General features: G+C 38.9%; 66 protein-coding genes (2 of these 66 running past the window's edge). 59 read left to right on the top strand and 7 right to left on the bottom strand.

Annotated features, from left to right (window positions below):
• The 8 genes from prsW to fni form a co-directional block, all read left to right on the top strand.
• Window positions 1-459: the 3' portion of a glutamic-type intramembrane protease PrsW gene (gene prsW / locus BSO02S_RS00795; RefSeq protein WP_066060920.1), read on the top strand. 231 nt of this gene lie to the left of the window's left edge; the window shows 459 of its 690 coding nt (coding positions 232-690); its start codon lies off the left edge, out of view; its stop codon occupies window positions 457-459.
• A gap of 98 nt (window positions 460-557) precedes the next feature.
• Entirely contained in the window at window positions 558-1,295 is a 738-nt protein-coding gene (sleB, locus tag BSO02S_RS00800) for a spore cortex-lytic enzyme (protein ID WP_066060923.1), read from the top strand.
• A gap of 14 nt (window positions 1,296-1,309) precedes the next feature.
• The gene (gene ypeB, locus BSO02S_RS00805) at window positions 1,310-2,659 is read left to right on the top strand and encodes a germination protein YpeB (RefSeq protein ID WP_066060926.1); all 1,350 of its coding nucleotides are present in this window, start codon (window positions 1,310-1,312) and stop codon (window positions 2,657-2,659) included.
• A 119-nt stretch (window positions 2,660-2,778) separates the two neighbouring features.
• Window positions 2,779-2,958: a YpfB family protein gene (locus BSO02S_RS00810; RefSeq protein WP_066060929.1), complete on the top strand. Its 180-nt coding sequence runs from the start codon at window positions 2,779-2,781 to the stop codon at window positions 2,956-2,958.
• A 142-nt stretch (window positions 2,959-3,100) separates the two neighbouring features.
• Window positions 3,101-3,778 carry a (d)CMP kinase gene (gene cmk / locus BSO02S_RS00815; RefSeq protein WP_066060931.1) on the top strand — a complete coding sequence of 226 codons (678 nt, stop codon included), beginning with the start codon at window positions 3,101-3,103 and terminating at the stop codon, window positions 3,776-3,778.
• Between the two features lie 2 nt (window positions 3,779-3,780).
• A complete protein-coding gene (locus BSO02S_RS00820; protein WP_066060933.1) occupies window positions 3,781-4,362 on the top strand; it encodes a lysophospholipid acyltransferase family protein in 582 nt (193 codons plus the stop codon).
• Window positions 4,363-4,539: 177 nt separating this feature from the next.
• Entirely contained in the window at window positions 4,540-5,676 is a 1,137-nt protein-coding gene (gene rpsA / locus BSO02S_RS00825; protein ID WP_066060936.1) for a 30S ribosomal protein S1, read from the top strand.
• An 11-nt stretch (window positions 5,677-5,687) separates the two neighbouring features.
• Window positions 5,688-6,746, top strand: a complete 1,059-nt coding sequence (fni, locus tag BSO02S_RS00830) for a type 2 isopentenyl-diphosphate Delta-isomerase (protein WP_066060939.1) — start codon at window positions 5,688-5,690, stop codon at window positions 6,744-6,746.
• 46 nt (window positions 6,747-6,792) lie between these two features.
• On the opposite strand, the gene BSO02S_RS26005 is transcribed toward fni, so the two are convergent.
• The gene (locus tag BSO02S_RS26005) at window positions 6,793-6,933 is read right to left on the bottom strand and encodes a YpzI family protein (protein ID WP_007084885.1); all 141 of its coding nucleotides are present in this window, start codon (window positions 6,931-6,933) and stop codon (window positions 6,793-6,795) included.
• A gap of 107 nt (window positions 6,934-7,040) precedes the next feature.
• Here BSO02S_RS26005 and BSO02S_RS00835 point away from each other — a divergent pair, with 107 nt between their 5' ends.
• The 28 genes from BSO02S_RS00835 to ypjB all read left to right on the top strand — a co-directional run bounded on the left by BSO02S_RS00835 (window position 7,041) and on the right by ypjB (window position 31,675).
• Window positions 7,041-7,649, top strand: coding sequence for a YphA family membrane protein (locus BSO02S_RS00835; protein WP_066060942.1), 609 nt, complete (start codon window positions 7,041-7,043; stop codon window positions 7,647-7,649).
• A gap of 157 nt (window positions 7,650-7,806) precedes the next feature.
• A complete protein-coding gene (gene der / locus BSO02S_RS00840) occupies window positions 7,807-9,117 on the top strand; it encodes a ribosome biogenesis GTPase Der (RefSeq protein ID WP_066060945.1) in 1,311 nt (436 codons plus the stop codon).
• 21 nt (window positions 9,118-9,138) lie between these two features.
• Window positions 9,139-10,194 carry an NAD(P)H-dependent glycerol-3-phosphate dehydrogenase gene (locus tag BSO02S_RS00845; RefSeq protein ID WP_066060947.1) on the top strand — a complete coding sequence of 352 codons (1,056 nt, stop codon included), beginning with the start codon at window positions 9,139-9,141 and terminating at the stop codon, window positions 10,192-10,194.
• 195 nt (window positions 10,195-10,389) lie between these two features.
• Entirely contained in the window at window positions 10,390-10,575 is a 186-nt protein-coding gene (locus tag BSO02S_RS00850) for a DUF2768 domain-containing protein (RefSeq protein ID WP_066060950.1), read from the top strand.
• Between the two features lie 33 nt (window positions 10,576-10,608).
• Entirely contained in the window at window positions 10,609-11,319 is a 711-nt protein-coding gene (locus BSO02S_RS00855) for a YphF family lipoprotein (RefSeq protein ID WP_066060953.1), read from the top strand.
• A 269-nt stretch (window positions 11,320-11,588) separates the two neighbouring features.
• The gene (spoIVA, locus tag BSO02S_RS00860) at window positions 11,589-13,067 is read left to right on the top strand and encodes a stage IV sporulation protein A (protein WP_066060956.1); all 1,479 of its coding nucleotides are present in this window, start codon (window positions 11,589-11,591) and stop codon (window positions 13,065-13,067) included.
• Between the two features lie 361 nt (window positions 13,068-13,428).
• Window positions 13,429-13,701, top strand: a complete 273-nt coding sequence (hbs, locus tag BSO02S_RS00865; protein ID WP_066060959.1) for a non-specific DNA-binding protein Hbs — start codon at window positions 13,429-13,431, stop codon at window positions 13,699-13,701.
• A 188-nt stretch (window positions 13,702-13,889) separates the two neighbouring features.
• Complete coding sequence (gene folE / locus BSO02S_RS00870; RefSeq protein WP_066060962.1) at window positions 13,890-14,456, top strand: GTP cyclohydrolase I FolE; 567 nt, start codon at window positions 13,890-13,892, stop codon at window positions 14,454-14,456.
• A 32-nt stretch (window positions 14,457-14,488) separates the two neighbouring features.
• Window positions 14,489-14,725, top strand: a complete 237-nt coding sequence (gene mtrB, locus BSO02S_RS00875) for a trp RNA-binding attenuation protein MtrB (protein WP_066060965.1) — start codon at window positions 14,489-14,491, stop codon at window positions 14,723-14,725.
• A gap of 218 nt (window positions 14,726-14,943) precedes the next feature.
• Window positions 14,944-15,765 carry a heptaprenyl diphosphate synthase component 1 gene (locus BSO02S_RS00880; RefSeq protein ID WP_235846826.1) on the top strand — a complete coding sequence of 274 codons (822 nt, stop codon included), beginning with the start codon at window positions 14,944-14,946 and terminating at the stop codon, window positions 15,763-15,765.
• Between the two features lie 5 nt (window positions 15,766-15,770).
• Window positions 15,771-16,475 carry a demethylmenaquinone methyltransferase gene (locus tag BSO02S_RS00885; RefSeq protein ID WP_066060970.1) on the top strand — a complete coding sequence of 235 codons (705 nt, stop codon included), beginning with the start codon at window positions 15,771-15,773 and terminating at the stop codon, window positions 16,473-16,475.
• Window positions 16,476-16,514: 39 nt separating this feature from the next.
• The gene (gene hepT / locus BSO02S_RS00890) at window positions 16,515-17,477 is read left to right on the top strand and encodes a heptaprenyl diphosphate synthase component II (protein WP_066060973.1); all 963 of its coding nucleotides are present in this window, start codon (window positions 16,515-16,517) and stop codon (window positions 17,475-17,477) included.
• Between the two features lie 243 nt (window positions 17,478-17,720).
• Window positions 17,721-18,167 carry a nucleoside-diphosphate kinase gene (gene ndk, locus BSO02S_RS00895; RefSeq protein WP_066060974.1) on the top strand — a complete coding sequence of 149 codons (447 nt, stop codon included), beginning with the start codon at window positions 17,721-17,723 and terminating at the stop codon, window positions 18,165-18,167.
• A 166-nt stretch (window positions 18,168-18,333) separates the two neighbouring features.
• The gene (gene aroC, locus BSO02S_RS00900; protein WP_066061160.1) at window positions 18,334-19,506 is read left to right on the top strand and encodes a chorismate synthase; all 1,173 of its coding nucleotides are present in this window, start codon (window positions 18,334-18,336) and stop codon (window positions 19,504-19,506) included.
• Window positions 19,506-20,576 (top strand): 3-dehydroquinate synthase, encoded by a 1,071-nt coding sequence (gene aroB, locus BSO02S_RS00905; protein WP_066060977.1) that lies wholly within the window; start codon window positions 19,506-19,508, stop codon window positions 20,574-20,576. The genes aroC and aroB overlap by 1 nt, the downstream gene beginning before the upstream one ends.
• 17 nt (window positions 20,577-20,593) lie before the next feature.
• The gene (aroH, locus tag BSO02S_RS00910; protein WP_066060978.1) at window positions 20,594-20,962 is read left to right on the top strand and encodes a chorismate mutase; all 369 of its coding nucleotides are present in this window, start codon (window positions 20,594-20,596) and stop codon (window positions 20,960-20,962) included.
• A gap of 44 nt (window positions 20,963-21,006) precedes the next feature.
• Complete coding sequence (gene hisC / locus BSO02S_RS00915; protein ID WP_066060981.1) at window positions 21,007-22,095, top strand: histidinol-phosphate transaminase; 1,089 nt, start codon at window positions 21,007-21,009, stop codon at window positions 22,093-22,095.
• Between the two features lie 36 nt (window positions 22,096-22,131).
• Complete coding sequence (locus BSO02S_RS00920; RefSeq protein WP_066060984.1) at window positions 22,132-23,235, top strand: prephenate dehydrogenase; 1,104 nt, start codon at window positions 22,132-22,134, stop codon at window positions 23,233-23,235.
• A 28-nt stretch (window positions 23,236-23,263) separates the two neighbouring features.
• Window positions 23,264-24,550: a 3-phosphoshikimate 1-carboxyvinyltransferase gene (gene aroA, locus BSO02S_RS00925; protein WP_066060987.1), complete on the top strand. Its 1,287-nt coding sequence runs from the start codon at window positions 23,264-23,266 to the stop codon at window positions 24,548-24,550.
• A gap of 111 nt (window positions 24,551-24,661) precedes the next feature.
• Window positions 24,662-25,561, top strand: a complete 900-nt coding sequence (locus BSO02S_RS00930; RefSeq protein WP_066060990.1) for a hypothetical protein — start codon at window positions 24,662-24,664, stop codon at window positions 25,559-25,561.
• A 27-nt stretch (window positions 25,562-25,588) separates the two neighbouring features.
• Window positions 25,589-26,854 carry a tetratricopeptide repeat protein gene (locus tag BSO02S_RS00935; protein WP_066060993.1) on the top strand — a complete coding sequence of 422 codons (1,266 nt, stop codon included), beginning with the start codon at window positions 25,589-25,591 and terminating at the stop codon, window positions 26,852-26,854.
• 32 nt (window positions 26,855-26,886) lie between these two features.
• Window positions 26,887-27,453, top strand: coding sequence for a ReoY family proteolytic degradation factor (locus BSO02S_RS00940; RefSeq protein ID WP_066060995.1), 567 nt, complete (start codon window positions 26,887-26,889; stop codon window positions 27,451-27,453).
• A gap of 13 nt (window positions 27,454-27,466) precedes the next feature.
• Window positions 27,467-27,988, top strand: coding sequence for a YpiF family protein (locus tag BSO02S_RS00945; RefSeq protein WP_342351985.1), 522 nt, complete (start codon window positions 27,467-27,469; stop codon window positions 27,986-27,988).
• 141 nt (window positions 27,989-28,129) lie between these two features.
• Window positions 28,130-28,639, top strand: coding sequence for a QcrA and Rieske domain-containing protein (locus BSO02S_RS00950; protein ID WP_066060998.1), 510 nt, complete (start codon window positions 28,130-28,132; stop codon window positions 28,637-28,639).
• A 3-nt stretch (window positions 28,640-28,642) separates the two neighbouring features.
• Window positions 28,643-29,317, top strand: coding sequence for a menaquinol-cytochrome c reductase cytochrome b subunit (qcrB, locus tag BSO02S_RS00955; protein ID WP_066061001.1), 675 nt, complete (start codon window positions 28,643-28,645; stop codon window positions 29,315-29,317).
• A 64-nt stretch (window positions 29,318-29,381) separates the two neighbouring features.
• The gene (locus BSO02S_RS00960) at window positions 29,382-30,155 is read left to right on the top strand and encodes a menaquinol-cytochrome c reductase cytochrome b/c subunit (RefSeq protein WP_066061004.1); all 774 of its coding nucleotides are present in this window, start codon (window positions 29,382-29,384) and stop codon (window positions 30,153-30,155) included.
• A gap of 70 nt (window positions 30,156-30,225) precedes the next feature.
• Window positions 30,226-30,819: a lipoprotein heptaprenylglyceryl N-acetyltransferase LhaT gene (gene lhaT / locus BSO02S_RS00965; protein WP_066061007.1), complete on the top strand. Its 594-nt coding sequence runs from the start codon at window positions 30,226-30,228 to the stop codon at window positions 30,817-30,819.
• Window positions 30,820-30,895: 76 nt separating this feature from the next.
• Window positions 30,896-31,675 carry a sporulation protein YpjB gene (ypjB, locus tag BSO02S_RS00970; protein ID WP_235846827.1) on the top strand — a complete coding sequence of 260 codons (780 nt, stop codon included), beginning with the start codon at window positions 30,896-30,898 and terminating at the stop codon, window positions 31,673-31,675.
• Window positions 31,676-31,708: 33 nt separating this feature from the next.
• Here the strand turns inward: ypjB and BSO02S_RS00975 are convergent, their stop codons facing one another.
• A complete protein-coding gene (locus BSO02S_RS00975; protein WP_066061010.1) occupies window positions 31,709-32,581 on the bottom strand; it encodes a YitT family protein in 873 nt (290 codons plus the stop codon).
• Between the two features lie 195 nt (window positions 32,582-32,776).
• Here BSO02S_RS00975 and BSO02S_RS00980 point away from each other — a divergent pair, with 195 nt between their 5' ends.
• From BSO02S_RS00980 to BSO02S_RS01060, 18 genes are all read left to right on the top strand, one after another.
• Complete coding sequence (locus BSO02S_RS00980; protein WP_066061013.1) at window positions 32,777-33,121, top strand: nucleotide pyrophosphohydrolase; 345 nt, start codon at window positions 32,777-32,779, stop codon at window positions 33,119-33,121.
• A 5-nt stretch (window positions 33,122-33,126) separates the two neighbouring features.
• Window positions 33,127-33,930, top strand: coding sequence for a 4-hydroxy-tetrahydrodipicolinate reductase (dapB, locus tag BSO02S_RS00985; protein ID WP_066061170.1), 804 nt, complete (start codon window positions 33,127-33,129; stop codon window positions 33,928-33,930).
• A 10-nt stretch (window positions 33,931-33,940) separates the two neighbouring features.
• Window positions 33,941-34,360, top strand: a complete 420-nt coding sequence (gene mgsA / locus BSO02S_RS00990) for a methylglyoxal synthase (RefSeq protein ID WP_066061016.1) — start codon at window positions 33,941-33,943, stop codon at window positions 34,358-34,360.
• A complete protein-coding gene (bshB1, locus tag BSO02S_RS00995) occupies window positions 34,350-35,060 on the top strand; it encodes a bacillithiol biosynthesis deacetylase BshB1 (RefSeq protein ID WP_066061019.1) in 711 nt (236 codons plus the stop codon). The genes mgsA and bshB1 overlap by 11 nt, the downstream gene beginning before the upstream one ends.
• A gap of 2 nt (window positions 35,061-35,062) precedes the next feature.
• Window positions 35,063-36,190, top strand: a complete 1,128-nt coding sequence (bshA, locus tag BSO02S_RS01000; protein WP_066061022.1) for an N-acetyl-alpha-D-glucosaminyl L-malate synthase BshA — start codon at window positions 35,063-35,065, stop codon at window positions 36,188-36,190.
• 10 nt (window positions 36,191-36,200) lie between these two features.
• Window positions 36,201-37,400: a CCA tRNA nucleotidyltransferase gene (locus BSO02S_RS01005; protein WP_066061025.1), complete on the top strand. Its 1,200-nt coding sequence runs from the start codon at window positions 36,201-36,203 to the stop codon at window positions 37,398-37,400.
• Complete coding sequence (locus BSO02S_RS01010) at window positions 37,385-38,362, top strand: biotin--[acetyl-CoA-carboxylase] ligase (RefSeq protein WP_066061028.1); 978 nt, start codon at window positions 37,385-37,387, stop codon at window positions 38,360-38,362. The genes BSO02S_RS01005 and BSO02S_RS01010 overlap by 16 nt, the downstream gene beginning before the upstream one ends.
• Before the next feature lie 241 nt (window positions 38,363-38,603).
• The gene (panB, locus tag BSO02S_RS01015; protein WP_066061031.1) at window positions 38,604-39,440 is read left to right on the top strand and encodes a 3-methyl-2-oxobutanoate hydroxymethyltransferase; all 837 of its coding nucleotides are present in this window, start codon (window positions 38,604-38,606) and stop codon (window positions 39,438-39,440) included.
• Entirely contained in the window at window positions 39,437-40,285 is an 849-nt protein-coding gene (gene panC, locus BSO02S_RS01020; RefSeq protein WP_066061034.1) for a pantoate--beta-alanine ligase, read from the top strand. Before panB ends, panC begins: the two co-directional genes overlap by 4 nt.
• A 28-nt stretch (window positions 40,286-40,313) precedes the next feature.
• Window positions 40,314-40,697 (top strand): aspartate 1-decarboxylase, encoded by a 384-nt coding sequence (gene panD, locus BSO02S_RS01025; protein ID WP_066061039.1) that lies wholly within the window; start codon window positions 40,314-40,316, stop codon window positions 40,695-40,697.
• An 84-nt stretch (window positions 40,698-40,781) separates the two neighbouring features.
• The gene (gene dinG, locus BSO02S_RS01030) at window positions 40,782-43,586 is read left to right on the top strand and encodes an ATP-dependent DNA helicase DinG (protein ID WP_066061045.1); all 2,805 of its coding nucleotides are present in this window, start codon (window positions 40,782-40,784) and stop codon (window positions 43,584-43,586) included.
• Window positions 43,587-43,635: 49 nt separating this feature from the next.
• Window positions 43,636-44,484, top strand: coding sequence for a hypothetical protein (locus BSO02S_RS01035; RefSeq protein WP_066061049.1), 849 nt, complete (start codon window positions 43,636-43,638; stop codon window positions 44,482-44,484).
• A gap of 133 nt (window positions 44,485-44,617) precedes the next feature.
• A complete protein-coding gene (locus tag BSO02S_RS26010) occupies window positions 44,618-44,788 on the top strand; it encodes a YpmA family protein (RefSeq protein WP_084374839.1) in 171 nt (56 codons plus the stop codon).
• Between the two features lie 14 nt (window positions 44,789-44,802).
• Window positions 44,803-45,276, top strand: a complete 474-nt coding sequence (locus tag BSO02S_RS01040; RefSeq protein WP_066061051.1) for a cell wall elongation regulator TseB-like domain-containing protein — start codon at window positions 44,803-44,805, stop codon at window positions 45,274-45,276.
• 29 nt (window positions 45,277-45,305) lie between these two features.
• Window positions 45,306-46,502 carry a pyridoxal phosphate-dependent aminotransferase gene (locus BSO02S_RS01045; RefSeq protein WP_066061173.1) on the top strand — a complete coding sequence of 399 codons (1,197 nt, stop codon included), beginning with the start codon at window positions 45,306-45,308 and terminating at the stop codon, window positions 46,500-46,502.
• 123 nt (window positions 46,503-46,625) lie between these two features.
• Window positions 46,626-47,324 (top strand): DnaD domain-containing protein, encoded by a 699-nt coding sequence (locus tag BSO02S_RS01050; protein ID WP_066061055.1) that lies wholly within the window; start codon window positions 46,626-46,628, stop codon window positions 47,322-47,324.
• 62 nt (window positions 47,325-47,386) lie between these two features.
• Window positions 47,387-48,049 carry an endonuclease III gene (gene nth, locus BSO02S_RS01055; RefSeq protein WP_066061058.1) on the top strand — a complete coding sequence of 221 codons (663 nt, stop codon included), beginning with the start codon at window positions 47,387-47,389 and terminating at the stop codon, window positions 48,047-48,049.
• Window positions 48,042-48,404, top strand: coding sequence for a YpoC family protein (locus BSO02S_RS01060; RefSeq protein WP_066061061.1), 363 nt, complete (start codon window positions 48,042-48,044; stop codon window positions 48,402-48,404). The genes nth and BSO02S_RS01060 overlap by 8 nt, the downstream gene beginning before the upstream one ends.
• 37 nt (window positions 48,405-48,441) lie before the next feature.
• Here the strand turns inward: BSO02S_RS01060 and BSO02S_RS01065 are convergent, their stop codons facing one another.
• Both BSO02S_RS01065 and recU read right to left on the bottom strand, forming a co-directional pair.
• A complete protein-coding gene (locus BSO02S_RS01065; protein WP_066061064.1) occupies window positions 48,442-51,120 on the bottom strand; it encodes a PBP1A family penicillin-binding protein in 2,679 nt (892 codons plus the stop codon).
• A gap of 45 nt (window positions 51,121-51,165) precedes the next feature.
• Window positions 51,166-51,768, bottom strand: coding sequence for a Holliday junction resolvase RecU (recU, locus tag BSO02S_RS01070; RefSeq protein ID WP_066061067.1), 603 nt, complete (start codon window positions 51,766-51,768; stop codon window positions 51,166-51,168).
• 191 nt (window positions 51,769-51,959) lie between these two features.
• Here recU and BSO02S_RS01075 point away from each other — a divergent pair, with 191 nt between their 5' ends.
• The 3 genes from BSO02S_RS01075 (at window position 51,960) to BSO02S_RS01085 (ending at window position 53,997) form a co-directional block, all read left to right on the top strand.
• On the top strand, window positions 51,960-52,937 hold the full coding sequence (locus tag BSO02S_RS01075; protein ID WP_084374840.1) for a DUF2515 domain-containing protein: 978 nt from the start codon (window positions 51,960-51,962) through the stop codon (window positions 52,935-52,937).
• Between the two features lie 340 nt (window positions 52,938-53,277).
• Window positions 53,278-53,553 carry a hypothetical protein gene (locus BSO02S_RS01080; protein WP_066061073.1) on the top strand — a complete coding sequence of 92 codons (276 nt, stop codon included), beginning with the start codon at window positions 53,278-53,280 and terminating at the stop codon, window positions 53,551-53,553.
• A gap of 87 nt (window positions 53,554-53,640) precedes the next feature.
• Window positions 53,641-53,997 carry a YppE family protein gene (locus tag BSO02S_RS01085; protein WP_066061076.1) on the top strand — a complete coding sequence of 119 codons (357 nt, stop codon included), beginning with the start codon at window positions 53,641-53,643 and terminating at the stop codon, window positions 53,995-53,997.
• A 29-nt stretch (window positions 53,998-54,026) separates the two neighbouring features.
• Here the strand turns inward: BSO02S_RS01085 and BSO02S_RS01090 are convergent, their stop codons facing one another.
• A complete protein-coding gene (locus BSO02S_RS01090) occupies window positions 54,027-54,242 on the bottom strand; it encodes a YppF family protein (protein WP_066061079.1) in 216 nt (71 codons plus the stop codon).
• 187 nt (window positions 54,243-54,429) lie between these two features.
• Between BSO02S_RS01090 and BSO02S_RS26015 the strand changes: the two genes are divergently transcribed.
• Window positions 54,430-54,981, top strand: coding sequence for a YppG family protein (locus BSO02S_RS26015; protein ID WP_084374841.1), 552 nt, complete (start codon window positions 54,430-54,432; stop codon window positions 54,979-54,981).
• Between the two features lie 58 nt (window positions 54,982-55,039).
• On the opposite strand, the gene BSO02S_RS01105 is transcribed toward BSO02S_RS26015, so the two are convergent.
• Both BSO02S_RS01105 and BSO02S_RS01110 read right to left on the bottom strand, forming a co-directional pair.
• Complete coding sequence (locus BSO02S_RS01105; protein ID WP_066061088.1) at window positions 55,040-55,522, bottom strand: Hsp20/alpha crystallin family protein; 483 nt, start codon at window positions 55,520-55,522, stop codon at window positions 55,040-55,042.
• A 103-nt stretch (window positions 55,523-55,625) separates the two neighbouring features.
• Entirely contained in the window at window positions 55,626-56,324 is a 699-nt protein-coding gene (locus BSO02S_RS01110; protein ID WP_066061091.1) for a Crp/Fnr family transcriptional regulator, read from the bottom strand.
• 123 nt (window positions 56,325-56,447) lie between these two features.
• On the opposite strand from BSO02S_RS01110, the gene BSO02S_RS01115 reads away from it, so the two are divergent.
• Window positions 56,448-57,671 carry the 5' portion of a DEAD/DEAH box helicase gene (locus BSO02S_RS01115; RefSeq protein ID WP_066061094.1) on the top strand. Its footprint extends 1,068 nt past the window's final position, so 1,224 of the gene's 2,292 nt are visible here — the first part of the coding sequence; its start codon is at window positions 56,448-56,450; its stop codon lies beyond the right edge, outside the window.

A 57,671-nucleotide genomic window follows, 5' to 3' on the forward strand; every position in this document is an offset into this window, starting at 1 on the left:
TTTAAATGGTTTATTCTATTTTATGTAGTCTATCAGCATGTCGAGTTTGATGAGCCTTTTGATGGAATTGTTTACGGGGTAGCCGTTTCACTTGGTTTTGCAACGATTGAAAATATTTTTTATTTATTAGCAAATGGAATTGAACATGCGGTGACACGTGCTTTATTACCAGTATCAAGCCACGCCCTTTTTGGGGTCATCATGGGTTTTTATATTGGGAAAGCAAAGTTTACCGAGGGGTCAAAAGCAAAATGGGTCATACTTTCCCTTCTATTGCCATTCGTTCTGCACGGTTCTTATGATTTTATCCTGATTTCACAAGACTATTGGATGTATATTATCTTTCCTTTTATGATTTTCCTTTGGTGGTTCGGATTAAGGAAGGTAAAAAAAGCAAAAATATTGAGTGCTAATCATATGAAGAAACAATATCAAATACCTAAAACCCTTCACTCCTGATGAAGGGTTTTTAATTATTCATTTTAAATTGGAATAAAAACACCAATAATACAAAAAATAGGTTTAGGTTAAAAGATTAACAAAGGGGATATGTTTTCATGTTCAAGAAAAAAGTCTTACTAAAATTTTGCATCCTACTTTTTATCGTGCCCTTATCATTTGTTAATACCAATGAGGCCCATGCGTTCTCAAAGCAAGTCATCCAGCGGGGGGCTGTTGGCGAGGATGTGATTGAACTGCAGTCCAGGCTAAAACATATTGGCTTTTTTACTGGTAAAATTGATGGAGTCTTTGGTTGGAAAACGTATTGGGCATTACGAAACTTCCAATATGAATTCGGAATGCCAATTGATGGGCTGGCAGGGGCAGCTACAAAAGCAAAACTTGTAAAGGTTACCAAATACAATAGTAATCCGAAAGTAGCAACGCCGAAAAAACCAGCAGCAAAAAAACCGGCAGCAGCAAACACGCCAAATGGCTACTCCCAGAATGATATTCGCTTAATGGCTAATGCTGTTCATGGGGAGTCACGAGGCGAACCGTATACGGGACAGGTTGCAGTTGCGGCTGTTATTCTTAACCGCGTAAATAGCGCGTCATTTCCTAACACCATTTCTGGAGTCATATTTGAACCTGGAGCATTTACTGCTGTAGCTGATGGGCAGATTTGGCTGACACCAAATGAAAATTCAAAAAAAGCAGTGGTCGATGCAATAAATGGCTGGGATCCAACTGGTGAAGCATTATACTATTTTAATCCAGATACTGCCACTAGCGGGTGGATATGGGGAAGGCCGCAAATTAAAAGAATTGGGAAACATATTTTTTGCAAGTAGAGAGGTGAATAAAATTGATTAGAGGAATATTAATAGGTGTTCTCGCTGTAGGTGTCGCGGGAACTGCCTATTGGGGCTACCAAGAACACCAGGAGAAAAACGCTGTTCTTTTAAACGCAGAAAACAATTATCAACGAGCATTCCATGATCTTTCTTATCAAATGGATCTATTGCACGATAAAATTGGTACGACGCTTGCTATGAACTCAAGAAATTCTTTATCTCCATCCCTAACGGAGGTGTGGAGAATCACTTCAGAAGCGCATAGTAATGTTGGCCAGCTTCCGTTAACATTACTCCCTTTTAATAAGACAGAAGAATTTCTAGCGAATATCGGAAACTTCAGCTATCGAACGGCTGTTAGGGACTTAGATAAGGAACCATTGTCAAAAGATGAATATAACTCGTTAAAGACCCTTTATAAGCAGTCAGGTGACATTCAGAACGAACTACGAAATGTCCAGTATATGGTTTTAAAAAATAACCTGCGCTGGATGGATGTTGAACTTGCACTGGCGTCGGGTAAAGAATCAACTGATAATACCATTATTGATGGCTTCAAAACGGTTGAAAAAACAGTAAGTGGATACGATGAATCGGATCATGGACCAACATTTACAAATATGCAAAAGAAGGACGAAAACTTTAAAAAAATAAAAGGAAAAATAATTTCAAGGCAGGAAGCGATCACGATTGCAAAAAAATATATGAAGATTGATGGGAATTCAGAGGTGAAAGTTACTGAAAGTGGAAAAGGCTCCGACTATGGTTTTTACAGTGTTTCAATAAAGGACAAAAAATCGGGGCAGGAAGCAAGCATGGATATTACGAAAAAGGCTGGTCATCCTATTTGGTTTATTAATCATCGGGATGTAAAGAAACAACTTCTCAGCCTAAATGATGCCGACAATAAGGCAGCAGCTTTTTTAAAGGAAACAGGATTTAAAGATTTAGAGGTTTTTGAAAGTACACAATATGATAATATCGGCGTTTTCAATTTTGTTACAACTCTTAACGGTATTAGAATTTACCCTGAAGCAGTTAAGGTGAAAGTGGCGCTCGACAATGGAGATATTATTGGCATATCTGCTGAGGAGTATTTAAAATCTTTCCAAACAAGATCAATTGAAAAACCGGCAATATCAATGGAACAAGCTCGAGCGAAGGTAAATCCAAACTTTAAAGTGATGGAAGACCGGCAGGCAATGATTGTCAACAAGTTAAACGAAGAAGTCCTCTGTTATGAGTTCCTTGGAACCATTGGAGACGATACGTATCGGATTTTTATTAATGCAAAAAATGGGATTGAAGAAGAAGTTGTAAAGTTAAAAAATGCGGAGGCCATTTACGAAGATGTCATTTAAGGAGAAGCTGCTGCTTTTCCTTTTGTTTTCCCTAAATAAAGGTATTGCAGAAGGGAGAAATAGAATAAAAAAATTATTCGCTTCAATAATAAGAATATATGGAATGTTGGGGTGACTTCATGAAAAGGGTAGAAAGGGTTTTAATCAAGATTGTCATCGTACAGTTAATTTTTTTGGTTATCACACAATTGTTTTTTCATCAGATGGATGTCTTGCCGCAAATAAAACAATTAACTAAATACGAAGGAGTAAATGAAAATACATTTACTGAAATTCTTCAAACCTTTCAAAGAGAGTAAAAAAGCAGGGCTGCCTGCTTTATTTTATTTCTCTGAAATAGAAATTAATTTAAAGTTTAAAAAGAAGAGGCATTCCTCTATCTTGTGGTAAAATGATAGAAGATAACATATGAGACAATCATGATGGCAATTAGGAGGATTTATGGAAAAGAAGAAATTATCAATTGCAATTGACGGCCCCGCTGCAGCCGGTAAGAGTACAGTAGCGAAAATTGTAGCAGAAAAATTATCCTACATTTATATCGATACTGGTGCAATGTACCGGGCATTAACATATAAAGCAATCGTTAACCAGCTTAATCTAGAAAATGAGGCTTCTTTGCTGGATACGCTACTATCAACTGATATTGAATTACATCCATCTGATAATGGTCAATTAGTATACCTGGATAATAGTGATGTAACCAGCGAGATTCGTTCTGCAGAAGTAACCAATTCTACTTCGTATGTGGCTAAACATAAAATGATTCGCGAAGAAATGGTCAGGAGACAACAAGCTTTTGCCACAGAAGGCGGTGTCGTGATGGATGGACGGGACATTGGAACGCATGTTTTGCCGAATGCGGAGGTAAAGGTGTTTTTACTGGCGAGTGTAGAGGAACGGGCTGAAAGACGTCATATTGAAAATGTCCAAAAAGGTTTTCCTTCCGACCTGAATAAATTGAAGGAAGAAATTGCAAATAGAGATAAAATTGACTCAGAGAGAGAAGTAGCTCCTTTAAAAAAAGCAGATGATGCAATTGAAATCGACACAACCTCTTTGTCCATTCCTGATGTAGTAGAAAAAATAATGGCTCTGGTGCATGAAAGGATTGAATAGGTGTGACGTTTTATGATTTTGCAAAGTCAGTAGTCACTGGCATTTTTAAACCATGGTACAGAATAGAAGCGGTTGGAGTAGAAAATTTTCCGAAAGAAGGCGGTGTTCTTCTTTGTTCCAATCATATCAATAATTATGACCCAATCGTAGTTGGAATAATGGCACCGCGGCCCGTTCACTATATGGCGAAAGAAGAGATTTTCAAAGTCCCTGTATTAGGAAATATTGTGAGAAAATGCAATGCCTTCCCAGTGAAAAGGGGCTTCGGGGACCGTGAAGCACTTAGATCAGGAATAAAAATCTTAAAAGATGGCCGCGTTTTCGGTCTTTTTCCAGAGGGAACAAGAAGTAAAACAGGGGAGTTAGGAAAAGGACTTTCGGGGGCAGGATTTTTCGCATTAAGGTCGGAGGCCGTGGTCTTGCCTTGTGCAGTTATCGGTCCATATAAAAGCTTCCGCAAATTAAAGGTAGTTTATGGAAAACCAATAGCAATGGACGTAATGAGGAGTACAAAGGCATCCACCGAGGAAGTTACTGAATTAATTATGTCGGAAATTGCTAAACTTATAAATGAGCATCAGTAGGTTCTGCTTGACAAAATAGACTATTTGTAAGAAGTTAATAAAAAGAGATTTTTTTTTGAAAATTCTTTGATTTATAGTTTGCTAAATAGACTTGGTTTATATGTGATGCAGTCTGCTTGACATTTACCAGGTCATATATATAGATTTTAGGAGTAAATGGATTAAGGAGGAATACATATGTCGGAAGAATTAAATCAAGTTGAAGTGAAGAGCTTTGAGATTGGAGACAAGGTTACTGGGATTGTTACTAAAGTAGAAGAAAAACAGGTGCTTGTGGATATTCAAGGCAGTAAAATTGATGGGATTATACCAATTAGTGAACTTTCAAGCTTGCATATTGAAAAAGCATCCGATGTAGCAGCTGTTGGTGACGAACTAGAACTAGAAGTTTTAAAAGTGGAAGAAGAAGCGTTTATTCTTTCAAAAAGAAGAGTCGATGCTGAAAAGGCATGGGATAGCTTAGAGCAGCAATTCCAAAGTGGAGAAGTGTTTGAAACAGAGGTAAAAGACGTCGTAAAAGGCGGACTTGTCGTTGATCTTGGAGTTCGCGGATTTGTACCAGCCTCCCTTGTCGAAGCACATTTCGTAGAAGATTTCAGCGATTACAAAGGTCGGATGGTTACATTTAAGATTGTGGAACTGGATAAAGAAAAGAACCGTCTAATCCTTTCGCATCGAGCAGTAGTGGAGGAAGAAAAAGGTAAACAAAAGCAAAATCGTCTTGGTGCATTACAAGTGGGTCAAATTATTGATGGTAAAGTTCAAAGAATTACTGATTTTGGAGCATTTGTGGATATTGGCGGAATTGATGGTCTTGTTCATATCTCCCAATTATCTTATGAACATGTGGAAAAACCAACGGATGTTGTGCAGGAAGGCCAACAGGTGCAGGTTAAAGTATTAAGTGTTGATCGTGATAATGAAAGGATTTCTTTGTCAATAAAAGAAACGCTGCCTGGACCATGGTCAAATATTTCCGAAAAAGCACCTAAAGGAAGTATCTTAGAAGGTACAGTTAAAAGATTGGTCTCTTACGGTGCTTTCGTGGAAGTTTTCCCTGGAGTAGAAGGTCTTGTTCATATTTCTCAAATTGCGCATAAGCATATTGGTACTCCACATGAAGTGCTAAAAGAAGGACAAGAAGTGAAGGTGAAAGTTCTTGATGCAAATGAGGCCGATCAACGGCTTTCATTAAGTATTAAAGAACTCCTTGAAAAAGAGGATGAAAACTTTGATTATGAGCTTCCAGAAGAGTCAAAAGGCTTCCAGCTTGGTGAAGTCATTGGAGATAAATTAAAGAATCTAAGAAAATAATGGTGATGTAAGTGTCTAGATCTGAACGGAAATGGGACCACATTCGCTATGCCCTTGAAAAAGAGCCAGTACAATCTTCAGCTTTCGATGATATAAAATTTATTCACCAAAGCATACCAAATATAAGTGTGCTTGATGTTCGATTAGACCACAAAATTGGCGGACTTTATTTAAGTTCGCCAATTTTTATCAATGCCATGACCGGCGGCGGCGGTGAAAAAACGTATCTAATCAACAAGGAACTGGCAAGGGTGGCTAAAAATACTGGGTTAGCTATGGCGGTTGGGTCACAAATGTCTGCATTAAAGGATAAAACAGAAAGATATACATATGAAATTGTCCGAAAAGAAAATCCTTCTGGGGTTATCATAGCCAATTTAGGCAGCGAGGCAACGTCTGAGGATGCGAAAGCGGCCATTAAGATGATTGATGCCAATGCCTTGCAAATACATTTAAATGTTATTCAGGAACTAACGATGCCGGAGGGAGACCGGGATTTTTCCGGTACCTTAAAAAGGATTGAGACAATAGTCAATGGGGTGGACGTACCCATTATTGTTAAAGAGGTCGGGTTCGGGATGTGCAGGGAAATGGTTGAATCACTAATATCAGTTGGAGTAGCAGCAGTTGATGTTGGCGGCTCAGGGGGAACCAATTTTGCAAAAATAGAAAATAGACGCAGGGAAAATACATTCTCATTTTTTAATGATTGGGGCATTCCTGCGCCGATCTCTATTCTTGAAGCTGCATCCATCTCTGATAAGGTTTTCGTTATCGGCTCAGGTGGCTTTTTGACAGGTCATGACATCGCCAAGGGGTTAGCGATTGGCGCCAATGCCATTGGCATGGCCGGTTATTTCCTGCGAATTCTTATTGAAAAGGGGATAGAAGCCTTACAGAAGGATATTGAGACTCTTCATTTGGAATTAACAATGATTATGACTGCTTTAGGAGCCAAAACCATTTCAGAGTTAAGAAGGGCCCCATTGATCATTTCTGGTGATACATACCATTGGCTAAACCAAAGGGGTATCGACTCAAAAAAGTATAGTCAGCGAACAATAAAATAAAGGCTCTCGCAAATTTGCGAGAGCCTTTTGCTGTACATTTCAGTAATTATCTTTTTCCATCGTTCAATCCGCGTGCTTCTTCAGGACTTGATAGCTTGGTCGCACCGGGATAGTGTAATGCTTGATCCCGGTCAGACTCCACTCGCCTGCTCGCTTTTAATTTCTTTTCTTGCCGATCTTTGCCCATTCATCCACACCTCCTCTTAATAAGATGATTCACAGTGTAAATTTTATTCAAGGAAGTATGAAAGTACATAGAGATTACCAATAATGAGAATAATAGGAGGTGAGTGTATGGAAGGAGCAATGTTTTATTGGATATGCTGGTCATTTTGGGTCCTTTTAACATTTTTTTTAGATAAACAACACCCATACAGATTGAAATTATCGGCCATCGTTCTCATTTTATTACTACTATCGAATATCCATTTCATGGTAGGCAGTTTTGAAATATATGCTAGCGGATTATTTTTATTAGTTATATCTCATTTATTCTTCAGCCAAGAAAAACGAGGAGCCATCATTTATATTTTTATTTGTTCATCGATTGTTTCGATTGCCTATGCAACCTTCCGTTTGTTTGAAATTTTTGATCCTATTTGGATTGTTTTTAAAAAAGAATGGATGATGGGAATTTGCTTTGGTTATTTAGCAATACTTTTACAAAAAAATTTAAAAGGAAGATTAATTATCATGGTTAGTGGGACCATGCAGGGGGAGTTTTTATACGCCTATTTCTTAAGCAAATATCAATTTCCCTACTCGATTGGGGCATATGATTACTTGGATGTTTGCTCTTTAACGGGTGCCTTGCTTGTGGGCTGGAGCTGTTTAGAAAATGCCGGTTCAATCGCACAAAATCACTTTCATCTTTTTGAAAAAGGGAAACAAAAATCATCGTGAAATAGCTTTCCATTGCAGGAAAGGGTTAACATTGATAAAATAATAAAGTTAGGCCCTTCTAAATGACAGAAGGGTTTCTTTACTTAATAAGAACTCGAGATAATTATGCTAACTAAAATATCTATTTTAAATATATAGTAGAAAGGATGAGGGTCTAATGGTTAAACCTGTTATTGCCATAGTAGGACGCCCGAACGTCGGAAAATCCACTATTTTTAATCGGATTGTCGGTGAACGAGTTTCGATAGTTGAGGATATTCCGGGGGTAACAAGAGATCGTATTTATAGTTCAGGAGAATGGTTAACACATGACTTCAATATCATCGATACAGGGGGTATCGATATTGGTGATGCACCGTTTTTAGAACAAATTAGACAACAGGCAGAAGTGGCGATTGATGAAGCGGATGTGATTATCTTCTTAACAAATGGGCGAGAAGGGGTAACTGCTGCGGATGAAGAAGTGGCGAAAATTTTATATAGGTCTAAGAAACCGATTGTTTTAGGAGTTAATAAAATTGATAATCCCGAGATGCGTGATCAAATTTATGACTTCTATTCACTTGGCTTCGGAGAGCCCATCCCTATTTCAGGGTCACATGGACTTGGTCTAGGTGATTTATTAGACGAGGCTGCAAAACACTTTCCAAAAACTAAACCTATTGAATATGCTGATGACGTGAACAAATTTTCCTTAATTGGACGTCCAAATGTAGGGAAGTCCTCTTTAGTAAATGCCATATTAGGCGAGGATCGAGTCATCGTCAGCGATATTGCCGGTACCACTCGTGATGCCGTCGATTCTCCATATACGTATAATGGGCAAAAATATGTCATAATTGATACAGCAGGTATTAGAAAAAAAGGGAAGGTTTATGAAAGTACGGAAAAATATAGCGTTCTCCGTGCATTAAGGGCAATTGAACGTTCGGATGTCGTTCTTGTTGTCATCAATGCCGAGGAAGGAATCATCGAACAGGACAAGAAGATAGCTGGCTATGCCCATGAAGCAGGAAGGGCCGTTGTTATTGTTGTGAATAAATGGGATGCAGTAGATAAAGATGAAAAGACGATGAAAGAGCTTGAACAGAAAATTAGGGAACATTTCTTATTTCTAAGCTATGCTCCAATTGTGTTTTTATCAGCAAAAACGAAAAAACGGATTCATACTCTTCTGCCAATGATCAATACTGCAAGTGAAAATCACTCAATGCGGGTTGAAACAAGCGTCCTGAATGATATTATCATGGACGCAATAGCCATGAATCCGACACCATCAGACAATGGGAAGCGCTTGAAAATTTATTATGCAACACAAGTAGCGGTTAAACCGCCGACTTTTGTTGTGTTCGTCAATGAACCCGAATTAATGCATTTCTCCTATGAGCGCTTTTTAGAGAATAGAATTAGAGAAGCTTTTGGATTCGAGGGAACTCCTATTAAGATTTATGCAAGAGAAAGAAAATAAAGATAAGGTAGGTGTGATGTAATGCAGGAAAACAAAACAGCAGTAGCCGTTGTTGGTGCAGGCAGCTGGGGAACAGCGCTTGCGTTGGTGCTAGCAGATAATCAGCATGAAGTCCGTCTATGGAGCCATAATGAAGATCAGGTGAAGGAGATCAATAATTTTCACACAAATAAAAAATATTTGCCAGAAATCGTCCTGCCTGAATTAATTGTTGGGTTTGCGTCTTTAAGTGATGCCTTAACGGGTGTTGAAACGGTTATTTTGGCTGTTCCAACGAAGGCGATCCGAGAGGTAATCGGAAAAATCCGTGCTGTTCAAACTGGGCCGATAACGATTACACATGTTAGTAAAGGAATCGAGCCCGATTCCTTGCTGCGGATTACAGAAATGATTAGAGAAGAAATGCCTAAAGAGCTATTAAAGGATGTTGTCGTCCTTTCAGGTCCTAGTCATGCAGAAGAGGTAAGTCTTCGCCACCCAACAACGGTAACGGTTACTTCTGAAAATATGGAGGCAGCAGAAAAAATCCAGGATTTATTTATCAACCACAATTTTCGGGTTTATACGATTTCAGATGTCATCGGTGTTGAAATTGGCGGTGCGTTAAAGAATATCATTGCATTAGCGGCAGGAATTACAGACGGGCTTGGTTATGGTGATAATGCGAAAGCAGCACTAATGACACGAGGCTTGGCGGAAATAGCGCGTTTAGGGGCGAAAATGGGGGCAAATCCATTAACCTTTTCCGGCTTAACAGGAATTGGTGATTTAATTGTTACTTGTACAAGCGTTCACTCAAGGAACTGGAGAGCTGGAAATTTGTTAGGTAAAGGGAATACACTTAATGAGGTTTTGGATAATATGGGAATGGTTGTAGAAGGCGTAAGGACCACAAAGGCGGCTTATCAGTTAGCCAAAAAGTATGATGTCAACATGCCAATTACCTTTGCCCTTTATGATGTCTTATTTAATGGTAAGAATGCTAAAGACGCAGTAGATGTTTTAATGGCCCGTGGAAGGACCCATGAAATGGAAGACCTGGTAAATATCTTAGATGAAAGAAATCTTGAAGACTAAAATATATAGAAAATAGGCGTTCGATGAGACCCTTTATGTCTGAATTGCATACAATGCAACGAAGCAACCTGGTAGTATGACGCTTTGTGTGGGTTATTTAGTCTTACAGGCTGAAGTAAAGAATTCGCCCCTCTTTACTTCAGTTTTTTTTGTATCCTATGTTATAATAATATGTTGAGTAAGGGGGGATTATGTTTGTCACCAGGAATGTTGAAAATGTGGATATCGGTTGCCGGTATGGCTCTTATGTTTCTTGCCATTATAACTATTTATTTAAGCAGATATAAATTAAAAGGTGTGCTTCGGATCATAACAGCAATTATTGCGTATATATTTTTGATTGTTGCCGCATTGACTCTGCTCCTTGTTTTCCTTGGGTAATTGGAATAATTACATAGATAAAAAGGTGATTTAATGAAACGTAAAATATTGAGCTGTTTTCTTGGTATCATTGTGCTGCTTTTATCGGGATGTATGTATCCGAATGAAGAACTTACAAAGAATCAAATCCCTTATAAAGATCAAATACAGGCAGTTCAAACTGCTGTGAATGACTTTAGGAAGGATAATGGCGGGATTCTTCCGATTAAAACAAAGGAAGCGGAAACCCCAATTTATCAAAAATATCCGATTGAATTTAAAAAAATCACTCCGAGATATATCGCTGAGCCTCCAGGAAACGCTTTTGAAAGCGGGGGGATTTTTCAGTACGTGCTAGTCGATGTTGAAACAAATCCAACAGTTAAATTATTTGATTTGAGGATGACAGAGGCAATCCGCGATATAAAATTAAGAATTAAAACAAAAGGTTATCCGCCATATAAGAAGCAAATCGCCGCTAATGTTTTTTCACTTGATTTTAAACAGTTGGGCTATGATGCCCCGCCATTTGTTGTCAGTCCATATACAAATCAAAATCTGTCTTTTGTTATTACAGGGAGCGCCGAAGTTTATGTGGATTACCGTCCTGATCTTTATCAGGTGCTGAAGAAGGCGGGCACAAAACTGAAACCGGGTGAGGATATCCGTTCCATTTTGGTAAAGGATTCCGCGTTTGTTCCCGCCTATTCTTTGCCGTACACCTTAGATTCAAAAACGAAAGAACCTGTATTTTTAGAAGAATAGTCATAACCCTTTTCCTATGAAATATATTGTAGGAGAAGGGTTTTTTTTTGCTTGTTTATATTCGTAATCATATATATAGAAACCCTCCATTATATCAAATGTTCAGACACTTCAGATACCAGTAAACCTAGTGAATTTTTAATAAGGGGGTAAAAAATATTAAAAAAGTGTCATAACAATATAGGACAACGTCATAAACATATACTGTCCAAAAAATATCTAAATGGATGATAATATCCCACTTTACTCTATGATCAGGAGGGGATCACTTGGAAAAGGTTGATATTTTTAAAGATATTGCCGAAAGAACAGGCGGTGATATTTACTTAGGAGTAGTTGGAGCAGTTCGGACTGGAAAATCAACATTCATCAAAAAATTTATGGAGCTTGTTGTCTTACCGAATATAAACAGTGAAGCTGAGAGGTCACGGGCGATTGATGAGCTGCCCCAAAGTGCAGCAGGAAAAACCATCATGACGACTGAACCGAAATTCGTGCCCAATCAAGCAGCCACCGTTCATGTTGCAGAGGGGTTGAATGTCAATATCAGACTAGTTGATTGTGTAGGGTATACCGTTCCCGGCGCAAAAGGCTATGAGGATGAAAATGGGCCAAGAATGATTACTACACCCTGGTATGAAGAGCCAATCCCATTTCATGAAGCAGCAGAAATTGGCACAAGAAAAGTCATCCAAGAACATTCCACTATCGGAGTAGTAGTTACAACGGATGGAACCATCGGTGAAATACCAAGGAGTAACTATATTGAGGCAGAGGAAAGAGTAATCAATGAACTTAAAGAGGTTGGCAAACCTTTTATCATGGTTGTAAACAGTGCGCAGCCATATCATCCCAGCACGGAAACACTACGGTCGAGTTTGGCTGAAAAGTATGATATCCCTGTTATTGCAATGAGTGTGGAAAGCATGCGTGATAGTGATGTTCTCAATGTCCTTCGTGAGGCACTTTACGAGTTCCCGGTTCTAGAAGTCAATGTGAATCTGCCAAGCTGGGTAATGGTTCTTAGAGAAAACCACTGGCTTCGTGAAAGCTATCAAGATGCCGTTAAGGAAACCGTAAAAGATATCAGGAGATTAAGAGATGTAGACCGGGTCGTCCAGCAATTTAGTGACTTTGAATTTATCGAAAGGGCTGGTTTAGCCGGAATTGAAATGGGTTCAGGAGTTGCTGAAATTGATTTATTTGCACCAGATGAATTATATGATGATATTTTAAAAGAAATCGTTGGAATAGAAATTAGAGGAAAAGATCATCTTCTTGAATTAATGCAGGATTTTGCCCATGCAAAAGCAGAATATGATCACATTTCCGACGCATTAAAAATGGTAAAACAAACTGGATATGGTATCGCCTCGCCAACTCTTTCTGATATGAGTCTTGAAGAGCCGGAAATCATCCGCCAAGGCGCACGGTTTGGTGTCAGATTGCGAGCGGTTGCACCGTCAATCCACATGATTAAAGTAGATGTGGAATCGGAATTCGCCCCAATCATTGGCACGGAAAAGCAGAGTGAAGAGCTAGTCCGCTACCTGATGCAGGACTTTGAGGATGATCCTTTATCCATTTGGAATTCGGATATCTTTGGACGCAGTTTAAGTTCCATCGTACGTGAAGGGATCCAAGCAAAGCTTTCCTTAATGCCGGAGAATGCAAGATATAAATTAAAAGAAACGTTAGAGAGAATCATAAACGAAGGATCAGGCGGCTTGATTGCTATTATCCTTTAGAATGCTGGACTCCCAACCGGGGTCTTTTTTTTCTTTTTCTTGGAAGGTTGCTCCTGAAAAGGTCAAATATAGTAGAATTTTGTTGGACAAAAGAAAAGATTACCATAATTTCATGAATTCTTCTTGATATGCTGAATTGATTATGATAATCTTTTAACAGAATTACGTTATGCGCTTAAAACCTTTATTCATAAGGCTTTTGCCTGAAAAAATAGATTTATTTCACTAAAGTAGTTAAATTGTATTACTTTGGTAATAAAACCGCGCTATGACGTATAGAAATTAGAAAAATTGTTTAGAAATGTAGATAAGTAATCTTATTTACGAATCTTGATAATTTCTTTGGGAGGAGGTGAATGGCATGAACAAGACAGAACTAATTAATGCAGTTGCTGAAGCTAGCGAACTTTCTAAAAAGGATGCTACAAAAGCAGTTGATGCTGTTTTCGATGCGATTTTAGATGCTTTGAAAAATGGTGATAAAGTACAACTTATCGGTTTTGGAAACTTTGAAGTTCGCGAACGTGCAGCACGTAAAGGTCGTAACCCGCAAACCGGCGAGGAAATCGAAATCGGTGCAAGCAAAGTTCCAGCTTTTAAACCAGGTAAAGCGCTTAAAGACGCAGTAAAATAATTACATAATTTTATTGCTTTAAGCAATTGCTAAGGCAAAAGGTCATGGTAAACTCCATGACCTTTTTTCTTTGGAAAAGGGATAGTTTTGGAGGAACCTACTTTGTTTTTTTTGCTTGCATCGAAAAGATTATGCTAATATGTATTTGTCATCTATACTTGTTAGATATGCGCTAGGAGGAATTTAGTATGTCAGAAGTGAATCGTGCCCAAATTGAAGAGGCGGTACGTTTAATATTAGAAGCAATTGGTGAGGACCCGAACCGGGAAGGTTTACTTGATACACCGAAGCGTGTAGCAAAAATGTATGAGGAAGTTTTTAGCGGTTTAAATGAGGATCCGAAGCAGCATTTTGAAACTATTTTTAGTGAAGATCACGAAGAGTTAGTGCTTGTTAAAGATATCCCGTTTTACTCCATGTGTGAACACCATCTAGTCCCTTTCTTTGGAAAAGCGCATGTGGCCTATATCCCGCAAAATGGGCGTGTTACGGGGTTAAGTAAATTAGCGAGAGCTGTAGAAGCAGTTGCAAAACGACCTCAGCTCCAAGAACGGATTACGTCTACGATTGCCGACAGTATCATGGAAAAATTGGATCCACATGGTGTAATGGTGGTTGTCGAAGCTGAACATATGTGTATGACTATGCGTGGAGTAAAGAAGCCTGGCTCAAAAACAATTACCACTGCTGTTCGTGGTGTTCTTGCTGATGATGCAATCGCCCGTTCGGAAGTGATTTCTTTAATAAAATTTTAGTCAAATTTATCTAAAATTAATGGGGGGATTACATGGAAAAGTATCATTCGCCAAAAAGTGAATATGTGGTTATAAAGGCAATAGATGATGGTGTCAGTGTGATCGGCTTAACTAGAGGTACTGATACAAAATTTCATCATTCAGAAAAGCTTGATAAAGGGGAAGTGCTTATTGCTCAATTTACTGAGCATACGTCCGCCATTAAGATAAGGGGAAATGCAACAATCCTCACTCATCTTGGTGAAATAGACAGCGAAATGAAAAAATAGGTACAGTGCGGCGACGCATTTTGTTCCAAAGCTCATTCTATTTCAAAACAGCGTAAATGATTATTTTGTGAATTCCTGCTCAATTAGATACCTTTTATGATATAATGATGTCTGCCTGTTTTAAAAAATGGATCACAATTTTCTTTTCCTAACAGGTGAGACTTTTACGTTGTAAATGATATTTGATTACATAAAGACATTACTTCGGGGAAAAAAGGGTGATTAGATTGCTAGACATTCGACAAAAATTCACAAATATTAGAGAGCATGTTGAAAAAAGTGTTTGTGACTCATACTTGCTCAAATATATTGAAACTCCGGTCATTGACGAAGATAAGCTCCTTATTCTTATCTCAATAATGGACCGGCTCGAATTGTCTTTCAACGAAATGCAGAATTACGCCTTGTCAACCATGCTAATTCAAATCGCCCTTGATACCCACGAACATATTTCTGATTCATCTGAGGACGAAAAAAATCGTCAATTAACGGTTTTAGCTGGCGATTATTTTAGCGGCCTGTATTATAAGCTTCTTGCAGAATCGGAAGATATACTGATGATCAAAGCACTTTCACAAGGAATTAAAGAAGTGAACGAAAATAAAATACTTGTTTATCAAAAGGAATTCGAAGGTATTGAAAAGCTTATGACAAGTATTAAGCATATTGAAAGCTCCCTGCTATTAATGTTTGCTGACTATTTTAAGGTCGATTTATGGAAGGACTTTCTCGCTAATCTGCTATTGTTCAAACGTTTGTTTAAAGAAAAAAGCCAATATATTCAAGCGGAAAGTTCAGTCCTATTCGATGCCTTGAAAAAAATTACTTTTCCAATCCATAACAATAATTTGGATGAATTATCAATAGAACAGCAAAACGAGTTATTAATGATTTGTGACCATTATCTTGACCATTCAAAACTAGCTGTCGAAAAAGGGCTTAAGCAGCTTCCTTTTGTAAATGATTTACTAAAGAGAAGGATTACATCGATTTTAGGTCAATACAAACCATATGTAAAAACTTTTGTGGAAGAAGGGTAATAAACATGCAGCAATCGAAAGAAGAGCGGGTTCATCATGTGTTTGAAAAGATTTCCGAAAACTACGATAAGATGAACTCTGTTATCAGTTTTCAACAACACATCAAATGGCGGAAAGATACCATGAAAAGAATGAATGTCCAGCCTGGTTCGAAAGCTCTCGATGTTTGTTGCGGAACAGCCGACTGGACGGTGGCCCTTGCTGATGCGGTTGGTCCGACTGGTGAAGTTACTGGATTAGATTTTAGCCAAAATATGCTCAATGTGGGTATTGAAAAGGTTAAAGACCTTGGACTGAAACAGGTGAAGTTAATTCATGGTAATGCCATGCAGCTCCCATTTCCAGATAATAGTTTTGATTATGCGACGATTGGTTTTGGCTTAAGAAATGTTCCTGATTACCTGCAAGTTTTAAAGGAAATGCACCGCGTAGTAAAGCCAGGCGGTATTGCAGTCTGCCTTGAGACATCACAACCTACCTTAATTGGTTATAAACAGCTTTATTATTTTTATTTTCGCTTTGTAATGCCGCTGTTTGGAAAATTGCTAGCAAAAAGCTATCGGGAATATGCATGGCTCCATGAGTCAGCACGTGATTTTCCTGGAATGAGAGAGTTAGCTAGAATGTTCGAACAGGCTGGTTTCAAAGAAGTGAAATACAAGCCATATAGTGGCGGTGCAGCCGCTGTTCATATTGGCAATAAGAAATAAACTTGAACGAAGACAGGATGAAAAGCAGGGTGAATACAAATGAAATTAAAAATGATGTATTCATTTTTGAATTCGGATATTAATTTGATAGAAAAAGTGCTGGAAGAAACCATCGAGGCAGAGTCACTTCAGCTTAAAGAAGCTTCTATGCATACATTACAAGCCGGAGGGAAACGAATTCGTCCTATTTTTGTTTTGCTTTCAGGGAAGTTTGGTCATTACGATATTCAGGTGATGAAAAACGTTGCCGTCGCCCTTGAACTCATTCATATGGCATCGCTTGTTCATGATGATGTGATTGATGATGCTGACTTGCGCAGAGGTCAGCCGACGGTCAAATCAAAATGGGATAACCGGATTGCCATGTATACGGGTGATTTTGTATTTGCCCTTGCCCTTGAATTAATGACCAACATTGAAAAACCGGATGCTCATAAAATTTTAGCTAATACGATGGTTGAGGTCACTGTAGGAGAGATTCAGCAAATTAAAGACAAATACCGCTTTAATCAAAATCTTCGTGACTATCTTCGTAGAATCAAGAGGAAAACAGCCCTGCTAATTGCTACAAGCTGTCAATTGGGTGCCATAGCTGCTGATGTGGAAGAGGATATCCATAAGAAACTGTTTCGTTTTGGTTATTATGTCGGAATGTCGTATCAAATTATCGATGATATTTTGGATTTCACCTCTACCGAGAAGGCACTAGGAAAACCGGCAGGAAGTGATCTTTTACAAGGGAATGTTACTGCCCCAGCCCTTTATGCAATGAAAAATGATGAAATACGAAGTGAAATTGAAAAGGTTCATGAGCATTTAGCCCCTATAGAAATTGCAAAAATCATTACGCTAATAAAACAATCAGGTGCAATTGAAAAATCAATCACACTTAGTGACCGTTATTTGGATAAGGCTTTAGCTGTCTTAGAAGAGCTTCCAGTAAATAAAGCCCAAAAAACACTCCGAGACATTGCCAAATATATTGGCAGACGAAAATTCTAACTATGCCTAGCTACAGCGCCCAGCAACTAGTGTACTACGCTCTTTTCCCTACGATAAGTCAAGCACGGATGCGCTACGCTCTCCGTGTTTCCTTTATCTCAGTCCAAAGCGGACCAGTCCATACGTTGCTAAACAGGGCGCTTCCGTTATTCTGTCTTGCTTAATTTTCAAAACAATGATAATATTTTCCATGGATTGTTCTTTTATAACAATCAATATACATAATCAATAGGAGTGAAATTCATGGAAAAAACATTTTTAATGGTAAAGCCTGACGGCGTACAGCGCAATTTAATAGGAGAAATCGTTGCGCGATTTGAGAAAAAAGGCTTCCAACTTGTTGGTGCAAAATTAATGAGCATCCCAAATGAACTTGCCGAAGAACACTATGGCGAGCACAAGGAACGACCATTCTTTGGTGAATTAGTCGGTTTCATTACATCCAGCCCCGTTTTTGCAATGGTATGGCAGGGTGAAAATGTCATCGCAACAGCACGTCAAATGATGGGTTCAACTAATCCTAAGGATGCAGCACCAGGGACAATCCGCGGTGATTTTGGACTTACAGTTGGTAAAAATGTTATCCATGGCTCTGATTCGCCAGCGAGCGCAGAGCGCGAAATTGGCTTATTCTTTAAAGAAACTGAATTAGTTGAGTATTCTAAGCCAGTGAACGAATGGATTTACTAAACTAACAATAGAGGCACTCGTATAATAAATATACGGGTGCCTTTTTGTATACGATTACATAAATTTTATCGTCGTTTTCTGAATAGTTCTACTATGTTTATTTTGCTGTATATGTTATATTGATACAAAATTCTTTAATGAGTTGAAGGGGGAAAGAACAATGGGAATGAGATATTTAACAGCAGGAGAATCCCATGGTCCACAATTAACCACAATTTTAGAAGGCCTTCCCGCAGGTATGCCGCTGCTTTCTGAAGACATAAATGGAGAATTATCTAGACGGCAGAAAGGATATGGCCGCGGGAGAAGAATGCAAATTGAGAAAGATACAGCAGAAATTGTTTCAGGCGTTCGACATGGGCAAACACTTGGCTCGCCTATTGCCTTGGTGGTAAAAAACAATGACTGGAAGCATTGGACCAATATTATGGGTATTGAAGCCTTAGAAGAAGGTCAAGAGGATGAAATTAAGCGGAAGGTAACGCGTGCAAGGCCCGGTCATGCTGATTTAAACGGAGCCATTAAATATGGGCATAGGGATATGAGAAATGTTCTTGAACGGTCTTCAGCACGTGAGACAACCGTTAGAGTTGCAGCTGGAGCCGTTGCAAAAAAACTCCTAGCCCTAGTAGGTGTTGAACTAGTTTCACATGTGGTTGAAATTGGCGGAATTAAAGCCAATGTAGACTCCTCCCTATCGGTAGAAGATTTAAAGGAGCGGACAGAAAATTCGCCAGTCCGTACGGCAGACCCAAATGTGGAGCAGGAAATGATGACAGCTATTGATGAAGCCAAGAAAAATGGTGATTCCATTGGCGGGGTTGTTGAGGTTATTGCTACGGGGATGCCAGCAGGGGTTGGAAGCTACGTCCATTACGATCGTAAATTGGATGGGAAATTAGCAGCTGCCATTATGAGTATTAATGCATTTAAGGGTGTTGAAATTGGAATAGGCTTTGAAGCTGCTAGAAAGCCGGGAAGTGAAGTGCATGATGAAATTGCCTGGGACAAAGAGGCAGGCTACTACCGTAAGACAAACCGGCTTGGGGGTTTTGAAGGCGGAATGTCTACAGGGATGCCGATTGTTATCAGAGGTGTAATGAAACCAATTCCCACACTCTATAAACCATTAATGAGCGTCGATATTGAAACGAAAGAGCCATTTGCTGCTAGTGTGGAACGATCAGATAGCTGTGCAGTACCCGCGGCCGCTGTTGTCGCTGAAAATGTTGTTGCGTGGGAGCTTGCGAATGCGCTCATTGAACAATTTTATAGCGATCGGTTTGATGCCTTTGCCGATGAAATAAGAAGGCAAAGGGAATATGCGAGGGAATTTTAATGGAAACAATTGATATCCATACAGAGTCAAAAAAATATCCTGTCTTTGTTGGTGAAGGTGTAAGAAAAGAAATTAATGCTTTTTTAACTAATCATTTATCTAATCTAACAAGAATTTTAATTATTACGGATGAAACCGTTGCTAAGCTTCATCTTGAAAAATTATTGTCTGTCCTATCCTCATGGGATCCTATTGTGTTTACCGCGCCAAGCGGAGAAAAAGCGAAAACATTTGAGGTTTATTATGATGCTTTATCAACAGCACTTGAAAATCGACTTGATCGGAAATCCGTCATTCTTTCATTTGGCGGAGGTGCAATCGGTGATTTATCTGGTTTCGTTGCTGCTTCCTTTATGAGAGGAATATCATTCATTCAAGTACCAACCACCATTTTAGCTCATGATAGTGCCGTTGGTGGAAAGGTAGCGATAAATCATCCGCTTGGAAAAAATATGATTGGAGCCTTCCATCAACCAGAGGCTGTATTTTACGATTTAGAATTTCTCAAAACTCTGCCTGCACATGAAATTCGTTCGGGGTTTTCTGAGGTTATTAAGCATGCACTTATTGATGATTCCAACTTTTATGAATGGCTGCAAACCAATGTTCACGACCTTAATTCCTTAAAAATGGAACTGTTATCTGCTTCTTTAATAAAAGGTATTAAGATTAAAGGGGAAATTGTTGGTCAGGACGAAAAGGAAACAGGAATTCGGGCCTATTTGAATTTGGGTCACACATTAGGGCATGCCATTGAATCGGAAATGGGATATGGAAACTTTACCCATGGGGAAGCGGTTATGATTGGCATGATTTACGCACTAAAACTAAGCAAGGAATTGCTAGGACTTTCTTTGGATTTAACCGAATTCATTTATTGGATAAGGAGGCTTGGGTACGAAACAAAGATACCCGAACATCTATCTTTCGAAAACTTGCTAAACAAAATGAAACAAGATAAAAAGTCCGTGGGTGATTCAATTCGCTTTGTCCTTTTAGAACAATTGGGACAACCAAAGCTTCAAGAAATATCCGATAAAGTGTTATTAGAAGAACTAAAAAGTTTTTAAAACAAGGGGGACTTTTCATGATTAGAGGGGTTAGGGGAGCTACAACTGTCAGCGGTAATACAGAAGTAGCCATTATTTCAGCTACGGAAGAGCTTTTTGCAAAATTAATTAAAGTGAATCATATTCAACCTAATTCCGTTGCATCTGTATTTATTTCCACCACTGAAGATATTACTGCTGCATTCCCGGCAAAGGCAATGCGTAAATTTGAAGGATGGACATATGTTCCCGTTATGTGTATGCAGGAAATGCCTGTACCAAATTCTTTGAAGATGTGCGTCAGAATCATGATGCATGTGAATACAGATATCCTACAGAAAGATATTAATCATGTATATTTAAAAGGAGCAACTGTGCTTAGACCAGACCTTGGCAGTTTAGTGTAATATCTATTGAAATTAACAAATCTGCACGAATGGAGTGGGTAAAAATGAGATGGAAAGAGCAGTTGTTAACACTGACTCCCTATCAACCGGGAAAATCAATTGAGGCAGTCAAAAAACTATTTAATTTGGATCGGATCGTAAAGCTTGCGTCTAATGAAAATCCTTTTGGATGCTCAGAACACGCGCTTTCCGCTCTACAAACGAATCAAACTTCCTTAGCCATTTATCCCGATGGTTATGCCACTCAATTAAGAGAGACACTTGCGGCATTTTTACAGGTTGACTTGGATGAACTATTATTGGGGAATGGATCAGATAATCTTATTCAAATTATTTCAAGGGCGCTCCTGCATCCGAATGCCAGCACGATTATGGCAACACCAACATTTTCGCAATACAAACACAATGCTGTCATCGAAGGGGCAGTCATTAGGGAAATCCCGCTTATAAATGGTGACCATGATTTAGACACAATGCTGAAGGCTATTGATGAGACGACGAATGTCATTTGGGTCTGCAGCCCAAATAACCCAACAGGTACATATATACAAGAAAATAAATTAATTTCATTCCTAGACAAGGTACCACCGCATGTCCTTGTTGTCCTAGATGAAGCTTACTATGAATATGTAGTGGCTGAAGATTATTATGATTCCATTACGTTGACAAGGAAGTACGAAAATTTAATTGTGTTAAGAACTTTTTCGAAAATTTATGGCTTGGCAGCTTTAAGAGTAGGGTATGGTGTTGCCAATCGAGTAATCATAAAAGCACTTGAACCTGTTCGGGAACCGTTTAATGTGAATTCGTTAGGACAGTTAGCGGCAAGTGCGGCAATCAAGGACCAGGAATTTGTCGAAGTTTGTAAAGAAAAAAACAGGCAGGGACTTGCTCAGTTTTATCAATTTTGTGAGCAGTATCAGCTAGAGTTTTATCCTTCACAGACCAATTTTATTTTAATTGATTTTAAAGTTGATGGGGATGAGATTTTTCAATATTTGCAAGAGCGGGGATATATTGTTCGCTCCGGAAAAGCTCTTGGTTTCCCAACAGCTGTACGTATTACCGTAGGCTCTTCTGAACAAAATGAAGGTGTCCTAAAAGCATTAGGAGAATTTCTAGCTGAAAAGTAGTCAGAGCAGTGCTTTGGAATTTAGGGGGAATTTTCATTGAAAGGCCGTGTTTTTGTTATTGGCTTAGGATTGATTGGTGGTTCCTTAGCATTATGTATCAAAAAGGAACATAACGAAGCAGTCATTGTCGGATTTGATATTAATAGCGAACAAGCCAGGCTTGCAAAAATGCTTGGTGTCATTGGTGAAATTGCAGAAAACATTCAGGACGGTGCCATCGATGCGGATTTAATCATTATTGCCGCACCTGTAAATGATACGAAGGAGATTATCCAGCTCTTATCAAACCTTCCACTAAAGCCCGAAGTAATTGTGACAGATACCGGGAGCACAAAGGAAAAAATTGTCGGATGTGCTGTTAGTTTAAAGGATCGTGAAATTACCTTTATTGGCGGCCACCCAATGGCTGGTTCCCATAAAAGTGGTGTTTCCGCTGCAAAAGAAATATTATTTGAAAATGCCTTTTATCTGTTAACACCCGAAAAACATATAGAAAATACGAAGGTAGAAATATTAAAAGAATGGTTAATTGGTACAAATGCCAAGTTTTTAACGATTACGCCGGAAAATCATGACTATCTAACGGGAATTGTCAGTCATTTTCCACATATCATTGCTGCATCGATTGTCCGTCAAACTGAAAAACTAGCAGAAACAGAAAATTTAATCCCGCGCCTGGCAGCAGGAGGGTTTAGGGATATCACTCGGATTGCTTCAAGTAGTCCGGAAATGTGGAAAGATATTTTGCTTCACAATCGGGAAATATTGATTGAACTCCTCAATCGGTGGCAGAAAGAGATGAACGGGGTCAAAACACTACTCGAAAACGAAAATAGTAGTGCAATTTTCGATTATTTTAAACAAGCTAAGCAATTCCGCGATGGTTTGCCCCAGAAAGAAAAAGGTGCAATCCCAGCTTTTTATGATTTGTTTGTTGATGTTCCAGATTACCCAGGTGTCATTTCTGAAATAACAGGCTACTTAGCAAAAGAAAAGATCAGCATCACCAATATTCGCATCTTAGAAACGCGAGAAGATATAAATGGAGTTTTGGTTATCAGTTTTCAAACGGAAGAGGATCGACAAAGGGCAGAACGCTGCATTGATATTTATTCCAGCTATGCCACATCTATAGGTTAACTAAAATGATATAAAAAGGTGATTTTTTATGACGTCATTAAATCTTAAAACAAACATCAATCGGTTAGTTGGTGAGATAACAATTCCTGGTGATAAATCCATTTCGCACAGGTCTGTCATGTTTGGATCAATCGCCCATGGTGAAACAAGGGTAACCAATTTCCTACCTGGTGACGATTGTTTAAGCACGATTTCATGCTTTCGAAAACTTGGAGTAACGATTGAAGAAAGTGACAACGAACTACGTATCACCGGAAAGGGTTTTGAAGGATTAACCGAACCAGAAGAGGTTTTAGACGTTGGCAATTCTGGAACAACCATCCGCTTAATCATGGGAATATTGGCAGGTAGACCATTTTTCTCATCCCTAATAGGGGATGAATCAATTGGAAAAAGGCCAATGACAAGGGTTACGGTCCCTTTAAAAAAAATGGGTGCGAAAATGGACGGTCGCAAAGACGGGGCCTTTACACCTATTTCCATTCGTGGCGGGCGATTAGAACCGATACACTACGAGCTTCCGGTTGCAAGTGCACAGGTAAAGTCAGCATTAATTCTAGCGGGGCTGCAGGCAGAAGGAAAAAGTACCATCATTGAACAGGCTGAAACCAGAGATCATACTGAAAGAATGATTCTCAGGTTTGGCGGTAAAATCCACAAGGAAAACCAAGTAATTACGGTGGAAGGTGGACAAAGGCTGAAAGCTTCAACGATTCATGTTCCTGGGGATATATCGTCTGCGGCCTTTTTCCTAGTTGCTGGTGCGAGTATTCCTGACAGTGAAATTGTTCTAAAAAATGTCGGGCTTAACCCCACCAGAACAGGGATTATCGAGGTAATGGAGAAGATGGGAGCGAACTTAAAGGTTGTTCAACCGGACGGCAACTCGTTCGAGCCGTCTGGTGATCTAATTATTAAGACATCTAGTCTCAAAGGTACCATCATCGAAGGCGAGTTAATTCCAAAATTAATTGATGAAATCCCGATTATTGCCCTTTTAGCTACCCAGGCTGAAGGAACAACCATCATTAAAGATGCCGAAGAATTAAAGGTAAAGGAAACAAACCGAATCGATACCGTTGTCCAAGAACTAAGAAAATTAGGGGCTTCGATTGATGCAACAGACGATGGAATGATAATCCACGGAAAATCCAATCTTACTGGTGGAACTGTTTCGAGCCATGGCGACCATCGGATTGGGATGATGCTGGCAATAGCCGCCCTTCTGTGTACGGATGATGTAAAATTGGAGAATGCAGAAGCAATTTCTGTTTCTTACCCAAATTTCTTTACCCATCTAAATAGCCTTATTTAAGAAAATGCTGCGTTTATGCAGCTTTTTCTTTTTTTGATTCCAGCAGAATGGCATAGTTTTGGAGAATTTTGCATAGCTTGTCTTAAAGAAAGAGAAATGGGTGGTTGAATGATGTATATCATTGAAAATGCCAATATCCTAAAAGACAAGCAAATGATGTCCACATGTTCGCTGTTAATAAAGAATGACCGAATAACAAAGATTCATACTCATTTCAATCATTACAGTTTGATAAAGATGAATATTGGTCCATATATTATGACCCCCACGTATGTCCTTTTTAATGGTAATATCCCTCATGAAGGATCCTTTCAAGTATTGAAAAAATATTTGATTGAACAATTTTTGCTGAAGGGGTGTACCACCCTGTTTACCTATGTTAAAGTTTCCTACGAAAATGAATTATCTGCAAAAATCAATGAGATGAAAACGACCTTAATAAGCAGTCCCATTGACTTTATCATTGGGGTAAGAATCCCAGTACGTTTGATAACACCATCATTTATTAGAAAATGTAAGAGAGAAAAAGTTCCGGCTATTTTTGTTGAGCTTGAAGACCTTGATGAATTGGAGGGTATCCCTTGGGGTTGGGTTAGAGATGCACTGTTTCCCTTCAACTGTCCGTTTATCCCAATAATTACTTCCTCCCAAAAGAAGGAAGCCAAGAAGGTTTTGTCGAAATGGAAAGGTATCATACAAAATGGAAAAATTCCTGCAGTTTACGAGGAAATCGAAGAAAATCAACCCTTATCCGTAACCCTGCTAAACAAAATCGGTTTATACCCGCAAAAAGCTAGTTTAATGGGTGGTTCCGAATTAAGTTATAATCTATATTTAAACGCAAGGGAAATCAAGAATGTTGATGAAGTGAAGTTATTTCTTTATCATGGTGATAGACTTGTAGTTACCGTCCACAAGGGGAAGGTGATTCGGTCTGGGGCAGAGGTTTTATTTAAACCTGGAAATGGAGAATATGTTAAGGTGCGAACACCATCTTATTTTTCTCTGTAAATCTAGGAGAACGCGGGGGTCTTGTCAATGGATAGAGTAAATAGAATTATTAATATGTTAGAAAACGGCCAACATAATGAGGCCTTAAATGAATATAATGTTGTATTAAAAAGCGGAATGCCTGATGAAAAATTTCTGCTTGGTGAAGAATTGTACCAGTTTGGATTTCTTGATGAGGCAAAGACGATTATTGAAAACCTGTTAGAAATTTACCCGGAAGAAGGGGAACTACTCGTCCTGCTGGGTGAAATATTGGTAGAGGCAGGTGAAGAGGAGGAAGCAATTCTCGTCCTAGAAAAAATTTCGGAACAGGATGCAAATTATGGACAATCCTTACTGTTATTAGCTGACCTTTATCAAGTCCAAGGTCTGTATGAAGTATGTGAACGAAAGCTGCTGAGGGCGAAGGAGATCCTGCCTGATGAGGTTATTATTGATTTTGCTTTAGGTGAACTCTATAGTGAGCAAGGTGAAGTTGCCTTAGCTATGAGTGCCTATGAAAAGATTTTAAAGGAAGAAAATGAAATTGCCGGTGTGAATATAAACGGGCGGATTGCCGATCTTTTAAGTGTATCGGGATTGTTTGAAGATGCACTGGTTTATTATGATAAAGCAATCGATGAAAAGTTAGAAATTAACACATTATTCGGCTATGCCTTTACAGCGCTTCAGGCAGGATATAATCGAACTGCGATTGAAAGATTCATTGAATTAAGAGAGCTTGACCCAGAATATCATTCACTTTATTTACATCTGGCAAAAGCTTATGAACGGGAAGAGGAGCTTGAAAATAGCTTAGACGTCATTCAAGATGGTATAAAACAAGATGAATTTAATAAAGATTTATTTTTCTTTGGCGGGAAAATAGCTATTAAGCTGGGAAAAGGGGCAGATGGTGAAAAGTACTTCCGGGAAGCACTTGCCCTAGACCCAGGATTTACAGAGGCCGCGCTTACATTAAATAAACTCTTTTTTCATCAGGAAAGATACGAGGATGTTATTGAGTTAATTGCTCATCTTGACATTACGGAAGATGAAGAGCCGCAATTTTTATGGGATGCCGCCCTCAGCTTTCAAAGGCTTGATAAATTTTCTTACGCATTAGACAAATATGAAAGTGCATATACTTTTTTTAAGAATAATAAAACATTTTTACTGGATTACGGATATTTTCTAATTGAAGAAGGAAAAACCGACCTTGCTGCCGAAATTTTTAAACAACTGCTTTTAGAAGATCCAACAAATGAAGAGTATTTGGATTTACTTGATCGTCTTACCGATTTAAAAGATTAAAATAGCAGAATATGCAGAGGAGGGAAACTTACATGGCAACCCCTGTTTCTGTCAACGAGAAGAAGGACTTTATTCGTTGGTTTTTAAATCATTATCAATTAAAGAGAAGAGAATGTGTTTGGATTCTCAACTATTTAATGAGCCACGATCAACTTATGGAAAAGGTTCATTTTGTTGAGCAGGCACAGTATTGTCCGCGAGGTCTGATTATGTCTACACATTGTGTGGATAAAGTACCATTTCGCTTTTATAAAGAAAATGTGATGACGACTGATGCCGAAAAGTCCTTTCACGATATTCGCTTAAATCGTGATGAGGATATTTTTATTCAATTAAACTTTCATGCCGCCAATCAGGCACACCAGTATGCTGCTGTTCTTGAAGAAAATCCATTCGTTCCTAAACACCTGCAGATGAATGAAAAGGATGGAATTATTGCGGAACAGTTGCTGCAAAATAGTCTCGAACGCTTTCAACGTGAAAAGTTACTTCAATTAATTGACGAGGCCCTTGATAAGCAAGATCGAAAAGCTTTTCAGGATTTATCAGAAAAATTAAGTAAAATATCGATGGTTGAACAAAAGGGAAGTTTGCGATAAGCAGGCTTCCTTTTTGTTAGGAGATAATGATATTATATTAGTAGTGAATCCTAAAGGTTGGTGCAAAAAAGTGAAATGGATACCTGAAGATGTTGATACTTATTTGAATGCGAAGGAATATGTGGATACTGCGGTTGTCCCGTTATATTCGGTTTCAGTTGGGGGTGAGATGAAACAATCGGCTGCAGAAGCTGAATTCATTACGCTTTTAACGGGTCTTTTAGAAAGGCAGTTTACAGGAAGATTATTATTATTTCCCCCATTTACATATCTAAAAGATGAAAAAAGTGAAAGAGTTTTGAGTGATTTGCAAAAATGGGAGGATAATATTTCTAAGGGCGAATTTAAACATATATTTTACATAACTTCTGATATCGATTGGCGCATGCGGGAAGATCAGCTAAGCGGTTCATTAATTTGGCTGCCCTCGCTTCCTCTTGAGCAGATGAGCGATTCCCAAAAGGTGGAAATGATTAATAGTCAAGCAAAACAAATTTTAATACTCTTTACGCAAATATGGCATAAAAGTGAGTAAAACTTTTCATATTATATGTTTTTAAAATAGTATGATATTGACCTTGCTTGAAGATTGATATATCATTGTTATGTCCTAGTTTTATATGTGTTTAATAATTGTCCGCTGGACTTAACTTCGTGAATAGAGGGGGGGATAAGCATGAGTAAAGAGCGCGTTTCAAGACGTCAATTCTTAAGCTACACATTAACAGGTGTAGGCGGCTTCATGGCAGCCGGAATGTTAATGCCAATGGTACGATTTGCTGTAGATCCAGTTTTAAAGGCTGAGGAAGCAGGGGATTTTATTGCAACCAAGCAAAAGGTTTCTGATTTAACTGACGAGCCAGTTCGAGTTGACTTTACCTTTAAGCAAAAGGATGCCTGGTACGAGTCTGAAGTAACTAGTACTGCATGGGTCTATCGTGATGATAAGACAGATAAAATTGTAGCCCTATCGCCTGTTTGTAAGCATTTAGGCTGTACTGTTAACTGGAATACGGACAAGGAACATCCGGGTCAATTCTTCTGTCCATGTCACTATGGCCGCTACGAGAAAAATGGCCAAAACATTAAAGGGACACCACCATTGGCACCACTTGATGTATATCCATACAAGGAAAAAGACGGTTATCTTTATTTAGGTAAAGCTGAACCACGGAAGGGGGCGTAATCATTGTTAAACAAAATTTACGATTGGGTAGATGAACGTTTAGATATTACGCCTTTGTGGCGCGATATCGCAGACCATGAAGTTCCCGAGCATGTTAACCCAGCGCATCATTTTTCTGCGTTTGTATATTGCTTTGGCGGTCTGACATTCTTTATTACAGTCATTCAAATTCTTTCCGGTATGTTTTTAACAATGTACTATGTGCCGGATATCAAAAATGCATGGGAGTCTGTTTATTATCTTCAGAATGAAGTTGCTTATGGACAAATCGTGCGAGGAATGCATCACTGGGGTGCAAGTTTAGTACTAGTAATGTTGTTTTTACATACATTACGCGTCTTTTTCCAAGGTGCCTATAAAAAGCCTCGTGAACTTAACTGGATTGTCGGAGTACTTATTTTCTTCGTCATGCTCGGCTTAGGTTTTACAGGATATCTATTACCTTGGGACATGAAAGCGTTATTCGCAACAAAAGTAGGTCTGCAAATTGCCGAGGCAACACCATTCATTGGTTCTTATGTAAAGGTTTTACTGGCAGGCCATGAACATATTGTTGGTGCTCAAACATTAACCCGTTTCTTTGCAATCCACGTATTCTTCCTGCCTGGGGCATTACTTGGATTAATGGGAGCGCATTTCATTATGATTCGTAAACAAGGTATTTCCGGACCGCTTTAAAAACTTTTTTAGGAAAGTCGTTAGTTTTTTCTAAATACTACGGAAAAAGGAGGGGGATTGCTCGATGCATCGCGGTAAAGGTATGAAATTCGTAGGTGATTCACGTGTTTTGGCACCTTCTGTACGAAAAAAAATGATTTCGAAAGATTACTCAGAATACCCTGGTAAAACAGAGGCGTTCTGGCCTAACTTCCTTTTGAAAGAATGGATGATAGGAGCCGTGTTTCTTGTCGGCTTTTTATGTTTAACGGTTGCACATCCGGCTCCGCTTGAAAGGATAGCGGATCCGACTGATACAGGTTACATCCCATTACCTGACTGGTACTTCTTGTTCTTGTATCAATTACTGAAATATTCATATGCATCTGGTCCATATACGGTTGTCGGTGCAATGATTATGCCAGGACTTGCTTTTGGCGGATTATTACTAGCACCATTCCTTGATCGAGGAACGGAACGCCGCGCCATGAAGCGTCCGCTTGCAACTGCATTTATGTTGTTAGCAATAGCTTCGATTGTATTTTTAACTTGGCAATCAGTTTCGACACACGACTGGGCACAGGCGGAACGGCAAGGTAAAATTGTCGCAAAAGTTGATATCGATAAAGCTAGTGCTGGCTATAAAGTAGCTAGTGCAAATACATGTATTACCTGTCATGGTGATAACCTTTCAGGCGGTCCTGGTGCACCAGCACTAATTGGGACAGGCTTATCTGCGGATGAGGTAGCAAAGATTGCTAAAGAGGGTAAAGGTGGTAAAATGCCACCGGGAATCTTTAAAGGTACCGATGAAGAGCTTAAAACGCTTTCTGAATTTATCGCAGGACTTGGTAAATAAGTTAATTAGTAAAAAAGCTGACGGGGAATCGTCAGCTTTTTTAATCCTGTAAATGAAAAGGGGTGTATTTATGGGTTGGATTTATCCTCTCTTAGCCAATCGGTCAATTCTTAAACTTTTACTTATTGTCAATATTGCTGGAACTGCTTACGGATATTACTGGTACGGTTGGCAGTTAAAGGAGACACCGGCGATTTTTCTCCTTTTTGTTCCTGACAGCCCAACGGCAAGTTTATTTTTTGTTTTTGTCCTTATCGCCTTTTTACTTGGAAAAAACTGGCCTTTTTTAGAAGCCCTCGCGGTTGTAACTCTTTTTAAATATGGGATTTGGGCAGTTGTGATGAATATCCTCGTCTATTTTGTAAAAGGAGAGCTAGATTGGATCGGCTACATGTTGATTTTTTCCCATTTTGCGATGGCGGTCCAAGGTCTATTATATACTCCCTTTTATCGCTTTAAATGGTGGCACCTGATTGTTACCGCCATTTGGACGCTACACAATGATGTCATTGATTATGTCTTTTTCATGATGCCAAGTTACCATATGCTTGACCAATATACACCACAAATTGGCTACTTTACCTTCTGGCTTTCTATTCTTTCAATCGGTCTTGCCTATTATTTTTCCCTTAGGCCTAACCGTTATAAACTTGAAATTAAATAATTTCTATCAATTAAAGATGGTCTAACCTTGTCCAACCCTTCATACATTTTATTAGTAATGAAAGGGGGGACAAGGATTGAAAATTAAATGGATATTTTTATTTGCAATGATCATAATGCTAACTCCCATAACTGTAATGGCCGAACAACAATCGCCAATGGAGAAGCTCGATAATATCTCTGATGAAGCACTCCAAATGGTGAAGTTTCAAAGATATGAAGATGCCAAGAAATTGCTAGATTATTTTTCAGACCAGTTTACAAGCATTACTGGTAAAGAGCGGCCTTTTACAATGGATGAGGTTAGAATTGTTCATACCTCCCATGATGAAGCAATGGAAGCGGCGGTTAGTTCCAACATGAAATATGAGGAAAGAATAAATAAACTAACGAAATTCCGTCTTGTTATTGATGCAATCGCGACAAGCCATCAACCCTTATGGATAGAGATGGAAGAAAAAGTTATGACGGCTTTTCACCAGGCAAAAGATGCAGCAATTAAGGGAGATACGGCCCATTTTTATACAAACTTTAATACCTTTTTATCCTTGTATAATGTTATTTATCCAAGTATGAAAATTGATGTGCCAATAGAAAATATTCAAAAACTAGATGCACGAATTGATTTTATTAACGAATATCGTTCCCAAGTTGTCAGTAATTCAAAAAGCCAACAAGAGCTTGAAGCCCTTGATATCGATTTGAAAAATCTTTTTGCCAATATGGAAGAGGATGAAGCAGACCCAAGTATTTGGTGGGTGATTATTTCGACAGGAAGCATTATTATCATGACCTTATCATATGTAGGCTGGCGAAAGTACCAAGGCGATAAGAATATGAAAAAAGACCGGTCGTAAGGTAAAAAGCAATGTCCAACAGGACATTGCTTTTTAGTCGCCGAGCGGCATTTTATTTTCATCTAAGGTGAAGCCTTCACCATGGACGTCATGAACAACGGAAATGGACACGAAGGCATGCGGGTCAACAGAGGTAATTACATTTTTTAATCGAATGATTTCATTCTTAGCAACTACACAATATAAGACGTCACGCTCACTTTTGGTATAGGATCCATATCCTTTAAGGGCTGTGACCCCACGGTCCATTTCTGCCATGATTTTTTTAGCAATTTGATCGTTCTTTTCGGAAATTATCATTGCCCCCCGTGCCGAGTATGCACCTTCCTGCATGAAATCAATCACCCTTGCTCCAACAAAAACAGCAACAAGCGTATACATTGCTTGTTTATAATTTAGATATGTAACCAATGAAAGGGCGATAACACCTGCATCAAATAAGAACATTGTTTTTCCCATGCCCCAGCCAATATACTTTTGGACAAGCCTTGCAATTATATCGACCCCGCCTGTTGTCCCGCCGAAACGGAAAATGATTCCTAAACCAATCCCGGTAAAAACTCCGGCAAACAAGGCAGCTAATGTTAAATCGTGTTGAAGCGGCATTTCAATGGTATTGCGCTGAAATATCCAGAGAAAAATCGAAACTCCTACTGTACCGATGATGGTATATAAAAAAGCATTTCGTCCTAGCAACTTCCACCCAATAAAAAAAAGAGGAATATTCAGAAGTAAGTTTGTATAAGAAGGATCCCATTTCCACAAAAAGTAAAATATTAATGTGATGCCTGTGAATCCACCTTCAGCCAACTTATTCTGCATATTAAAATTGACAAGTCCGAACGACATAATGGCTGCCCCTAGCAGAATAAACATGATGTTCTTTACTTTAAGTCCAAAAATCATAAACATTCCTCCTCTCCCATATTTTTCTCTCCTATGGCGGTTTTATTATAGCGAATTAATATTGCTAGGGCAATGAGAAGTGGAAAAGAGCCTAATTTAAATGAAAACATTTGTAAAACAGTCTTAATTTAGCTAACATGAAAATGGAATAAATATATGTACATTATCATTAGTCATATCAAAGAGGTGAAATACATGACCAACGGGAAAACGATGATAGATCTTCAACAAGAAGTAGATACTTACATCAGTCAATTTAAAGAGGGATATTTCAGTCCTCTTGCGATGCTTGCAAGATTAACGGAAGAACTTGGCGAATTTGCAAGGGAAGTAAATCATTATTATGGGGAGAAACCGAAGAAAACGAGTGAAACTGAAAAAGCAATTGAGGAAGAGCTTGGTGACCTTTTATTTGTCCTAATTTGTTTTGCTAATTCTTTAAATATCAGCCTTGAGGATGCACATGATTATGTTATGAATAAATTTAAGACAAGAGATAAAAATCGGTGGACAAGAATTTACGAGGAGAATAGGGAGTGACAAATATGAATTCAATTAAAATTATCATCGCCGGTCCCCGTGGCCGTATGGGCAGTGAAGCGGTGAAGCTTGTAACTAATATAAATCATTTTGAACTAATGGCTGTGGTTGACCATAAACATGAAGGAATGATGCTTAGTGATTTAGACGGCTTTCATTCAATACATAATGTGCCGATTTATACCGATTTTGAAAAATGTCTGCAGGATGTTGAGGCAGATGTCTTAATTGACCTCACAACACCGGAAGTGGGCATGCACCATGCCAAAACAGCACTAGCATACAATGTCCGCCCTGTTGTTGGAACAACTGGCTTTACCATGGCTGACTTGGAGGAATTAAAGGAAATTTGTGATGAGAAAGAGCTGGGTTGTATTATCGCTCCTAATTTTGCGATTGGTGCCGTGTTAATGATGAAATTCTCACAAATGGCCGCAAAATATTTTAACGATGTCGAAATTATTGAAATGCATCATGACCAAAAGCTTGATGCTCCGTCAGGAACTGCAGTTAAAACGGCTGAGATGATTACAGCTGTCAGGGAGTCAAAAATCCAGGGACACCCAAATGAAAAGGAAGTGTTACAAGGCGCAAGGGGTGCGAAGTACGAGGGGATGCATATTCATTCGGTCCGTTTGCCAGGACTTGTCGCGCACCAACAGGTTTTATTTGGTGCTGATGGTCAGACTTTAACGATTAGGCATGATTCCTTCCACCGCGGTTCCTTTATGTCAGGGGTGAAAGTGGCTGTCGAAACAGTTATGAAACAAAATATCTTTGTGTACGGACTTGAAAATATTTTAGAATAGGAGCTTATATATGAATATTGCTTTAATAGCTCATGATAAAAAGAAAGATGAATTGGTACAGTTTGCAACCGCCTATCAAACAATCTTTGCAAAGCATACCTTATTCGCAACAGGAACAACGGGACTAAGAATAAGCGAAGCTACTGGTTTAAGTATTACCCGTTTTCAGTCTGGACCGCTTGGCGGTGATCAACAAATCGGGGCGATGATTGCCAAAAATAACATGGATGCGGTATTCTTTTTCCGCGACCCATTATCTTCACAACCGCATGAACCGGATGTGACTGCCCTAGTTAGACTTTGTGATGTGTACTCAATCCCGCTCGCTACAAATATGGGGACAGCGGAGTTATTAATAAGAGGGTTAGAACTGGGCCTGATTGAATGGAGAAATATTGTTAAAGATAATGGTGAAAACAATGGGAAATAGCCATCTCCAGGTCCTTGCATTTGGGGCGCATGCTGACGATGTTGAGATTGGCATGGCAGGAACGATTGCAAAATTAACTTCTGAAGGGAAAAGAGTAGGAATTTGTGATTTAACCGATGCTGACCTTTCTTCAAATGGAAATGTTACCCTTAGAAAAGAGGAGGCAAGCCATGCAGCTAAAGTTCTTGACGTATCATTACGAACTTCACTTGCTTTCCCCGATCGAGGCTTGTTTCTAAACGGAGAATACATAAGAGCAATAGCCCAAGTGATTAGAACTCATAAGCCTCAAATTGTGTTCGCACCCTATTATGAGGATCGGCATCCTGACCATGGGAATTGTGCCAGCCTTGTGGAGGAGGCAGTATTTTCTGCTGGAATCAGAAAATATCAAACGGACGGTAATGAATCGCCACACAAGGTCGAAAGAGTTTATTTTTATATGATAAATGGTTTTCATAAACCGGATTTTACAATTGACATCTCACAATTTTTTGATAAGAAGCTTGCTGCATTAAGGGCCTATAAAAGCCAATTTGAACAAACTGACCAAACCTTCGCTACGCCGCTTGTAAATGGGTATATAGAAACAGTAGAGGCAAGGGAAAGAATGTTTGGTAAGCTTGTTGGAGTTACATATGCTGAAGGCTTCAAAACGAAAGTGCCAGTCCTTTTGAAGCGTGATTTGATAGGAGAATAACGATGCGGAAACTTAAAATAGGGATCACCTGTTATCCGACAGTTGGCGGCTCAGGTGTAGTAGCAACGGAGTTGGGGAAAATGCTGGCCGAAAAGGGGCATGAGATTCATTTTATTTCATCCAGCATTCCCTTTAGGTTAAATAAAATGTATCACAATATTTATTATCATCAGGTTGAGGTGAATCAATATTCTGTCTTTCAGTACCCACCTTACGATATTGCCTTAGCGAGTAAAATGGCGGAAGTAGCCAATCGGGAGAAATTGGATTTGCTCCATGTCCATTACGCGATTCCACATGCCGTATGCGCTATTTTGGCAAAGCAAATGTCACAAAGGGATATTAAAATTGTCACAACCTTACATGGGACAGATATAACCGTTTTAGGTTATGATCCATCCTTAACTGATGCGATAAAATTTGGAATTGAAAAATCTGATGTGGTGACGGCCGTTTCTAATGCCCTGGTTAATCAAACATATGAGCTTATTAATCCCAATAAGCAAATTGAAACGGTTTATAATTTTATTGATGAACGTGTCTATCAAAAAACGGATGCAAGTTCATTAAAGGCGGAATATGAGATAAAAGAAGATGAAAAGGTAATTATTCACGTCTCCAACTTCCGACCGGTTAAACGAGTACAGGATATAGTAAAAACATTCGCGAAAATTTCGGCCACCATGCCGGCGAAATTACTGTTGGTTGGTGATGGCCCGGAAATTTCGATTGTTTGTAAACTAGTAAGGGAGTTTGCTTTAGAGGATCAAGTCCTTTTCCTTGGAAAACAAGAGAACCTTGAGGAGTTATATTCCATTAGTGATTTAATGCTGTTATTGTCCGAAAAGGAAAGCTTCGGCCTTGTTGCCTTAGAGGCAATGGCCTGCGGTGTCCCATGTATAGGGACAAATGTTGGCGGTATACCAGAGGTAATTAATCATGGGAAAACGGGATTTATTTGTGAGGTAGGAGATATCGATGATATTTCAATGAAAGCTAATTCCCTCTTAAATGATAAAAACCTGCATCGGCAATTTTCTCAAAGGTCAATCGAAACAGTAAAAACAAAATTCAAGGCAGCTCAAATTGTCGAGCAGTATGAACAATTATATTTTAAGCTGCTGAATTAAGGTGAAAGATATGATAGAACCATTTTTATCGGCAATACCTGTATTAAAAAGGCTAGAGGATGCCGGCTATGAGGCCTATTTTGTCGGCGGTTCAGTCAGAGATTTTCTGTTAAAACGGGAGATTGATGATGTGGATATTGCTTCCGCAGCAACACCTGCTGAAGTAAAAGGAATTTTTTCGAAAACGGTTGATATTGGCATTGAACATGGAACGGTACTTGTCCTCGTAAATAATGAATCATATGAAATTACCACCTTCCGAACAGAATCAGAATATCTAGATTATAGAAGACCTAAAGAGGTTGCCTTTATTCGCAGTTTAAAAGAGGATCTACAGCGCAGAGATTTTACCATGAACGCGATTGCGATGGACCGGAATGGAAAACTAATCGATCCATTTGATGGATATTCGGCGATAAAGGAAAAGAAAATTCAAACAGTCGGCAGAGCGAGTGATCGGTTCCAGGAAGATGCTTTAAGAATGATGCGGGCTGTTCGATTTGTCAGCCAGCTTTCTTTCCAGATCGAAGAGGAGACGGTTAAAGCCTTATTGAAGCTGGTTCCATTGTTAGAAAATATTGCTGTTGAAAGAAAAAGAGCGGAGTTTGAAAAACTTTTAGTTGGCAAAAATCTGAGGAATGCACTTGAAATAATCCTTGAAACAAATCTCTATTCATTTTTACCAGGACTAAATCAGCAGAAAAAGCCGTTAGAAGAAATGCTCAAGTTTAACTGCGAAGGTCTTAATAAAAATGATATGTGGACATTACTAATTTACTGTTTAGATATAACAGAAAAAGCCATCGAGGTATTTCTAAGAGATTGGCGCCTCCCACTTAAAGAAATAAGAGAGATTCAACAGGTTTTTATTTTATTAAAAAAAAGACTACAACAGGAATGGACCCTTTACGACTTATTCTCCGCAGGTCGTGACAAGATCATTTCCACCGAAAAGCTGTACCTTGCCCTCACAGGAATAAAGGAAACCGATTCGGTTGATTACTGGATACATTTATATGAGACACTGCCAATAAAACAACGTTCCGAAATGAATGTTACAGGAACTGACTTGATGGATTGGTTCAATAAAAGAGGCGGGCCGTGGCTTAAAGAGGCCTTAATGAAGATTGAACAGAAAATAGTAGAAGGTAAAGCAGTAAACGATAAACAAAAGATTAAGGAGATGCTGATGGAGTGCAATCTGAAATAAGAAAAGAATTGCTCGATGCTTTCACAACTGCCGGCGAATCCTTTTTATCTGGCCAGTATCTGGCTGAATTTATTGGATGCTCAAGGACAGCGGTCTGGAAGCATATAGAGGAATTAAGGAAAGAGGGCTTTGAACTAGAAGCCGTTCGGAATAAAGGGTATCGTATTGTGAAAACACCGGAAAAAATAACGGCAGATGAAATTAGACTTGGGTTAACAACGAAATTCATCGGCAGAAATATTCATTATGAAGAGAGTGTGGAATCAACCCAAAAGATTGCTCACCGTCTGGCTTCTGAGAATGCACTGGAAGGAACCGTTATCATCGCCGAAGAGCAGCTGTCTGGCAGGGGCAGAATGGACCGTAAATGGCATTCTCCAAAATATACAGGTATTTGGATGAGTCTCATTCTTAGGCCCAACATACCGCTTCCAAAAGCGCCACAGTTGACGCTGCTAGCGGCTGTTGCAATTGTACAGGCGATTGAAGAGATGACAGACCTTATCCCCGAAATTAAATGGCCTAACGATATATTGATAAACGGAAAAAAAGTAACAGGAATTTTAACAGAATTACAGGCCGAAGCAGACCGAATTCATTCGATTATTATCGGCATTGGCATAAATGTTAATCAGCAGAAAGAAGATTTTCCATTAGAGCTTCAAGAAACTGCTAGTTCTCTTTTCATCGAGAATGGGGATCCTATTCCTAGAAGCTACCTAATCAAGAATATTTTCAAGCAATTTGAAAAGTTATATTTACTCTATTTAGATCAAGGCTTTTTTCCAATAAAACTACTATGGGAGGGCTATTGTATTAGTATCGGAAAGCACATAAGAGCAAGAACGGTAACAAATACGATCGAAGGAAAAGCACTGGGAATAACAGATGATGGTGTGTTAAAACTAGAAGATAAAACAGGTGTTATTCACTATGTTTATTCTGCCGATATTGAGTTATAAAAGCTTGAACTTTTTGTGTAATTTGCTATAATACATTCCAATGGGCAGTATCTGTAAAGAACTGCACCTGCAACGCCTAAAAATAAAAAAATGGTTTCTGCCTAGATCCGTAACACGGACCGGGACAGAGGGATGGAATATGCAAAAGAGTAACTTTAGATCCTCTGCCTACAGTAGGGTCTTTTTATTTGCTCTTCTGATTCGTTTTATCCCCTCTCCCATATTTAAGGAGGGAAAAATGATGAAGCAAACAACAGACTTTTTGAAAATGAAGGAAAGTAATGAAAAGATTGTCATGTTAACCGCCTACGATTATCCGTCTGCAAAACAAGCAGAACAAGGCGGAGTTGACGTCATATTAGTCGGCGACTCTTTGGGAATGGTTGTCCTTGGTTATGATTCGACGATACCTGTGACGATGGAAGACATGATCCATCATACAAAGGCGGTTAAACGTGGTGCAAAAGATACGTTTATTGTAGCTGATATGCCTTTCTTAACCTACCATTTATCGATTAGAGATACGTTAATCAATGCAGGCAGACTTCTTCAGGAAGCAGGAGCGCATGCGGTTAAACTTGAAGGAGCGGAGGAAGTAATTGAGAAGATAACTGCTCTTACAAGAGCAGGCATCCCGGTCTGCGGGCATTTGGGCTTAACACCACAATCTGCTTTTGTACTCGGCGGCTATAAAGTGCAAGGGAAAGATGCACAAGCTGCCAAAAAGTTGATTGAAGATGCGAAAAAGATTGAGGAAGCGGGTGCGTTCTCCATTGTCCTAGAATGTGTCCCAAAACAGCTGGCAGAGGAAGTTTCTAAATCCATTTCCATTCCTGTGATTGGAATTGGAGCAGGGATTGATGTGGACGGGCAAGTTCTTGTCTACCATGATATTTTAGGCTATGGTGTCGACCGGGTTCCTAAGTTTGTGAAACAATATCATTCAGTCAATCCATTTATGATTGAATCAATTCAGGCCTATGCTGCTGATGTTAAAAACCACCAATTTCCTGAAGAAAAACATTCCTTTACCATGAAGGAGCAGGAACTCAAAGTACTGTATGGAGGTAAGGAATGAAGGTCATTACAAGCATTAAAGAAATGCAGTCAGAATTAAGCAAACAAAAGAGTCTGGGTAAAGAGATTGGTTATGTGCCGACAATGGGGTTTCTCCATGAGGGTCATTTAACCCTTTTAAATAAGGCAAGACAGGAAAATGAGATTGTCGTTTTAAGTATTTTCGTTAACCCCTTGCAGTTTGGTCCAACGGAGGATTTTTCCACCTATCCCCGTGATTTTGAGCGGGATCGGGCTTTAGCAGAAGCTGAAAGGATTGATTACCTTTTTTACCCATCAGTAGAGGAAATGTACCCAAACGATTCCTCAGTAAAAGTGGTTGTTCAAGATCGAACAGATGTATTATGCGGCGCATCACGCCCGGGTCATTTTAACGGGGTCGCAACCGTGATTACAAAATTTTTTAATATCATGATGCCAACTAGGGCTTATTTTGGGAAAAAGGATGCCCAGCAGGTGGCTGTTATTGCGGGCTTAATTGCTGATTTTCATTTTCCAATCGAACTTATCGCAGTAGATATTGTTCGTGAGAAGGACGGGCTCGCAAAGAGCTCCAGAAATATCAATCTTTTGCCAGAAGAGAGACAGCAGGCAACGATATTATATAAAAGCCTTCAAATAGCAAAAAAAGCAATCGATGAAGGTGAGCGAAATCCGTTAGGTCTAATTAACATGATTAGTGAAATGATCACTAGTGAATCAAATGGTCAAATTGATTATGTCGAAATTTTTTCCTATCCACAGTTAAAGCAATTGGAAAAATTAGAGGGTACCATTATCATTGCACTCGCAGTAAAATTTACTAAGGTTCGACTAATAGATAATTTAATCATGCATATAGAGTAGAATAAGCAGCAACAGGGGAGGAATACTTTTGTTTCGCACCATGATGAATGGAAAAATCCATCGCGCAACCGTTACTGAAGCAAATTTAAACTATGTAGGCAGTATAACAATAGATGAAGATATTTTAGATGCAGTTGGAATGGTCGCAAATGAAAAGGTCCAAATTGTTAACAATAACAATGGTGCCCGTTTGGAGACCTATATTATTCCTGGTGTAAGGGGCAGTGGAGTTATTTGTTTAAATGGGGCGGCCGCCCGTCTAGTTCAACCTGGAGATATTGTCATTATTATTTCCTACGCACTTGTACCAGAGGAAAAAGTACCAGGGCATCAGCCTAAAGTGGCCATTATGGATGAAAATAATCATATTAAAGAACTGATTCATGCTGAACCAGCCCTCACCATTATGTAATCCCCGCTTCCCGGGGATTTTTCTTTTTCTTTTTGAAAAAATATGATACCGTTTTAAAGAATGAAGGTTTGGGGTGTTAAGGAAATGTTAAATAAATACGTTGTAATCGATTTAGAAACTACCGGGAACATTCCCAAAAAAGGTGATAAGATTATTCAATTTGCCGCCGTGGTTATTGAAAACGGAAAAATTACAGAGGAATTTTCTTCATTAATTAATCCAAAAAGGTCTATACCTGCCTTTATTGAAGAATTAACAGGTTTAACTGATGAAATGGTGAAAAATGCCCCGTTATTTTCTGAAATAGCAGAAAAGGTAATGACTTTGTTAGATGGAGCCTATTTTGTGGCTCATAATGTTTTATTTGATTTGTCTTTTCTTCAGGAAGAACTACTCCAATCAGGTGTAGAAGGTTTTTTTGGCCCCGTTCTTGATACGGTGGAGATGGCTAGAATTCTTTATCCAACCGCCGATGGATATAAGCTATCTGAATTAGCTGAGCAAGAAAACCTGAATCATGATCGTCCGCACCAAGCAGATAGTGATGCACTAGTTACTGCTGAACTTTTCCAGATTTTTTTAAAACGGTTGTCTTCATTACCGTTGCTAACACTTAAACAGCTTTCACAACTGTCGGGTGGATTGAAAAGTGATCTCCAGCAACTACTTGATGAAATACTTGTGGAAAATGGGGATACTATCGAGAAATTGCCAAATACAATTGAGATTTTTAGGAATCTTGCTTTAAGAAGGCATCAGAAGGAATCAAAAGCGGATGAAGGAAAAAAAGAATATCCATATCCTACAAGTGAAGAAGAAAAAATCAAGCTGGTGAAACAAGCCTTTACAGTGTTCGAGAAAAGGACAGGGCAATTCACGATGATGGACACCGTTTATCAATCCTTTCAGAGTGATAGTCATACATTGATCGAGGCAGGAACTGGTGTCGGGAAATCGCTTGGTTATCTTCTCCCGATTGCCTACTTTTCAAAACAAAAGGGACTTCCAGTGGTCGTTAGTACGCATACCATTCAATTACAAGAGCAAATTTTGAAAAAGGAAATCCCACTTTTGGCTCGAATTCTGCCCTTTAAGCTCAACACTGTGCTGCTAAAAGGCAGAAACCATTATATTAGTTTAGAAAAATTCAGCCAGACCCTTACAGATGAAAATGATAACTACGATACGGGTTTAACGAAAATGCAAATTCTTGTTTGGCTGACCATAACAGAAACTGGTGACCGGGATGAGTTGAACCTTTCAAGCGGTGGCTATATTTTCTGGAATAAAATAAAGAATGAGCCAGCCATTTTTGCACGAAGTCAAGAATGGCTGGAGCGTGACTTTTATCTGAAATCAAAAAGAGATGCAGAGGCTGCAGATATTATTATTACCAATCATTCATTATTGCTGAGCGATCTTGCAGGGGAAGGCTCGATTTTACCTGAATTTGCTTACGTCATTATTGATGAGGGCCATCATTTTGAAAAAGTGGCCAGTACGTTTTTCGGCCATTCCTTAGATTATTTATCAACACGGTTGTTATTAAGTCAATTTGGTCTTTATGAACAGAGACAACTTTTCTATCAAATGGAGAATATAATCGCCTCCATTCCTGCTCAAAAGGAAAAGTTAATTCCTACCTCTGCATTAAATCAAATGGCTGCTGATCTAACCTATGAAATGGATGAATTCTTTAAGTTAATCGCCCTTTTTGCTAGAACGATAATAGCAAACCAAAAAGGCTTTAATAAAGCAAAGGTTCGCTTTTCCCATCAAGAGAGGGGAAAAGAAAAAACTGCTCTTGTTCACAGTGCAGAAAGGTTTGCCTTTTTACTAAAGGATTTGCATACGGCCATCACGGAACGACTTCATTGGATAAAAGCCAAGAAGGCAATTACTCTTTCCAATGTACAAAAAGGTCTTTTGGAGGAAATACTTTCCTTCGTAAATGAACTTGAGGAACTTAGGGACACGGTAAATAATTGCTTTATTAAAGAATCGAATTTTGTGAAATGGATTGAAATGGATATTCGTGCACCTCAGAATGTGACAACGTTTATTGCACAGCCGGCTTCTGTCGCAGCGGCTCTTAAAAATAAGTTTTTTCAGGTGAAAAAAGGGGTTGTCGTTACGTCTGCAACCTTAACGGTGAACCAATCCTTTGACTATATCATCAAAGAATTAGGCCTTGAACCGGTATCAACAATAAAGCTAAGCATACCATCACCATTTGACTATCGACAACAGGTACAGCTTCTTATACCGGAAGATTTACCGGAAATCAATACGGTTTCCATCGATGAATATGTGGTGGCGATCACCGAGCACATAATATCGATTGCTGAAGCGACAAATGGACGAATGCTAATTCTCTTTACTGCTCATGAGATGCTAAAAAAAACCTATGAACTGATAAAAGAAAGTGGTTTTTTAAATGATTTTGCCCTGATTGCCCAAGGAATTACGAGCGGTAGTCGAACAAGGCTGACAAGGAATTTTCAACGGTATGAAAAAGCCATATTATTTGGAACAAGCAGCTTCTGGGAAGGGGTGGACATACCTGGGGAGGACCTATCCTGCCTTGTCATCGTCAGACTTCCATTTAGTCCTCCGGATGAACCGTTAACAGAGGCGAAATGTAAATTGATTGAAAGTCTAGGAGGAAATGCCTTTTCGGAATATTCTCTCCCCGAAGCAATCCTTAGATTTAAACAAGGCTTTGGCCGTTTAATTCGGACCGAAAATGACAGAGGGATCATGGTTGTATTTGATAAAAGGATTATCACAGCAAAGTATGGGAAGGCCTTTTTGAAATCGATTCCTTCCGTTCCGGTTAAAAAAGGTAACATTGATGAACTAATTGGGATTATTCACTCCTGGTTATGATAAATTTTGGTAAATTACACATCCTATAGATATTATAGGAGGTGTGAATATGAGACACTTACTAATGCTCCTGCCGATATTTTTTTTAACTACATCTTTGGCAGAGGCTTCCCTGTCAATCCCAAGTAAAATCGAAAATATCGATTTAAATATAAAGGATCATGAGGCAGCTTTAACATTCTTTGGTCTTTCTACAGGTGAATCGACACTCATACAAGGCCAAAATGGAGAAAATATTTTGGTTAATGCCGGCGGGAAAGGGACTATGAAGGAACTGGAAGGGTGGCTTTTCCTTTATAATGTAAAGAAAATTTCAACGTTAATCCTGACGAACAATAGAATGGAGATTTCGGATAAACAAATCAATCAGCTAATACTGAAATATAATATTAAAGAGATTATCGCAACACCTCAATTATCTGCACAATTAGCAAAAAATTTGGAAGCAAAAAGTAAAACTGCCGTTGTATCTTGGGGAGAAGGAACTAAGAAGGTGATTCTCCCTGAATTGACTTTAGTGGTTGAATTTGTGGGAAATGAACAAAATGAAGGGATGGATTTAACACTGCAATTTTTTATGCACCGGATTTTTTTGATGAGCTCCTATAGTCTTCGTGCCGAACAGAGACTCTTAACGAAGAACATTAAGGATGCCCATATTTTTAAAATCCCTAGTGGTAAAATAGAAGACTCATTATCAGAAAAGTTGATTCAATATGTTAATCCACAAATTTCCTTTCTCTTTACAGCAAAAGACCAGCATACCGATCAGAATATTCTTCATGAATTATATGATACTTGGTCAGAGGTTTATTTTGCGAATAGACATGGTACCGTAACAATAAAATTCACAGATTCAACCTATGAAGTCCTTACCATCCCCGATTTAGGCAGATGAATAATAGTGAGATTTAACAGAAAATATCATATAAATAATGAAGATTTTACGCCCCTTTAGTGACTCATACCTGTTATAATAATGGGTAAGATCTTCATCAAATAATTGATACTATTATAACGGAGGAAAACGGATGGAAAGTAAAATTGAAATATTATCAACAGTTAAAATCCAGCATAGTCCGGATTTATATAAAATTGTTGATGTCCTGAATCGAACATTGAAACAAAAAGATCTTATGTTTGGACTAGCCCTTGATAAAGAAGATCAAAATACAGCGATTTTTTCCATATATCGTACATAGAGAAGTGAATTGAAGTGAAAAAGTGGATTTTTTTTCTAGCGTTGTTTGTTATAGTTATTTTAGGAATATTGATAAAAGTTTACTTTTCTGCGGTTGAGCCGGTAAAGGCTGCAGAAAAAAAAGCTGTTAGATTGGCGAACGAAAAGATTCAAATTAAAAAGGTAGAGGATTTTCATATTTATAATGGCGTAGAGGCTATCGATGTTATCGAGGGAGATAATAAACAGGGTGAAAAAATCATCGTTTGGATCCCGGAAAAAAGCAAGGAAGTCACTATAAAAAAAGCGAAAGACGGTCTTTCAAAGCAGGAAGCTATTCAAAAACTTTTGCAAGAAAAAAACCCTAAAAAGATTATTTCAGTTCGGCTGGGAATGGAAAAAAACATTCCATTATGGGAAATTTATTACCGTTCTGAAAATAATTTAATAAATTATTACTATGTTCACTTTGAAACTGGTGAGTGGCTGAAAAAGATTGAAAATCTATAGCATGGATGGAGATTGAGGAAGAGATGGTTGTGGAACTAGCAAATCGGGTGTTGGCACTAACACCTTCGACCACTTTAGCAATTACCGCAAAAGCAAAGGAATTAAAGGAACAAGGGGAAGATGTGATTGGATTAGGTGCGGGGGAGCCTGACTTTAATACACCCCAGCATATTTTAGATGCTGCTGTACGTTCAATGAATGAGGGGCATACAAAGTACACGCCTTCAGCAGGATTACCGGCGTTGAAACAGGCTATTATTAAAAAGTTTGAAACAGATCAAGGAATCATCTATAAACCGAATGAAATCATTGTGGGGAATGGTGCCAAACATGCACTTTACACCTTGTTTCAGGTCTTACTAAACGATGGAGATGAGGTCATAATACCTGCTCCTTATTGGGTTAGCTACCCTGAACAAGTAAAGTTAGCAGGTGGCGTACCCGTTTATATTGAAGGAGTAGAGGAAAATCAATTTAAGGTAACCCCTGAACAATTGTTAAGATTAATTACCAAAAAAACGAAAGCGGTAATTATTAATTCACCCAGTAATCCAACAGGGGTTTTGTATACGGCTGATGAACTTTTAGAATTAGGCAAAGTTTGTCTTGAGAAAAACATTCTTATTGTTTCAGATGAAATTTATGAAAAGTTAGTATATGGCGAATATAAGCATGTTTCAATCGCCCAATTATCAGCTGAGCTGAAAGGACAAACCATTGTCATCAATGGTGTTTCCAAGTCACACTCCATGACTGGTTGGAGAATCGGCTATGCAGCAGGAAATAAACTGATTATCGAGGCGATGACAAACCTGGCCAGCCATAGCACTTCCAATCCAACAACAACAGCCCAGTATGCTGCGATTGCTGCTTACAATGGTCCACAAGGGCCGGTAGAGGAAATGCGTCAGGCGTTCGGAAAAAGATTAGAGGTCATCTATGATAAGTTAATTTCCATTCCTGGTTTTACCTGTGTGAAGCCGCAAGGAGCTTTTTACCTATACCCAAATGTTAAGCATGCAGCTGAAATGACAGGATTTAGCCATGTTGATGACTTTGTGGAGGCCCTTCTTGTTGAAGCCAAGGTAGCGGTTATTCCCGGTTCAGGCTTTGGAACACCGGATAATATTCGACTTTCATATGCAACTTCTCTTGAATTATTAGAAAAGGCAGTAGAGAGAATCCACCAATTTGTAATAGAAAAATCTAATAGCGTCAATAATTGATATTCGCGAAAGGTCTGCTAATCCCTGCAGGCTTTTTGCTTTTAGTTACCAAAGTTGGATGCCTATAACTCTTACTCGGATTGTTTGTTCATGGTATACTTAACGGGAGGTGGTTTCCAAACGATGAAATCGAATTTATTAGCATGGATGAAGGAAGGTACTATTACTATTCCTGCCTTATTATTTTCTGAATACCGTAACCTAAATTTAAACGAATATGAACTGGTTCTTTTATTAAATATCCTTACCTTTTTAGAAAAGGGACATGAATTTCCTACTCCAGATGAGCTTTCAGCACGAATGACTATTTCCATTTCAGACTGTAACGAAATGCTTAGAAGGCTTATTCAACGAGGCCTTATTGAAATTAAGGATGTTTATTCAAGCGAAGGTATTCGTTTTGAAAAATATTCTGTTGATCCATTGTGGGAAAAGCTGGTTGACCAATTTCTGATAAACAATCGAAAAAGCAAGGAAATAAGCAATAAAGCCGAAGAGACAGACCTTTATACTTGTTTTGAAAAGGAATTTGGCCGCCCCTTATCTCCATTTGAATGCGAATCGCTTGCAATGTGGATGGATGATGACCACCATGATCCAGTCATCATTAAAGCCGCTCTCCGTGAAGCTGTCATGTCGGGGAAATTAAATTTCCGCTATATTGATAGGATTCTCTTTGAGTGGAAAAAGAATGGAATTAAGACGATTGAACAAGCGAAAAACCATGGGCGAAAATTCCGACAAAAGCAAACCCAAAAAGGGACTGTGACAGAAAATTCTCATCAACCTGCGGTTCCATTCTACAATTGGTTAGAGCAATAATTCAGATGAACGGGAGAATCTTCTCTCGTTTTATTTCATTTAAAAAAGGTAGGTGAAATATTTTGCTTAATAATACCCAAATTCGCTATTGCCTTGATCAAATCGGTGAGATGTTTCCAGATGCCCATTGTGAATTAAATCATTCGAACTCATTTGAACTTGTTATTGCCGTCGCCTTATCTGCACAATGCACCGATGTGCTTGTCAATAAAGTCACAAAGGAACTTTTTAAAAAGTACAAAAATCCTGAGGATTACTTAAAGGTTCCGCTAGAAGAATTGCAAAACGATATTCGTTCGATTGGACTTTATCGAAATAAAGCGAAGAATATTCAAAGTCTTTGTAGAATGGTTCTAGAGGAGTATCACGGTGAAATTCCAAGGGACAGAGATGAGCTAACAAAGTTACCAGGTGTTGGCAGGAAAACAGCAAATGTGGTTGTGTCGGTAGCTTTTAATGTACCTGCGATTGCCGTGGATACACATGTAGAAAGAGTAAGTAAGCGATTGGGGATTTGCCGTTGGAAGGACTCTGTCCTTGAAGTGGAGAAAACATTGATGAAAAAAGTCCCGAAAGGGGAATGGTCGGAAACACATCACCGCTTGATTTTTTTTGGCCGATATCATTGCAAAGCTCAAAACCCCCAGTGTCCAAGCTGCCCATTATTAGACGTATGCCGAGAAGGTAAAAAGAGGATGAAAGGCCGGGTTGCTATAAATGGATAATAAAGCGGAGTCAATTACTGACATACTTGAGGAATGGGTAGAGCTTAAAGGGCAACTTGAGGAATTATTCCGCGCTCGTGATCTGAAAAATGTAAGTGAAATGATGAAAACAGGAATTACGCTATTTATTCAGTTTTTATCCTGGTCAAACGAAAAGCAGGCATTGCTTGATGACCCCAAAACATTCAATCAATTAGAGTTTAAGCCGGTCAATCTAGATGAGCGATTGTTGTTTATCAATTCTCGGCCCAATTTATATCATTCATTTCGTCAGCTATCTGAACTGATGATTGAACAAGAAAAACTCTTTGCCAAAAGGAATATAATCAAAAAAGCGTCTAAACCAAATGGTTAGACGCCTTTTTGATTTATTATACTAAACGGAATGTGGTTTAAGGCTCCCCGGACCCTGAACCATCTCCACCGGTGCCGCCACCGCCAGGACCGCCACCGCCAGGACCGCCACCGCCAGGACCGCCACCGCCGGTACCACCACCGCCGGTACCACCACCGCCAGGACCGCCACCGCCAGGACCGCCACCGCCGGTACCACCACCACCGGTACCACCACCGCCAGTACCGCCACCGCCGGTACCACCACCGCCGGTACCACCACCATTGCCTGGGGGCGTAACTGGCGGTGGTGTACTGCCATCATTACCTTGATCCCCGCCATTACCATTACCATTTCCTTGTTCATTTTCCTGGGTTGAATTTGGAATTTCAATGGATGTTGAAGCTGGATCACTCTTTTTATTCCCACGAATTGCTGCAATTGTGAAACTATACTTTGTTCCAGGAATAGCCGGAATGGTTAACGTGGTTTCCGATTGAGTATACTTTTTTGAACTAGAGCCGCTATCAACCTTAACCTCAAAGGTAATATTTGCTTTTGCAGAATCTTTGTAATTCCATGTCAAAGTAATATTTTTGTTTCCTTCATCATATTTTGCCGTTGCACTTGAAGGCGCATCGAGTTTATTATACCTTTCAGAAACTATCTTTGGTGCATGCCCTTTAACGGCATATTCGGTGCTAACTGCACTACTTGGTGTAAAATCACCAGCAAGTACAGGCGGCATCGAGCCTCTTTCAATTCTGACCCTTTGAACGCTGTTAGGCATAACGAAGTCAGGAGTGTCGACATCCTTCGAGACGTGGGCCATAATATTTTTAAATAGTAATTGGGCGATTCTCTGGTTATCTCCAACCGCCGTAATTGGCGTTGAGCGATTTTTATATCCAGTCCAAACTGACGCAGTGTAATTGGTAGTATAGCCTGTAAACCAAGCATCAGGGACAGAACTACTATTAATATTCCACTTTTGCATGTCTTCATCTGAGTAGTTTGTTGTCCCCGTTTTACCGGCAATAGGAAGCCCAGGCACTTTCGCTCTTACTCCTGTACCAGGATATTCAAGGACACTTTTCATCATATCCGTAATCATGAAGGCGGTAGAATCCTTCATAACCACTTTTGGTTCCGGTGCGGTACTTATCACAGTACCGTCGCGTAGTGTTATTTTCCTAATGGCATGTGGTTTTGTGTAAAAGCCATTATTGCCAAAAGCGCTGTAGGCACCGGCCATTTCAAGAGGGGAAACCCCGACGGTTTTATCACCAAATCCACCGATCGCATACGATTCAAAGATTTCTTTTAACGGAATACCAAGACTTACGGCAAAGTCTTTCGCCCTATCCAAGCCTACCTCCTGAAGGGCTTGAACCGCAGGGGTATTTCGTGATAATTGCAGGGCAGTCCTGATGGTCATTGGCCCCATGTATTTTTGATCCCAGTTTCCAAACTTTTTACCTGTCGAATAAGTAATTGGTTTATCCTCAATCATTTCATAAGTTCCCCAATTTAAATATTCAATTGCCGGGGCATAATCGAGAACGGGCTTGATTGTTGATCCAGGTTGGCGCTGAGTATCAATCGCATAGTTAAACCCACGTTTTACTTTTGGGTTCCTTCCGCCGCCAATTGCACGGATTTCTGCTGTTTTCGTATCAAGGAGTGCAATTCCGGCCTGGAATTCATCATCAGGATACTCTACAACGTCTTTTGTATTAAGCGCATTTTCCACATATGTTTGTGCATTAGGATCTAATGTCGTATGGATTGTCAAACCATCTGAATAAATATCAAAATCTGTTGTTGCCTCCACTTCATCAATAACTGCGTCGACAAAAGAATCAAACGGTTTTTCATCCACCTTCCGCTTGTCTTCTTTCAAAACAGTCGATGCAACGGAAACCTTTTTCGCATCGTCCATTTCTTGTTTGGTAATAAATCCATGCTGATGCATTAAGGTTAAAACGATGTTTCGTCTTTTTTCAGCTAAATCCGGGTGTTTGAAAGGGTTATAATTATTAGGACTTTGTGGCATCCCAGCGATTTGGGCGGCTTCACCTAACGTTAATTCTTTCAATTCTTTTCCATAATAGATTTTTGCTGCCGTTGCAATCCCATGGCTATTTTCGGAAATAAACACTTTATTCGCATACATTTCGAAAATTTGATGTTTCGTATATTGCTGCTCCAGCTGATAAGAGAGCCATGCTTCTTCAACTTTCCGTTTTAATGTTTTTTCCGGAGTTAAAAATGAGTTTTTTACGACCTGTTGTGTAATGGTACTTGCCCCTTCAGCACCAAATCCATGCTGAAGATTTGCTAAGACAGCACCGCCTAATCGAATCGGGTCAATCCCATGGTGCTTGTAAAAACGGTAATCTTCCGTTGCTAAAATAGCATTTTCGACTTGCTTTGGTATGTCTTTGTAGTTCACGTATTCGCGATTAACAGCACCTACTTCGGTAATCAGCTTTTCATTCTTATCTAAAATCTTCGAAGAGATGGGATCTTTTAATAACTTCGGGTCAAGTTTGGGCGCATCCTTTACTAAATAGGCGAAAGTACCCACTCCTGCCAGTATACCTACGATTCCAAGGACAACCAGGCCTAAGAAGATTTTCTTAAATAATCCCCCTGATTTTTTCTTGGTTTTTGGCTTACCTTTGGATTGGAGTTTCTTTCGGCGCTCCTCTCTTGATTGATAATGTTCGGACATGGTAATATTCCTTCCTTTCGGACCTTTTCTCAATTCGTAAAAATGTTAAAGTCTATCTATAATTTTAATATAGTCAATTCTTGGCTGAAATCCAAGTGGAAGGTGATAACCTTTTTCTTCGATTTCTTCCTTGGTAATTGATTTTCTGCCTCCATTAGTCATTCGCTCCCAAAACGTTAACAAGTGTTTGGCTTCAAGTAAATAAACCTGTTCGTATTTTGTAAAACGAAGAATTACAAAACATATACCTCCGTGATTAATCACTTCTTCCATATGCAGCACTTGGTGTTGATGGAAATTTTTTAGTGGAAAAGAGGTAGGGTTTTGTGTTTCTTTTGCTTCAAAATCAATATATTTCCCTTTGTAAACTCCGTTATAGTCAGTGGTTGAAGCTAATTTAAAATAGGCTTCCTTAATGACAGCCGCACTCCGGTTTGGATAATCAACCTGAACAATTTGAACAGGTGTTGGCTTCTTATGAATAACCGCAATTTTTCGTTCCCGGTAGTACTCATTTGTTTCATTTAAATCTTCTTCAAGTGTCATACCCCTATTACTGAAAGAACTATTTTTCTTTTTTTTTATCGTCTTTTCATTCTCACGTTCTTTCGGTATGTACCTTTTACCGTTTGGATAGTTAAAATTCATGTTCTGCACCTCTCAAGCTATCCCTAATCATATCAAATCTTAATGAAATTAGCGTGTATAAAATACATTCGTGTACACATGCTAATTACAATTGTACTGTGAATATCGAAATTAAGCATGATTCATTTTTCATAAAGTATTCAAACTTGTGTTACTCATACTCTATTAAATTAATGTAAGGGATGACAAATATGAATCATCTTACGATACAGGAACAAACAATCATCCGTCAAATACAAGGCGAAACGAATAAAAAGAATATCGATAATATCTCCAGAACGGATGCTTATTTTTCTTATTTTAAAAAAAATCCTGATATTATTTGGTCCTTCCTTGCAAGCATGGTTTCAAGAAATGGGGGATGGAATATGTGTGACCTTGAAGGGTCGATATTCCCCCATCTGTTAACGGCTAAAACAAGAAAACAACTTTTTCTAACGTATGAGCGGGCCAATTGGCTTATTTTCAATGATGTATTTCCTCAATTATTGCTCTATCAATATTCGACGAAAATGAAGCGGCCAATGTTTCATTTACTTCCGTATTTTCATGTTTCAGCGTTCATCCAAAAAGAATGGAATAGATACTGGAGGGAAAATGATAAAAAGCGGCTTACAACTGCCTTAATTATTAATGAGCAAAATGTGATTCAAACTCCCGTCATTGAGCATCCAATATATAAGAAAAAGGTTTTTCATTCAATGATTTTTTCGTTTCAAGACTGGCTCCATTTCAGCTGTGTCCTGTTTCCAACCTGTGGCGGGGAAGTATATGGTGCTAGTGTAAATGGCTTCAAAACACTATCTAAGAGAATTGACTTAGGCAAAAGACTTGCTAGTATCCTTTTCCATCCGCGGCTATTTCCACACTTCTTTGAATTTGCTGAAAAAACGCCGCATACTGGCTCAAGATATGATTATGAACAGTATTTTAAATTAAAGACTGTCCGAAAAACCCCAATACTACGGACTAGTTTCCCCGTTATAGAGCACAATCAGCGTACGCACGATGATTGGAGTATGCAGCGGATTGTGTTTCCATCCTGGTTATATTTTCCTGCGCGGCACCGTCACCCCATCCATCTCACGGACTGGTATTTGTCAAAATCTAACCAGCTTCAATTATTGCTCTCGGTCCAAAAAGTATTAGAACTAAAAAAATGGAAATAAAAAAAAGCAAGGCTACTTGCTTTTTTTTATTTCCACTTTTTATGTTGAAGGGCGGTCTGGACCTTCTAGTTTTTTATCACCATATCCTGTTCTTTTTTCTGTTTCTGCTTGTGTTTGTTTATTGGTTTGTTTTTTCTCTTTTGACATTGGAAACACCTCCAATAATAGCTTGTACGGTTTTCACTTTTTCATGCGAATTAGGATTATGTCGAAAAGAAAAGGCTTGTATGCGTTTTGCCACTATCTTTGACGAATTGCTTCTAGTTTTGTCAGGCAGGAAGGAAGCCAATGACTAAAGGCGAATAATAGCTAATAGATTATCGCGAGGAGGGTTTTATAAATGAATAAGCCATTGTCCGAAAAGGAAAAGCTGATTACGATGCTGACAGAAATCTATGATCAATTAGAAGAATTGGAGTTTGTTCTAGAAGCATCCTTCTCAGACCAACGCATTAGTTTAAACAAGGAAGAACAAGATCAAATAAAAGCTTCTGAACAAAAACTAGCCGTCCTTGACAAGACAATGGAAATAATGACCACCCTTTCTAAGGAAGAAATTAGTGCTGCAGGCTCAAATCAAGGGAGAAAATCCTTAAAGTTTGAATTAGGCTTTTAATGTCCGTTAAAATGATAATACCGATTAAAGTAGCATGAATGTTTATTGCTACTTTTTTATTTTGTTTAGAGAGAGGATTATTTATAAATGTCTGAAGAAATCATTCGCTTAACCGAACAGCTTCTAAAGTATAATCACTTATTCATGGACTACTACGAAGAGGGAAGAGAGGAAGGAACAGAGTATGATTTTCACGAAGTCATTAAACCATTCGCCAATGAGGTGAAGGAAATAAATGATGAGTGGAAAAGGGCCATGAGGAATTGGCTTTCAGAAACTGACCATAAACATTTACATTTGAAGCAAATCGACACGACATCAGAGCACATTGAACAACTTTCGATCCAATCCTTTTTTCCTAAGACTAGTAAGTCAAGATTTTTAAATGCAAATCGAACGGTTGAATTTTTCTTAACTGAAATATTGAAAGAGATAAAAAAATAAAAAAAGAGATGCGAAGGCATCTCTTTCATTCATAATTTGGAATGTTCGATGAGGGAGTTTTCCTTATATTGGTCAGGTATTACTGCGCCTTGGATTTCAAGTTCACGAACAAGAAGGCGATAGTCCTTAATATTAATTTCGTTGTGAATATACGCTTTCTTAGCAAAATCCATTAATGTATTAACATCGTCTGTTGTGTAATCCCGACTTTGAATAAATTTGCTTTTTAATTCGAGAACGTTCATAAATAGCTCCTCCTTCATCCTTTTTTCTATCGTAACACGAAAAGAAAGAATTTATAGTTTTTAAAATATTTAAACTTTAGACAGGATTCCCCTTAATTAGACATTGGCGGAAATAGCAAAATAATCACCTTTCATTTCAAATCTTCATAAAGTGTAGTAGAGAAATTTGCGGAGGAGATGTTTGCCCATGCTTGGAGAAAAGAGACCATCCTACAACGATAATTATGGATACTCGGGGCAAATGATGCACCAAGATCCAAATGGTCAGCTATGGAATCATCAGCACTTAAAACGAAATCAACCTTATCCGTATCAAACACAACCACAAAATTATGATTGGTACGCTTACCAACAGCAAAACACTTATTACCCTCAGCAGCAGTCATTTGCCCAACCCTATCAACCAGGATTCGTTCCACAAAATGTGCCTTTTCCAAATCAGCCAATTGTGCAAAAGGATTCACAATTCCTTTTCCAAAATCCATTGCAGCCGCAGGATGAAATGATACACAAACAACCATATATACCAATGAACGGCTACCCTATGATGAACCCTTATCCAAAACAAAGTGCAATGCCTAAACAACCAGGTGGAGTACAATCATTTATGAACTCCTTCAAGTCTCAAGACGGGTCAGTGGATGTTAATAAAATGGTCAATACAGCGGGACAAATGATGAATGCCGTAACTCAGGTATCATCACTTGTCAAAGGCTTTGGGGGATTTTTTAAAGCATAGAAGTAAGAAAAGACGGCGTGGGTTCGCCGTCTTTTCCTTTGGGATTCTGAATTGCAAATTAGTCGTCGATTTTAATTACCTTCCCTTTTTCTAGAGGTACTCGTATTTTCAATAATCCATCTCGATACGATGCTTTAACCCTCTTTTCATTTATAATATGGGGAAGTGAAATCGTTCTGGATGATTGTTGGCGTAAAAAGCTGCGCCGATAGACTTGGCTATGGTCATCTTCTGCGGTTTCAAGCTGGTTATTTTCAATAGTAATTGTTAAATAATTCCCAGCGATGTTTAAATGAATTTGCTCTCTATTAACACCGGGAAGTTCAGCTGTGATTAAATACTCATCCCCTTTTTCAATCATGTCGACATGAAAGCCAGCCCCAGATGGGAGGGGACTCTTTAAAAAATCATCGATTGACTGTAAAAAGCCCTTAATCGGTTTTTCGGTGAAAAAGTCGTTCATCGATTTCATTAAATCACCAAAAGGCTCAGGCTTTGGCTTTTTAGGGTTATTTTTATCACTTGGAAGCATAGATGACATGAAGATCCCTCTCTTTCCATTATTTCATTAAATAGCATATGCATACAAAATTAGGTAGGTGCCGCCAAACAAAAAACCACAGCAATTCAGCTGCGGTTTTTATTTATATTAAATTTATTTCTTCCATAAGAATCTCAACATCCACGATCATGTTTCCGTCATCATCTACTTCGATTAATTCATCTTTTTTCATTCTTGTCAGTGTCCGGCTAATTGTTTCTCTAGTGGTACCAATCATATTGGCGAGATCCTTGTTGGTGAATTCTGATTTTAAAAGGATTGTTCCATCCTCTTGTTCTTTGCCGTGCTTCTGGGCAAGCCGGATTAAAAGTTTCACAATTTGTTCATATGTATTATTGAGTATTTGCTCTTCTAACCGGTTTTGTAAATCGACGATTTTCTCCCCGAGAACCTTAAATACTTTAATGCAAAGCTCAGGATTTTCAATCAGGACAGATTCAAATTTTGATATCGGAACAGCAATAAGTGTTGATGGCTCAAGAACTTCGGCATAGGCAGGGTAATCTCCTTTTCTGAAAAAACCTACATGCGGGAACATTTCACCTTTTTTCATGATGGCAACAATCTGTTCTTTGCCATTCACATCACTTTTGTAGATTTTGATTTTTCCATTATAAATAAAATAGACATTTTCAAGTGGATCGCCCTGGAGAAAAACATGGCTTTGTTTTTTCCATTCCCTTGCTATCGCAATGTCGGTAATCTTCGTCAATTCAAAATCATTTAATTCACGAAAAAGGGAGAAAACAGAAAGGACCCTTTTAATTTCTTCTATCTTCATTCAATCACCCTCAAGTTTAATATTAAATTACTATCTATTGTATCAAAAAACTGCGCAAGAGTTTAACTTTTTCTTTTATTACGAACGTTTATTCGTTAAAATAGATTTAATGAGGTGAGAAATATGAAGGTGAAAAAAAGCCTGCAGGAAATTCTGACAGACTTAAAAATAAATGATGAATTTAAAGAAAATATCGTTACATGGCAGACAATTGCTGAAAAACCGGCTCAAACAGTCCCGCTTCCGGAAGTCTTACATCCGCTTTTAAGAAAATCTTTCAATAGTAAAGGGATTGAACAGCTTTATACACATCAAAAATCTGCTTATGAGAAAGTGATGGAAGGTAAAAGTATCGTTGCCGTCACCCCGACCGCTTCAGGGAAAACATTATGCTATAATCTTCCAGTTCTCCAAACGATTTTATCAAATCCTAGTGCACGGGCCCTTTATATGTTTCCTACGAAGGCACTGGCGCAGGATCAGAAAAGTGAAATGAATGAAATTATCCAGGCAGCAGGAGTGGATATTAATAGCTATACGTATGACGGAGATACGCCGGCAAATATTCGTCAAAGGGTGAGACAAGCAGGGCATGTTGTCATTACAAACCCCGACATGCTCCACTCAGCCATCCTGCCACATCATACAAAATGGGTTTCTTTGTTCGAAAATCTTAAATTTGTTGTCATTGACGAGCTCCATACCTATCGAGGTGTATTTGGCAGCCATGTTGCTAACGTGATTAGAAGGTTAAAACGTATTTGCCGCTATTATGGAAGTAATCCCGTATTTATCTGTACGTCCGCTACAATCGCTAATCCGCTAGAGTTAGCTCAATCGTTAACAGAAGAGAAGATGTACCTTATTGATAACAACGGGGCCCCAAGTGGTACAAAGCATTTTCTCTTCTATAACCCGCCGATTGTCAATAAGCCATTAAATATAAGAAGAAGTGCAACACTTGAGGTACGCAAAATAGCTGGTGAACTATTAAAAAATAAGATCCAAACGATTATTTTTGCGAGAAGCAGGGTCAGAGTGGAAATTATTTTAACTTACTTGCAAGAATTGGTGAAAAATCAATTAGGTGCCAAATCAATCATGGGGTATCGCGGCGGATATCTTCCAACCGAAAGAAGAAAAATTGAGAAAGGCCTCCGTTCAGGTGACATCTACGGTGTGGTCAGCACGAATGCGCTTGAATTAGGTGTGGATATTGGACAGCTGCAGGTCTGCATAATGACAGGGTATCCGGGGACGATTTCCAGTGCGTGGCAGCAAGCTGGAAGAGCGGGAAGAAGGCATGGCGAGGCACTGGTCATTATGGTTGCCAGCTCTAGCCCGCTA

The organism is Neobacillus soli NBRC 102451 (assembly GCF_001591665.1).
Lineage (GTDB): Bacteria > Bacillota > Bacilli > Bacillales > Cytobacillaceae > Neobacillus > Neobacillus soli.

Coding starts and splice junctions, on each gene's coding strand:
- BSO02S_RS00950 (WP_066060998.1), top strand. CDS start 28,130: ATGAGTAAAGAGCGCGTTTCAAGACGTCAATTCTTAAGCTACACATTA.
- aroC (WP_066061160.1), top strand. CDS start 18,334: ATGAGATATTTAACAGCAGGAGAATCCCATGGTCCACAATTAACCACA.
- hepT (WP_066060973.1), top strand. CDS start 16,515: ATGAAATTAAAAATGATGTATTCATTTTTGAATTCGGATATTAATTTG.
- hisC (WP_066060981.1), top strand. CDS start 21,007: ATGAGATGGAAAGAGCAGTTGTTAACACTGACTCCCTATCAACCGGGA.
- dinG (WP_066061045.1), top strand. CDS start 40,782: ATGTTAAATAAATACGTTGTAATCGATTTAGAAACTACCGGGAACATT.
- hbs (WP_066060959.1), top strand. CDS start 13,429: ATGAACAAGACAGAACTAATTAATGCAGTTGCTGAAGCTAGCGAACTT.
- BSO02S_RS00885 (WP_066060970.1), top strand. CDS start 15,771: ATGCAGCAATCGAAAGAAGAGCGGGTTCATCATGTGTTTGAAAAGATT.
- BSO02S_RS00855 (WP_066060953.1), top strand. CDS start 10,609: ATGAAACGTAAAATATTGAGCTGTTTTCTTGGTATCATTGTGCTGCTT.
- aroB (WP_066060977.1), top strand. CDS start 19,506: ATGGAAACAATTGATATCCATACAGAGTCAAAAAAATATCCTGTCTTT.
- BSO02S_RS00930 (WP_066060990.1), top strand. CDS start 24,662: ATGTATATCATTGAAAATGCCAATATCCTAAAAGACAAGCAAATGATG.
- lhaT (WP_066061007.1), top strand. CDS start 30,226: ATGGGTTGGATTTATCCTCTCTTAGCCAATCGGTCAATTCTTAAACTT.
- BSO02S_RS00980 (WP_066061013.1), top strand. CDS start 32,777: ATGACCAACGGGAAAACGATGATAGATCTTCAACAAGAAGTAGATACT.
- BSO02S_RS01080 (WP_066061073.1), top strand. CDS start 53,278: ATGAATAAGCCATTGTCCGAAAAGGAAAAGCTGATTACGATGCTGACA.
- panB (WP_066061031.1), top strand. CDS start 38,604: ATGAAGCAAACAACAGACTTTTTGAAAATGAAGGAAAGTAATGAAAAG.
- cmk (WP_066060931.1), top strand. CDS start 3,101: ATGGAAAAGAAGAAATTATCAATTGCAATTGACGGCCCCGCTGCAGCC.
- aroA (WP_066060987.1), top strand. CDS start 23,264: ATGACGTCATTAAATCTTAAAACAAACATCAATCGGTTAGTTGGTGAG.
- sleB (WP_066060923.1), top strand. CDS start 558: ATGTTCAAGAAAAAAGTCTTACTAAAATTTTGCATCCTACTTTTTATC.
- BSO02S_RS01110 (WP_066061091.1), bottom strand. CDS start 56,324: ATGAAGATAGAAGAAATTAAAAGGGTCCTTTCTGTTTTCTCCCTTTTT.
- BSO02S_RS26015 (WP_084374841.1), top strand. CDS start 54,430: ATGCTTGGAGAAAAGAGACCATCCTACAACGATAATTATGGATACTCG.
- BSO02S_RS01050 (WP_066061055.1), top strand. CDS start 46,626: ATGAAATCGAATTTATTAGCATGGATGAAGGAAGGTACTATTACTATT.
- BSO02S_RS01085 (WP_066061076.1), top strand. CDS start 53,641: ATGTCTGAAGAAATCATTCGCTTAACCGAACAGCTTCTAAAGTATAAT.
- BSO02S_RS00810 (WP_066060929.1), top strand. CDS start 2,779: ATGAAAAGGGTAGAAAGGGTTTTAATCAAGATTGTCATCGTACAGTTA.
- BSO02S_RS01105 (WP_066061088.1), bottom strand. CDS start 55,522: ATGTCATCTATGCTTCCAAGTGATAAAAATAACCCTAAAAAGCCAAAG.
- BSO02S_RS00835 (WP_066060942.1), top strand. CDS start 7,041: ATGGAAGGAGCAATGTTTTATTGGATATGCTGGTCATTTTGGGTCCTT.
- mtrB (WP_066060965.1), top strand. CDS start 14,489: ATGGAAAAGTATCATTCGCCAAAAAGTGAATATGTGGTTATAAAGGCA.
- ndk (WP_066060974.1), top strand. CDS start 17,721: ATGGAAAAAACATTTTTAATGGTAAAGCCTGACGGCGTACAGCGCAAT.
- BSO02S_RS01090 (WP_066061079.1), bottom strand. CDS start 54,242: ATGAACGTTCTCGAATTAAAAAGCAAATTTATTCAAAGTCGGGATTAC.
- BSO02S_RS00960 (WP_066061004.1), top strand. CDS start 29,382: ATGCATCGCGGTAAAGGTATGAAATTCGTAGGTGATTCACGTGTTTTG.
- rpsA (WP_066060936.1), top strand. CDS start 4,540: ATGTCGGAAGAATTAAATCAAGTTGAAGTGAAGAGCTTTGAGATTGGA.
- BSO02S_RS00935 (WP_066060993.1), top strand. CDS start 25,589: ATGGATAGAGTAAATAGAATTATTAATATGTTAGAAAACGGCCAACAT.
- bshA (WP_066061022.1), top strand. CDS start 35,063: ATGCGGAAACTTAAAATAGGGATCACCTGTTATCCGACAGTTGGCGGC.
- recU (WP_066061067.1), bottom strand. CDS start 51,768: ATGAATTTTAACTATCCAAACGGTAAAAGGTACATACCGAAAGAACGT.
- dapB (WP_066061170.1), top strand. CDS start 33,127: ATGAATTCAATTAAAATTATCATCGCCGGTCCCCGTGGCCGTATGGGC.
- BSO02S_RS01005 (WP_066061025.1), top strand. CDS start 36,201: ATGATAGAACCATTTTTATCGGCAATACCTGTATTAAAAAGGCTAGAG.
- mgsA (WP_066061016.1), top strand. CDS start 33,941: ATGAATATTGCTTTAATAGCTCATGATAAAAAGAAAGATGAATTGGTA.
- panC (WP_066061034.1), top strand. CDS start 39,437: ATGAAGGTCATTACAAGCATTAAAGAAATGCAGTCAGAATTAAGCAAA.
- BSO02S_RS26010 (WP_084374839.1), top strand. CDS start 44,618: ATGGAAAGTAAAATTGAAATATTATCAACAGTTAAAATCCAGCATAGT.
- folE (WP_066060962.1), top strand. CDS start 13,890: ATGTCAGAAGTGAATCGTGCCCAAATTGAAGAGGCGGTACGTTTAATA.
- BSO02S_RS00940 (WP_066060995.1), top strand. CDS start 26,887: ATGGCAACCCCTGTTTCTGTCAACGAGAAGAAGGACTTTATTCGTTGG.
- bshB1 (WP_066061019.1), top strand. CDS start 34,350: ATGGGAAATAGCCATCTCCAGGTCCTTGCATTTGGGGCGCATGCTGAC.
- BSO02S_RS26005 (WP_007084885.1), bottom strand. CDS start 6,933: ATGGGCAAAGATCGGCAAGAAAAGAAATTAAAAGCGAGCAGGCGAGTG.
- BSO02S_RS00845 (WP_066060947.1), top strand. CDS start 9,139: ATGCAGGAAAACAAAACAGCAGTAGCCGTTGTTGGTGCAGGCAGCTGG.
- aroH (WP_066060978.1), top strand. CDS start 20,594: ATGATTAGAGGGGTTAGGGGAGCTACAACTGTCAGCGGTAATACAGAA.
- BSO02S_RS01035 (WP_066061049.1), top strand. CDS start 43,636: ATGAGACACTTACTAATGCTCCTGCCGATATTTTTTTTAACTACATCT.
- der (WP_066060945.1), top strand. CDS start 7,807: ATGGTTAAACCTGTTATTGCCATAGTAGGACGCCCGAACGTCGGAAAA.
- BSO02S_RS01065 (WP_066061064.1), bottom strand. CDS start 51,120: ATGTCCGAACATTATCAATCAAGAGAGGAGCGCCGAAAGAAACTCCAA.
- BSO02S_RS00975 (WP_066061010.1), bottom strand. CDS start 32,581: ATGATTTTTGGACTTAAAGTAAAGAACATCATGTTTATTCTGCTAGGG.
- BSO02S_RS01075 (WP_084374840.1), top strand. CDS start 51,960: ATGAATCATCTTACGATACAGGAACAAACAATCATCCGTCAAATACAA.
- BSO02S_RS01060 (WP_066061061.1), top strand. CDS start 48,042: ATGGATAATAAAGCGGAGTCAATTACTGACATACTTGAGGAATGGGTA.